The following is a 42,379-nucleotide window of genomic DNA, read 5'->3' as shown; positions in this document are numbered from 1 at the left end:
CTCTCTTCATAATAACGGCTTAAATTATGTGTTTTCCCCGAATCATTTTTTAATACAAAGCGGTATAGTGGTTTACAAGTCAATATTGAGGTGCGGAGAGAACCGAATTTTTCAATTCTTAAAAGGATCAATTTCCTTAATCAAACGATAAGGTTTGGTTATGATACGAAAGGGAATGTCTTTCATAAACTTTATAAGGTCTTTTTCATATTCTTCAGTAATTCGGCGTGGTTTGGTTAGTACCCGGTTGACCAAGTCTTCTCCATAGCAAGCCATAAGCTTTTTTTGGTCAAATCCAATTTCAATGCCGCACTCTTGACAAACAATTGATGAAATCATTCCTCTATGGTAAATGACAACATGCTCACAGTCTTTTTGACAGCGAACACAATGCAAGATAGTTTTCATTTCTTCTGGTTCCATTTTATTACCTCCTTTCTTTGGTGAAATCTTAATAATCTGAGGGTTTGGCTTGCCAAGCCCCTACAAATGAATATCTTATCCGTAGGGGCACAATGAATTGTGCCCGTTTAATGTAGCGACCTGCCATGGCATGTCGAATCTTGGGTTTTCATCCTCATCCTAACCTTCTCCCATCAAGGGAGAAGGAGTTAAAAATCTTGGCAAGAGGTAATTTTAGCAATGCACCATCCCGAAGCTTCGCTTTTCGAATCCGTGAGGATCTCACCTTTTTGTTTCTTTCTTTATAAATATTTTCAATGATGAGATTCTTACGTCGCATAATACGCTCCTCAGAATGACGGAGAAGGTGGATAAGATTCTTACATCGTCCGGTAGAAGACAACGGACTCCTCAGAATGACGGAATAGGTATGATAAATCAAGCCTTTATGGAAGAATTTTAAAAAAAATACCATCCTGAACCCTCGGATTGCAAACTATCACTACGCTCATGACAATAAATATTTTAAGAAAACACTTTTTTAGGATTCACCATCTTCCACTCGGATGGCATATACATCTTTGACCACATCGAGTTTTTGGATACTTTTAATGGCATTTTGTATATTTCTCTCTTGAATTCGATGGGTTAAAAAATAAATATTAGTTAGCTTACCTGGAGTGCTAATCGGTTGTTTGACAGCTGACAAACTGACCCCTGAATTACCAAACTCGCTGGCGATTTTACCCAACACTCCTGGAACGTCTAAGGCTAAAACTCGAACACAATTTTGGGATAGTAAGCTCTCCATAGGAAGAACAGTTAAGTCTCTCATACAAGTACACCCTACCCGTCCTCTGGCTGCATACTTAATATTTCGGATGGCATCTATAATATCTCCAACCATGGCACTTCCGGTTGCATCACCACCAGCACCAGGACCCCGAAATGTCAAATCGCGGGTCCGGGAACGGACATATATAGCGTTTTCAACTCCAAACACCGATGAGAGAGGATGAGAAAGCGGTAGAAGAACTGGTTGAACTCGAAGTTCTATATCTTCTCCAATTCTTCGGGCAATTGCCAATAGCTTAATTGTGTATCCTAATTCTCGGGCGTATTCGATATCATCAGTTAAAATACGGGTAATTCCTTCCCGATATACCTTATCGACATCAACTCGTCCATGAAAACATAAAGTTGCCAAGATGGCAATTTTATAGGTTGAATCAAATCCTTCTATATCATTTGTTGGTACTGGCTCTGCAAATCCTTTTCTTTTTGCTTCTTCCAAAGCTTTTTCAAATGATGATTTTCTGAGAGACATTTCTGAAAGAATATAGTTCGTTGTTCCATTGACTATCCCAATAACCTCTAAGATGTCGTCGCCAAGAAGTTGCTCTTTAAGGGTATGGATTATTGGTATCCCACCTCCAACCGCACCCTCGAAATAAACGTCGGTTTCATTCTGAGCAGCCAGTTGAAATAACTCTCGACCCTTTTTTGCAATAAGTTCTTTATTAGGAGTAATAACTGTCTTTCCCCGGGCTAAAGCCTGTGAAACATATTCAAAAGCAGGATCGATTCCACCAACTGCTTCGACGACAATTTCTATTTCTGGGTCATCAATCACTTCTGATGGATCGCTACTTTTAATATCCGGCGGAACCACCATAGGTCGACCAATCATCCATTCTTTGTCAACTATTTTAACGACTTTAATCCCTACCCCTAATTCTTTTTCGATTTCTTCTTTTTGATTCCAAAGGGCTTTTACGGTGCCCATTCCAACTGTTCCAAATCCAATGACTCCAACTTTTATCTGTCTCATGTCTCTCCCTCTGATTTTTTAATTAAAAATAATCTCTTCACTATACATTAATAATTTTACCTAGGAAATCCCGTAAGCGAGGATTCTTCGGATTATAAAAAATATCTTCCGGCTTTCCGTCCTCAATAATTCTCCCCTCATCAATATACACCACTCGATCGGCAACTTCTCGTGCAAATCCCATTTCATGGGTTACAACCACCATTGTCATTCCCTCCCGAGCCAATTCTTTCATAACATCTAAAACATCATTGACTGTTTCCGGGTCTAAAGCTGAAGTAGGCTCATCAAACATCATCACTCGGGGATTCATTGCCAACGCTCGTGCAATTGCCACTCTTTGTTGTTGACCACCAGAAAGCTGAATGGGATAAGAATCAGCTTTTTCTTCCAAACCGACTTTTTCTAATAAACGAAGAGATGCCTTTTCCGATTCCGCCTTAGACATTTTCTTCACTTTTTGGAGAGCTAGGGTAATATTACTTAAAACTGTCATATGAGGGAAAAGATTAAAACTCTGGAATATCATTCCAATAGATTGCCGAACAATATTTATATTAACCTTTTTATCGGTAATTTTGACCCCGTTAATAATAATTTCACCACTGTGTATGGTTTCAATACCATTTAAACAGCGCAGAAAGGTACTTTTCCCCGAACCGGATGCACCGATTATGGAAACCACTTCACCAAAAGGAACTCGGATATCAATATTCTTTAATACATGATTGGTATTAAAAAATTTATTTAATCCATTGACCTCAATAGCCCACCTACTCACCGTAACGTAACCTCTTCTCAGAATATTTCACAATTCTTGATATGGTATAGGTCATTATAAAATAAAAAAGAGCGACCCCCGACCAAATTTCAAACGATTTAAAGGTCCGGGTTATAATGATCTGTCCCGAACGGGTTAATTCCGCAATGGCAATGGTTGATACCAAAGATGAATCCTTCAATAATGCGATGAATTCATTACCTAATGCTGGCAAGATCCGAACCAATGTTTGAGGAAGAATAACGTATCTCATGGCCTGCCAGTAGGTTAGCCCCAAAGACCGGGCAGCTTCCATTTGACCCTTAGCAATTGATTCAATGCCACCTCGAACAATTTCGCCGATATAGGCACCGCTGTTGATTCCCATAGCTATCATACCTGCGATAAAAGGATCTAAATTGAGACCCAAAGCAGGTAAACCAAAATAGACAATAAAAATCTGAACTAATAAAGGAGTTCCTCGTATAAGCTCGATATAGGTACTCGAAACCGTACGGAATACAATATTAGGCCAAACCCGTGCCAAGCCGGTTACAAACCCAATTACTAAACCCATAGCGATTGATAAAACTGTAATTCTTAAGGTAACCGATGCTCCATAAAGTAAAGCAGGAATAGCTTTAATGAGTGCTGATAGGTCAAATTGCAACCATGGTACCTCCTTTCGCTTCGAACATTTTTGATCGTGGTTTGATTCCCACTTGGGTAATGTTTTTTTTACTATTTATTGGTAAAACTCATTTTTTTAAATCTAAGCCTAAACTGCATCCAACTCCTGCCTACAGTAAAAAAGAAAAAATGCTATCTTTTCTGTTTTTTACAATCGAAGAGTTATGTGACCACCAGAAAACACTTATTTTAATCAATATTTTTTCAAATACCGAAAAAATGGGCGCTATTTCATAGCGCCCATTAAAAATTTTTTATGAAAACTGTTTCTGCTCTTCTAATTTCCCGGAACAGTAAACCATTTGTCATGAATTTCCTGATATTTACCCGATTCTTTTAATTTAGCAATTGCTTCATTGATGGCTGCTAATAATTCGGTTTCACCTTTACGCATTGTTATTCCGTAAATATCTTCTCCTTCTTTGAATGTAGCAGCAACTTTCATATCAGGAAGAAGCGTCATCCGGAATGATACTTCAGAATAATCATTCACGACAGCATCAGCTCTTTTATTCATAACTTCCATATAGGCTTTATCGGTGGTATCAAAACGTTTAATTTCTTTTATACCTTCAATTTCGCTTACAGCAAAATCTCCAGTAGTTCCAATTTGAACCGCAACTACTTTCCCAACTAAATCTTCTGGCCCTTTTATCGAGTCATCATCTTTTCGAATCGCAATTGCTTGAGATGTTTGATAATAAGGGTCACTCATGTCTTTGGACTTTAACCGCTCTTCAGTTATTGAAGTCGAAGACATGATGATATCAAACTTTTTCGAATCCAAAGCTGGAAATATCCCATCCCAAGCTGTATCAATAAACTCCGCTTTGACTCCCAACAACTCGGCAATGGCGTTGCCAAGGTCAATATCAAAACCAATCATATTTCCTGCTTCATCATGATATTCCATCGGTGGATAAGTCGCATCCGTCCCAATAATGATTGTCCCCCGTGCTTTTATATCATCCAGGGTCGACGCCATAGCCAACGAACTCAAACCTATCATTCCAACCATAATGACTAAAAAAATTACTAAGTGTTTTTTCAAATGAATCCCTCCCAATTTTTGAAAATAATATCATTGATAAGAATTTTATGTCAATGAAAAGATAACTGCCAAATACTTTATTCTTCCACCCCTGGATTATAGCTACGACGTGATAAGTTTTCAAATTTCGTAAAAGCATTCCTAAAAAGAAGCTCGACAGCACCAACCGGACCATTTCTTTGTTTGGCTACGATAACTTCAGCAATATTTTTTTTACTCTGGGTATTGGGATTATAATACTCTTCCCGATATATAAACATTACCAAGTCGGCATCCTGCTCAATCGCTCCACTTTCACGCAGGTCCGAAAGCTGGGGCCGCTTGGGGTTTCTCTGCTCCACTGCTCTGCTTAATTGAGAAACAGCAACAACTGGTACATCAAGTTCCCGAGCCATGGCTTTTAAAGATCGCGAAATTTCTGAAATTTCTTGTTGTCGATTCTCGGTTCGTATATGGCCACTCATTAATTGTAAATAATCAACGATGACTAAGCCCAAATTTTTTTCTATCTTTAGTCTCCTGGCTTTCGCACGCAATTCAAGAACGGTAATTCCTGGTGTATCGTCAATATATATTGAGGCGCTTGCTAACCGTCCAGCTGCTGAAGCTAATATCGGCCAATCTTTTTCATTAATAAGCCCTCTTCTCACCCGAGATGCATCGATTCCGGCCTCTCCACAAAGCATTCTTTGGGCAATGTGATCTCGTGACATTTCAAGACTGAAAAATGCCACTGGTATCTTTTTATTAATGCCCACATGCTGAGCTATGTTCAGGCAAAAACTGGTTTTTCCCATTCCAGGTCTGGCTGCAATTACAATCAGCTCGGAAGGATGAAACCCAGCCGTAATATTGTCCAAATCAACAAAACCGGTTGGAATGCCAGTTATATGCTCATCACGATGATAGAGGTCCTCAATACGATCAAAAGCTTCATTGATGACTGTTTTTAGAGCAACAAAATCACTTTTTATCCGGCTTTGCGATAACTGCAAAATCATATGCTGTGATCGATCAAGTAATTCAGTAGCATCGATTTGATTTTCATAACTTTCTTTGATTATCTGGGTACAAATTTGAATTATAAACCGAATAATAGCTTTCTCTTCAACGATATGAGCATAATATTCAACATTCGCTGCAGTTGGAACTAAATTGGTTAAAAGTGCTAAATATTCAAGACCTCCCACCGTCTCCAGTTGATTTTTCGCTCTGAGCTTTTCAGCCAGAGTAACAATGTCACAGGCTTTATCTTCTTCAAAAAGCTCGCCAATTGCAGTAAAAATGATCCGATGGTTATCATAATAATAATCTTCCGGTCGAAGAATTTCCAATGCTTTAAGAAGAGCGTTCCTCTCCAATAACATTGAACCCAAGGTCGCTTGTTCCGCTTCGAGACTTTGGGGAGGTACTCTTTCTATACTCAGGATTCTTTCACCTCTTTTGAAACATCCGGTTGAACACTTTCTTCGGGGATAATCTGAACCTGTACTGACCCATAAATACCTTTGCCAAAATGGAGTTTAACTTCGGTTTCACCTAGGTCTTTGATTGGTTCTGGAAGATCAATAAATTTACGATCCAATTCTAATTCTAATATTTCTCCAATTTTATCAGCAATTTCTTTGGAAGTTACTGAACCGTAAAGTTTTCCTTTTTCTCCAGCTTTTCTATTAAATTCAAGACGTAATCCGTCTACCTTTTTTTGAAGCTGACGAATAGCATCTAACTCTTTTTCTTCTCTTTGCTTTTTCTTGCGCTTCAAAATATCAATTTGAGTCAAACTCCCCTTGGTCGCTTTAATCGCCAATTTCTTTGGAAGGAGATAATTTCTAGCGTATCCTTCTTTTACCTCGATAACATCACCTTCATCACCGAGGTTTTCCACTTTTTGTAAAAGTATAAGTTGCATAATATCACTCCTTTTCTGCAAAGAAACCTCTATCCTCAAACTTATTAGCCCAAAACAGCATGAGAACTGATCCTTCGCATTATCCCTTTGGTGAGCTCATTTTTCTAAAATCAAACCAGGTATCGAGAACTCCTAACCAGCTTAAAATCGTACTAAATATTGGCTGGAATACCACAAATAAAAGAATTATTATTTTTACACCACGAGATTGAATATAGCGACTCAGAAAGTAATATACAATGGCAACTCCCTGAACGATAAAAAGAGATTGCGTTACAATTTGTAAGTTGAGACCGATTCTTCCGTAAATGGTTTCCCCGCCAAACAAGACAAACATCCAACTCAGGATAAACATCCAAAAAACCGAAACCGGGAATTTCCAGTTCCGAAAGGCTGGATATTCTGGAAAGGGTATTCCGATTTTCTTCCCTACCCATGATCCCAAAAAAAAATTAATGGTGGTATCAAGTATGGAAGCTACCACTAATATTGCCGGAAGAGCAAGGTTTATCAAGGTTACTATTTGCTGAAAGTTTTCCTCCCCAATTCCTCCAAACACTTGAGAAGTCCTTTGAAAGGCTTCCTCCATGATTTGAAGGTTTTCAACAATCGGGTTGATTCCGGTTATGAGGAGTGCAAAACCGATTAATGCAATCTTAGATAAAAGCGATACCAAACTGCCGAAACCGATTACTTCAAAAAAAGAATATTTCTTTTTGATTGCATATCCCAAAAAAATTCCAATCAGAGTATAACTAATACAGATTAGGGCTGGAATTAAACCGGTAAAAGCGACTAATAGAGTGGCTACACCGGCAGCTAAAGCACCAGTTCTTAAATCCCAGCGAACTACTAAAAACAATACCGGTAATGGACAAAAAAAACTTAAAAAGAAACCGAATAATGGTAGGTAAACACTTGATAAATATAAAACTACTGTTAAGGCAGCCAAGAAAGCTCCCTCAACAGTAGGTCTGAGTTTCCTCATTTTTTTTCAATCGAGTCGAATTTAATCAAGCGAATAGGGAAGTAAACCAATTTCCCGAGCTCTTTTGATGGCTATTGAAAGTTCCCTTTGATGTTTAGCACAAACACTGGTAACTCTTTTCGGAACAATCTTCCCTCTTTCACTAATAAAACGTCCCAAACGATTGATATCCTTATAATCGATTGGACCTTTTTCAACACAGAAAATACAATTTTTCTTTCTTGAACGTCTAAAAAATCTTTTTCCTGAATCTCGCTCAGATCTCATCAGTATCTAACCTCTCTTAATATTTTAAATTCTTTTTATTGCTGAAGTCGAAAAATATCTTTAAGAATCACTTCAACTGTCGTTTTTTTCTGAGCACCCACTTCACCAAAGGTGCGTATTTGTAACGATCCCTCACAATAAGCCCAACTCCCTTTTTCGATTGACTGGCTGCAATAGAGGGCTTGATCGTTCCAAGCAATAACCGGAAATACATCGAATTCTTCTGCTGTACCGGTCGAACTTGGTTTTTCTCTCAACACTTCAATCGAAAAAGAGCATATAGGAGAACCACTTGGTACATAACGAAGTTCTGGTTTATCGGTTATTTGACCTATCAAGATGATCCTATTCAGATGGAGTTTGTTCATCGTTACTTTCAGGATCAGAAGCTTCAACTTCCTCAGGTTGTGGCTCGGGACTGTCTTCAATTACGGTCGCTTCCACTGGTTTATTTTCTTTTACAGCAACCTTTTTCTTTTCTTCTTTCACCAGGATATGACGTAGAGCCGAATCGATAAACTGAACAGTTCTAACCAGTTCCTTAACTGATTGGGGAGAAAGCGAGAAGTTAAAAAACACGTAAATTCCTTCAGTTTGTTTGTTAATGGGATGAGCGAGACGCCTCTTTCCCCATAAATTAGTCCCGGTGCATTCTCCTCCGAGTTCTGCTATCCGAGACTTTACATTTTCAATAACCTGACTGACTTCTTCTTCGGTCAAAGTTGATCGAAGAACCATTCCTAATTCGTACTGATTCATTTCATGTCCTCCCTTCGGTCGTTTGGTTTCATCTTATTGAAGACGAAACAGGGAAAAAATTCTTCATTTATTTAACAATTTAACTTCATGGATGATTGGTTTTTATCGAATAGCTTAAGTTCCTTCCTCCCACGAAGCCAAATACTTTTTTTGACGAGGAGTGAGTTCCTCAATTTTTACTGATAAAGAAGATAGCTTTAAACCAGCAACGTTCATATCGATATCATCGGGAACTTTATATACTTGATTTTCAAGGGAGATTGCTTGTTCTTTTAAATATTTCACCGATAAAGCCTGGTTGGCAAAACTCATGTCCATAACAGTTGGAGGATGACCTTCGGCACAAGCCAGATTCACCAGTCTTCCTTCAGCCAAAAAGAAGAGTTTTTTTCCATTGGATAAGGTAAACTCTTCAACCAATGGTCGAACTTCCCTCCGGTTGACGCTCACTGATTCCAAATCTTCTTGATCTATCTCGACATTAAAATGACCGGAATTGCACAGAATCGCACCATCATTCATTTGGAGAAAATGCTCTTTACGAATGACAGAAATATTCCCAGTAACTGTTATAAAAAGATCCCCCCAAGCCGCAGCATCCAACATAGGCATCACTTCATAGCCATCCATCAATGCCTCCAAAGCTTTAACCGGGTTAATCTCGACTATCCCAACTCTCGCACCCATTCCACGAGCCCGTAGGGCAATACCTCTTCCGCACCATCCATACCCGACTACCACAACTTTTTTTCCGCTGAGAAGAATATGGGTTGCCCGAAGTATTCCCTCTAAAGTACTTTGACCGGTTCCATATCGGTTATCAAAGAGATGCTTGGTATCTGCATCATTGACCGCAATCACCGGATACCGCAATTGACCTGCTTTTGCCATACTTTTTAATCGGACTACACCGGTAGTTGTCTCTTCTGTTCCACCTATAACCTGGGAAATTCGAGATCCACCTTTTTGATGAAGAGTTGACACCAAATCCGCACCATCATCCATAGTAATCTGAGGACTCGTTTCTAACACTTTGTCGATATGTTGATAATAGGTTTCACGATCTTCCCCGCATATGGCATAAACGTTAATACCAAAATCCTTTACTAAAGAGGCGGCAACTTCATCCTGAGTGCTAAGGGGGTTGGAAGCACAAAGAGCTACCTTTGCTCCACCTTCTTTTAAGGTTATCATCAGAACGGCAGTTTCAGAAGTCACGTGTAAACAGGCCGCAATCAGGACTCCATCCAGGGGTTTTTCTTTTTTCCATTGTTCTGCTATGCCTGAAAGGACTGACATCTCGCGGCGAACCCATTCAATTTTTTTCCTTCCTGCCGGTGCTAATTCAATATCTTTAATATGATATTCCATTCTAATCTCCTCTTACATCCCGGCTAAATCCTGAATGATTTCCACTTTATCCGTCTTTTCCCAGGTAAAATCGGGATCATTTCTACCAAAATGACCATAGGCAGCAGTCTTCTTGTAGATCGGCCTTCGAAGACGCAGGTCGCGAATAATCGCTCCTGGTCTAAGATCAAAAGTTTTTTTAACAATATCCAGAATCTCTTCATCGGAAATCCTACCGGTTCCGAAAGTTTCCACCGAAATTGAAACCGGTTTCGCCACACCAATCGCATAAGCCACTTGTATTTCACATTTTTCGGCAAGACCAGCAGCGACAATGTTTTTTGCTACATAACGGGCAGCATAACTGGCTGAACGGTCAACTTTGGTTGGATCTTTCCCAGAGAAACATCCACCCCCATGACGGCCTATTCCACCATAGGTATCAACAATAATTTTTCTACCGGTTAAACCAGTGTCTCCCTGAGGTCCTCCGATAACAAACCGGCCGGTTGGATTTATCAAAAAACGAGTTTGACTGTTGATATATTCAGCCGGTATCACCGGACGAATAACTTCTTCTACCAGGTTTGTTTCAATAGTTTGATGGTTAACATCGGGATGATGCTGAGCAGCAATAATTATCGTATCGATATTCTGAGGTATTCCGTCAAGGTAATTTACTGTAACTTGAGTCTTTCCGTCAGGACGCAGGTAAGAAAATATTCCTTTCTTTCTTACCTCGGCTAAACGGTAAGCCAGTCGATGTGCCATTGCGATTGGAAAGGGAAGCATCTCGATAGTTTCATTGGTTGCATACCCAAACATTAATCCCTGATCGCCGGCTCCCAGAGAAAGATCTTCGTCCTCGGTTGTTTCACCTAATTTTGATTCGAGACTTTTATTGACCCCTAAAGCAATATCAGGTGATTGTTCATCAATGGCAGTTAGAACCGAACAGGTTGCATAATCAAATCCAAATTTAGCCCGCGTATAGCCAATTTCACGAATAGTTTCTCTTGCCACTCGTGGAATATCAACATAGCATGAGGTACTGATTTGACCTGCAATCATTACCATTCCAGTCGCCACTAAAGTCTCGACAGCAACACGACCTTTAGTATCTTGTTCGTAAATAGCATCCAGGATGGCATCCGAAATCTGGTCCGCCATTTTATCGGGATGGCCCTCGGTTACTGATTCCGACGTTATTTGATACTTTTTCCCTGGCATTTTTTGACCTCCCTTTTCATACCGACTTCATTTTCGAATTATCAATTTAATAATTTGTATTCTATCACTGCCTCATCGGTACTTTTTATCATGGTTTTTATAAAAATTAGTTTCTCTTCACCTTTTTTATCTGGGATTAAACTCATAGTATGATGAGAACCCAAAGCTGTAAAATAACATATTTTCCACTACGATGTCAATCTATTTCGCTGATCTTATTTATCTGTAATTCCTTAGAATAAACCAAATGAGCATTTCTCCATAACTTTTCCAACAGATAATAGTGTCTCTCTTCCTCTCGAAAAATATGAACGATAACATCACCGTAATCCATAAGAATCCATTCACCAACATCGAATCCCTCAATATGAAAGGGTTGAACTGAGTAGGAGTCCAAGGTCTTTTTTATTTCCTCGGCAATAGCTTTGGTTTGGATAAATGTCGCAGCACTGCCAATAACCCAATAATCAGCCACGGGAAAAACATCCCTCAGGTCAAGAATTACAACGTCCTGCATTTTCTTTTCATCGGCGACATCCAAAACGATTAAACATTTTTCTTTAGGATTCATTCGGCTGTTCCTCTACTCTTTTCTCTTTGAGAAAGAATTCGGTAACCAACTTTTTTGATGTGTCTAAATCTGGTTCCCAATAACTTACCCCCTCTATATAGGCTGCTTCCCCTGGCATCATATCGGTTATCATCACTCTTTCATTTAAGTCCTTAAACCAAAGACCTAAATTAATAAGTTCTTCATTGGAAAAATTGGTTATCAAGGCTTGACGTAATTCTTGGATAATTTGTGGCATTTTAGGAAGATTTAAGGGATTATCAATCTCATGAAATAAAGCCTGAAGAAAATTTTGCTGCCTTTTGATTCGACCAATATCTCCCAACTTATCATTACGATACCGAACATATTGTAAGGCTTTATCGCCCTTCAGGCGCTGTTTGCCTGCTGAAATATTGATTACCAAGTCCTGAGCTCGATCAGTGTATTTCATATCACTTTCTACGTCAATTTCCACTCCGCCCAACAGGTCAATAACCTTTTCAAATCCTTGATAGTTGATTTCTACTGTATAAGGAATATGAATGTCTAAGTTTTTCTCAATCGTTTCTTTGAGAAGTTGGATCCCGCCCTTGGCATAAGAATGATTGACTTTATCATATCCATTACCCGGTACTTCAATGCGGGTATCGCGGGGGATGGAAAACAAAAGAATTTCTTCACTCTTGGTGTTGAGACAAAGTAAAATAATGGTATCACTCCGCAAGGGTTTAATGCTATCCTGACCAACTACTAAAATAGTGGTACTTTCTGGTGGGGCATAACCCATAACCGTTTGTACCAATTTATTCCGAATATTATGATTATTGAGACCAAAAAAAAGGATTCCGCCTATAATAAACCCAATGGCTAAATATAAATATTTATAACTTTTCTTTCTTCTGCTTCTTTTCATTCGCTTCCTCTATGGATATTCCAATAATTTTATTCCAAGCTTCCAAGCTGGCTGGATAAATAATTTTCTTTGTTGAAAGTAAATAATTCACTTTCATTTCTAAAGTTTTTGTAAAAGCTACTTGAAGTCCTCTCTGCAAAGCTTCACGAATTGTATCACTTTCTTGGAATCGACGTCCACTTTCCGATAAATCAGCCACAAAAAGTATTTTATCAAAATTACTCATATCTTCACAGGCAGTTGCATGCCAGCAAACAGCACGAAGTATTGAATAATCTGTAATGCCAAACTGCTCAGCAATAAATCGGGGACCTGCAAAAGCATGAAATATAGCCGGAATAGAATAGCCAATTGGAAGAAAAAAGGGCGGGATATATTGAACCATCTCCTTACAAGCAAGAGCTCTTGCTGAATCATGGAGAAGACCTGCTAAATAGGACTTTTCTGGATCTTCACCAAAATCAACTGCCAGCGTTCTGGCTTCCTCGGCAACTCGAATTGAGTGATTGAATCGTGAGGGAGAAATCATATTTTTAAGCTGCTTAGTGATATACTCATTCATTGACATAAAGCCCGTTTTTTTTAATATAGTTTTCAACGGCTTCGGGAACCAAATATTTAATTGATTCTCCCTTTTTGACCCGTCGCCGAATTTCTGACGAGGCAATGGCCAGAGCAGATACTTCGATCATTTTCACCTTTTGTCGATATTTCTCTTCCATACTCACCATTTTATAGCCAGGTCGAGTTGCTGCCACAAAGGTACATAATCGGAAAAGCTCCTCAGGATTGTTCCAGCTTGAAATCTGTGCAAAAGCATCGGCTCCGGTGATAAAATAGATTTCACTTTCATCTCCCCAAAATTCACGAAAATATCGCAGTGTATCAACTGCATAGGAAGGTCCAACCCGTTCCAACTCCACTCGGGAAACTCGAAAATAGGGATTGGTAATAGTCGCCAATACCACCATTAAATACCGATGCTCGGGACTGGTTATCACTTGTCCAACCTTATGGGGTGGTCGTGCTGAAGGAACAAAAACCACCTCGTCTAAATGAAAATAATCTCTCACTTCTTCAGCAGTAACTAAATGTCCCAAGTGGATCGGATCAAAAGTACCACCCATAATACCTTTTTTCATCTAAACCTATCTCTCCTTGGAATATCTGGTTCAAATATTGTTTTTTAATTTTTTAAGCGTTCCGAATCTGCCCGGTTCCATAAACCACGTATTTTATTGTGGTTAATTCTTGCAATCCCATGGGTCCCCGGGCATGAATTTTCTGAGTACTAATACCTATTTCTGCTCCCAGACCAAATTGCTCTCCATCGGTAAAACGAGTTGAAGCATTGACATAAACCGCTGCTGAGTCAACCTTCTCCATAAAATTCTTGGCATTCGAATAATTTTCGGTAATTATTGATTCAGAATGGCGGGTTCCATAAGTATTGATGTGCTCGATGGCTTCATTTAGAGTTTTAACTACCTTAACCGCTAAAATCAAGTCGAGATACTCGGTTTTCCAATCATCCTCGGTCGCCGGAATCAAATCAGGAAGAATTTGACGAGCTTGCTCACAGCCTCGAATTTCAACTCCAGCTTTTTTGAGAGACATAGAGACTTGGGGTAGAAATATTTTGGCAATATCCTGGTGAATTAATAATGTTTCTACAGCATTACAAACACTCGGTCGTTGGATTTTCGCGTTCATAACAATCCTTTCTGCCATCCCTAAATCGGCTTCTTTATCAACATAAACATGACAATTCCCAACACCGGTTTCAATAACCGGCACTTGAGAATGAGTCACAACGTTATGAATCAAACCAGTACCTCCTCGGGGGATCGCTACATCAATATACTCTCTCAGGGCCAGCAGCTGAGCAATGTCATCGTGGCTGGTACTTTCAATGAGCTGAACCGAATCTTCAGGAAGAGAATATTGACGGAGAGATTCGCGGGCTAAAAGGATTAGCAATCGGTTCGAATTGAGGGTGGAACTACTTCCTCTTAAAACTAAGGAATTCCCAGATTTTATTCCTAATCCAATGCTATCGATGGTCACATTGGGTCGAGCTTCATAAATAATCGCCAAGACTCCCAGTGGAACTCTCACTTTGGTTACCATTAAACCATTCGGCCTCTTCCAGCCTGACATAACTTCCCCAACCGGATCAGCAAGAGCCGCTACTTGTCTTAAACCATCTGCCATTCCTTGAATTCTTTTTTTATTGAGGATTAAACGATCAATGAACCCGGATTTCATATTGTTTTCTACAGCAATTTTTACATCTTTTTGGTTTTCCTGCTCAATCCGAGATTGTTCTCCTTCTAAACGTTGAGCCAGATCCCCAAGAAAATCATTTTTTTTCTGGGTTGAAACCGTCGCCAGCAACTGAGCAGCCTTTTTTGCTTTCTGAACCTGAACCTTCATATCTTCAGCCATTGTCTTTCTCCTCCCGATTGAATAACACTAAGTTATCAACATGAATCACTTCAGTATTTATCTCTTGATCAAAAAAAACTTCCTGTAACTCAGTAGTATGTAAACCACGGATTTTCTTTAACTCTGTCGATGAAAAGTTCACCAAACCCTTGGCAACCGATTGACCTTCTTCATTGACAACTTCAATGCAGTCACCTGAATCAAAAACGCCTTCTACTCCCTTGATCCCTGCTGGTAATAAGCTTTTATTTCTCATTAAAGCGAAATAAGCACCCTCATCGATGATAACCCGACCTCGGGTCATCATTCCAAAGGCAATCCAACGCTTCCGGTTTTTGAGGACCTTGGTCTGAGGGTAAAAGAAAGTTCCAACTTCATCGCCAGCAAATATTCTTTGAATAATAGAAAAATCCTTCCCCAAAGCCAAGATGACCCCAATACCCGAAAAGGTCGCCATACGACTAGCCATAATTTTACTTTTCATCCCACCAGTTGAAATATTGCTCCCCTCCCGGCCAGCCATCCTTTCAATTTTATCATCTATCCTCTCAACTTCTTTTATGAGGATAGCTTCGGAGTTTTTTTTGGGATCAGAGGTAAACAGTCCCTCAATGTCAGAAAGGATGATAAGAAGCTGGGCATTGATTAGTGAAGCCACCAAGGCTGATAGGCGATCATTATCACCAAATTTTAATTCTGCTATGGCAACGGTGTCGTTTTCGTTAACAATCGGCAAAACATTGAAATCGAGAATGGTTTGAAAGGTATTACGGGCATTGAGATATTTATGTCGATTATGAACGTCTTCCGGTGCTAACAATATCTGGGCAACTGGAATACCAATTCGAGAAAATACCTGGCAATAATTCTGCATAAGAATACCTTGGCCTACTGCTGCCATTGCTTGTTTGAACGGGATATCGTTTCTTTTTCGTTTCAACCCTAAACGACTCATTCCACAAGCCATAGCACCTGATGTCACTAAAATGACTTTTTTGCCACTTTGACGGAGTTGATGAATGTTTCGAGCTAATTCCTCTAATCGGGGAATTTCTAAAACAAAATTTTTAACCAACAATGAACTCCCGACTTTTATAACGACCACCCGGCTGTTTTCAATAAAATCAATTCGCTTCATCGGTTTATTAAAATAATCATTTGGAAGTGGTTTTATGGGCTTCAAGGCGTTTTCCAGTCCAGATAAAATTCAAATTTTCTATTTCAACTATTGATCCGGGTTGAATGGCAGAAAAATATTTTAGAAAGTCAAAATGAACCAACTTTTGGTTAAAAATCGAAAGAGCATTATCGGAATTCCAATCGATCTCCGCAATTAAACGATCAAGAAAAGGCGTTGAAAATCGATAATGACGGGATCGAATAGGACTCAATGGGGTATTTTTGGATTGAGAAAGAATTTCTTTGGTAAAAATTTCAGGGGCATTTTTTAAAAATTCGATAATCGCATCGAGTAGTTGATTCATTCCTTCCTTGGTAAGAGAAGAAACCCCAAAAACCGGAATACCCTGCTGCTCAAGAGTTGATTTAAATTCATTAAAATTTTGAGCAGCTTTGATAAGGTCAAGCTTGGTGGCCACTACAAAAAAAGGTTTGGCTGCCAAAGAAGAGCTATAAGCTTCAAATTCCCGACGAAGAGTCAAAAAATCGTCATAGGGATTGTTCTCAGAATAGAATTGGGATAAATCCACACAATGGAGGATCAAACGTGTCCTTTCTATGTGTCGTAAGAATTCTAAACCCAAACCAGCACCACGGCTGGCACCTTCAATAATGCCCGGAACATCGACCATAATAAACTGCTGGTCATGATGATTCACAACACCTAAATTCGGATGAAGAGTAGTAAATGGATAATCAGCAATTCGAGGTTTTGCAGCGCTTACTACTGAGAGCAGTGTTGATTTTCCAGCATTAGGAAAACCACTAATGCCTACATCAGCAATTAATTTAAGTTCTAAGCGAATCTCTCTCGCTTCACCCAATTCTCCTTTTTCGGCAATGCGGGGAGCTTGATTGGTCGATGTTGCAAATGAACTATTCCCTCGTCCTCCTCGCCCACCTCGGGCTATTATGACTTCTTGCTTATCTTCAGTTAAATCAGCTATGATTTGATTATCTTTTTGATCAATAATTTGAGTGCCAACCGGTACTACTAAAACCACGTCAGCTCCATCTTTTCCAAATTGATTTTTCCCTTTACCTGGTTCACCATTTGATGCTTCGTAGACTTTCTGAATAGCAACATCATATAAAGTTTTTTTCTGAGATAATGCAATAGCAATTACGTTCCCTCCCTTTCCGCCATTCCCACCTGCTGGCCCACCTCGAGGGACATATTTTTCTCTTAAAAAACTGATCGCACCATCACCACCACGACCAGCACGAACTTTTAATATGACCTGATCAACAAACAATTAAACACCCCAAATTACTGAATCAATCATTCGATTCTCCAAGGCTGAATAAAAAAATGAGTTGGATAATAAAAAGGAGAGTTTCTTATTTTAATAAACTGATACTAATTATGAATCCAGAGAAGGCATCTCAGGGAGAATCGAGACATATTTCCTCCCAGCTTTCTCTTGATAAACAACATATCCACTTTGAAGGGCAAAAAGAGTATAATCCTTGGCTGTCCCCACATTTATCCCTGGTTTGATCTTTGTTCCTCGCTGTCGAATAAGGATGTTGCCAGCCAAAACATACTGACCACTAAATTTTTTTACACCAAGCCTTTGAGCGTTACTATCGCGTCCATTTTTCCCGCTTCCGCCTGCTTTCTTATGTGCCATGGTTATTAAAGCCTCCTCAAGGATTAGGATTCAATTGATTGAATTTTTATTAAAGTCATTGGTTGACGATGACCAGTTAAACGTCGGTATTTCACCTTCGGTTTATATTTAAAAACCACAACTTTTTTGGATTTCCCATTTCTTAACACGATACCTTTAACTTTGGCACCCTCCACATAGGGGCGACCGACAACAACTTGGTCCTGATTACGAATAAATAAAACTCGTTCAAAAACCACTTCATCTTTTAAATTTCCTTGATAACTATCCAGTTGAATGACCGAACCTTCTTGAACTGGATATTGTTTTCCACTGGCTTCAATAAGAGCGAACATTACAAATCTCCTCCATTCCAAAGTCATACTTTTATTCAGATTATTTATTCCTTTATTACAATTATATTCTTGGTTTTAGCCCTGCTTTTTAACGGTTAAGACTGTATCAAGATTGAAGGATTTTGTCAAACGGGACTAACAATGATTATTCTATTTTATCGATAGATTCTCGAATCCCGTCTTCACCAACTCCAACAATCGAATAACGACGTAGAGATAAATTTGGATCGATTTTCCATACTAATTCTTTACTGTATACCTTTTTTAAATTATTTAAAAATATTTTTCCATTATTTTTTAAATAATCCCCCAGCTCTTGTCCTACAGTAAAACCAATGGTCGTTGATTGAGAATGGCGACAAATTTCTTCAACCCGCCTTAAAAAATTAATAGCGATAGTCTCCATCGAAAGAACTCTCCCTTCACCTTGACAACAATTACATGGTTGGCAAAGAATGGCATCCAGGTTTTTTCTAACTCTTTTTCGAGTCATTTCCACCAAACCCAGTTCGCTCATCTGAACCAAACTGGAACGGGTTCGGTCGTGAGACAAAAATTGCTCAAAAACATTCATAACCATTTTTTGATGTTCTTTCTTCCCCATGTCAATAAAATCAATTAAAATTATCCCCCCGATATCTCGGAGTCGTACTTGCCGGGCAATTTCTTCCGCCGCTTCTAAATTGGTTTTTAAAATAGTTTCTTGGAGATCTTTCTTTCCAATATATTTTCCGGTATTGACATCAATCACTGTCATTGCTTCAGTTCGGTCAAAAACCAGATACCCTCCGCTTTTGAGCCAAACTTTCCGGCTTAAGGCTTTTTCTAATTCCCGATTTAAATTAAAATGATCGAAAATGTTTTCTTTACTATCAAAAAAATGAATACGGTCGACGAAACGAGGAATCATTGATTCAATAAAATCTTTTAATTTCTGAAAACCAAAATAGGAATTAATCCAAATTTCACCTAAATTATCATCAACAACATCTCGTATTAGCGTATAAATTAGGCTTGCTTCTTCATAGAGAACCGCTGGAGCTGAAATGAGTTCGGCTTTTTTCATAATTCGGTTCCATAAACGAAGCAGTGATTCGATGTCTTCTTTTATTTCTTCATTACTTTTACCCTCAGCAACTGTTCTCACTATGACTCCCATGTTGGCTGGTCGAATTTTTTCAATTAATTTCTTCAGCTTATCTCGTTCTTCTGAAGAAGAAATTCGATGGGAAATACCCATATTATTCATTCCGGGCATTAAAACCACATATCTCCCTGGTAAAGAAATTTTGGTCGTCACTCGAGCCCCTTTAGTTCCCATTGGTTCCTTGGCTACCTGAACAACAATTTCCTTTCCGGTTTGAAGGAGTTGATCTATGCTCTTTATTTTCCCTTTCTCATCCAACAGGATATCTCCAATAAACAAAAAAGCATTTTTATCAAAACCAGTATTAACAAAAGCCGATTGTATACCGGGTAGAACATTTTCTACGATCCCTTTAAAAATATTTCCTGCTAATCGTTTTTCGGCTGCTCTTTCAAAGAAAAATTCTACTACTTGTCCATTTTCCAAAAGCGCAGCACGAACTTCGGCTTCAGACATATCTATGACGATATCTTTTTTCAATGTTTAACCCTCCGCTAATTAAAACCAATAATAATTTTGCTTGATTATTTCCACTAAATTTTCTCGATTAAAACCTGATTCTTTCGGCATAAATTCTAATGATTTATAAGGATTCAATAGAATGTTTTTTTTCTTAAACAAGAATGATATCATACATTCTTGTTTTTCCATTTTTTTTCTTTCTAATTCTTCAATATCTTCTATGGAGAATAATACCTGGTGATTGCCAATATTACCCTCATCTTTAAAAATAAAGGCATATTGAACGCTAATCAGCGATTTCATGATGCTGGGAAAGTCGAGAGGGATTGAGTTGACTTCAACAACTCTCATTTCTTCCAGTACTTGTGAATTAAGAATGTTTTTGAGTTGTTCAGGTTCTATAAATTCATAAAAGGTCATATCAAGATATTCGGTCCAGCTTATAACACCAGTAACAGTGGCCGGCCCAAATGATAACAAAGGACGAGGATTAAAACCTTGAGAAAAAACTATCGGAAGCCCCGCCCTTCGTAAGACTCGATCCCAAAATCGAGTAAGATCTAACTGGGAAAGAAGATGAAAAGGCACTAATTTGAGATGTCGACAACGATAACGATAACGATCGGTAAAATTCATGATGAACAAACCCCACAACTCATACATTCCTGAAAATGAATACATCTGGGTGTAACCTCTTGGCGGCGAGATTTTTCCAACTCTTTTAATAAATATTCCTTCTTCACTCCTGAGGAGATATGATCCCAGGGAAGAATTTCTTTTGGGTCTCGCCATCTTTCTGAATAAAAGTGATAATCCAAACCTACTTCTTCAAAGGCTAGTTTCCATCTTTCAAAAGAAAAGAATTCCCGCCAACCATCCATAATTTGACCTAAATGGTAGGCTTTTTCGATCACTCTTGATAGCCTCCGATCACCGCGAGATAATACTGCTTCGAGGGTGCTTTCCTTAAAGTCCGACCAATTCATACGGATCAAGCGACGATCCCTGGAAAAACCAGCCTTTATTCTCTGGATTTTTTCTTCAAATTCTTCCAGACTATTCTGACCCATCCATTGAAAAGGAGTATGTGGTTTTGGCACAAAAGCGGAAAGGTTTAAATGGATGCTCACTCTTTTACCACGAATTTTTTTTCCGATTTGAAGACCTTCGTTCACCAACTGGGAAATTCCGATCAGGTCCGATTCTTTTTCATCAGGAAGTCCAAACATAAAGTAAAGTTTAACATCATCCCAACCACCTTCAAAGACTTTTTCTAAAGTTGAAAATATTTCCTGATCGGTTAATCCTTTATTGATTATCCGGCGAAGACGATCGGTACCTGCTTCAGGAGCAAAAGTGAGACCACTTTTCCGAACTCGTTTTAAATTCTGAGCAATTTGGACCGAGAAAGTATCCATCCGTATGGAAGGAAGTGAAATATTAACATTTTTTGCTTCAAATCGTCGAGAGAGATTGGAGATGATTTCTTCGATCCGAGAATGATCCGTGCTACTTAAAGAAAGAAGAGATATTTCTTCGTAACCGGTTGAAGCCACCAATTTTTCTGCGAGATGAACTATGTTTTCCGGAGATCGTTCTCGGTGAGGTCGATAGATCATGCCCGCTTGACAAAAACGACAACCTCGGGTGCAACCCCGTGAAATTTCCAGGGGAATTCGATCATGAACGATGCTTATATATGGAACTGGTATTGCCTCTGGATAGAGAGCATTATCTAAATCTTTAAGCCATCTTCTCTGAATCTGAGGAAATGCCCTTTTATTCATGGTTTGAATTTTTGAAACAATGCCATTTTTTGAATAACCAACCTGATAAAAACTTGGTATATAAACTCCCACAACTTTTGCTAATTCGGATAAAATATCACCTTTTCTTTGACCTTTCATAGCCGAAACAATTTGGATGATTTCTACAAAAGCCTCTTCCCCTTCACCAATCAAAAAAGCATCAAAAAAATCACTGATGGGCTCTGGATTACAGGTTGATGCTCCACCACCAATGATAATAGGAAAGTCATCTTCCCTTTCCGAACTTCGAAAAGGGATTTGAGATAAATCGAGAAAATAAAGGATATTGGTAAAATTCATCTCGGTTTGCAGGCTAAGCCCCACTATGTCAAAAGATCGGATGGGGATTTTGTTCTCTAAGCTAAAAAGCGGGATGCTCTTTTCTTTCATGAGTTTTCCTAAATCTGGCCAAGGGACAAAAGCTCGTTCAGCACGAACCCCGGGAAGGTCGTTTAATATCTGATAAAGAATTTTTAGCCCTAAGTGAGACATTCCTATTTCATAGATATCGGGAAACCCAAGCACAACTGAGCAGGTCGTTTGGGAAGGATTTTTTACAAGTATATTCCATTCTTCTCCTATATAACGTGCTGGTTTGGTAATCTTGAGCAATTCGTTTTTAAAAAAATTCTCTTGATCTGGTATTTTTTCTACCACTATTCGTTTCCTCCCGACTGGGCAATATTCCATACCATCCCCATGGCTATCATATTGATAAACAGCGAACTCCCTCCATAACTAATAAACGGCAAGGGAATACCGGTAACCGGCATAACACCCATATTCATTCCAACATTAATCATCACTTGAAATACAAACATTGAACCAAAGAGAGTAGTAAGTATCTTACCCTCTAAATCAGGTGTTTCTATCCCAATCCGGAAAATTGACCAAATAAGCCAGAAAAATAGAGCAAGGATAATCACACCCCCAACAAAGCCCCATTGTTCACACCAAGAAGCAAAAATAAAATCGGTATAATGAGCGGGAAGGAACCGGAGTTGGGATTGGGTTCCCGAAAGCCAACCCTTTCCAAAAAAACTCCCTGCTCCAATAGTAATTTTCGATTGCAGAACATTATAACCGGTTCCCAGGGGATCAGATTGAGGAGCAAAAAAAGAAAGTAACCGCTTTCTTTGATAGTCGTGTAAAACCAACCAAAAAAATGGAATTAAACCTACTAAACCAGCAAAAACCGCCAAAATTTTTTTCCATTGAAAGCCACAAAAAAATAACGCCGAAAACCAAAGAACTATTATGACCAAAGCTGTCCCCAAATCCGGTTCAAGGAATATCAAACCAGTTGGGATAATTGATAAAAACGATGTTTTTAGAAGAAGTTGCCAGCTTCCATAGTCTTCAGGTTGAGCACTCAAAAACGCTGCTAAAAAAACCGCCATTCCAACTTTAGAAAACTCTGAAGGTTGAACGGAACGAAATAATATCCAACGTCGAGTTCCTACATCATCTCCACTTCCAAAAAACAAAACTACTATTAAAGAGAGAATTATAATTAAATAAATCATCCATTCCAACTTGATAAACCAATGGTAATGAATACGACTAATTCCCCAAAAAACTAACCAGCCCAATAGACTCCACATCAGTTGTCTTCCAAAAAAGGTCTGAATAAAGACAGCTTCACCACGAAGGGGATCGGTACTATAAACTGCCAAAAGACCAACTATATTGAGAGAAAGAATAATGATGGGAAACATTTTAACCGTTTTCATTAAGTGTATTCTCCCGGTGATCATAGATCCATTGTATTAAATCCTTACTTCGATGAGCTGCTTCTCCGCTTCCATCTCCACCGTTTTCAACTAAAACCACAAAAACGTAACGGGGATTATCAATGGGGAAAAAGCCAGCAAACCAAGAATGATCGTTACCATGAGGATTTTGGGCGGTTCCAGTTTTCCCGGCTATTGGGATTGGCAAATCCCGACAGGCTCTACCGGTTCCCTCAACGACCACCTTGGTCATTCCTCGAATCAGTCTTTCCCAGATATCTGGCTTCAACTCTATTCGATTTTTTACTTTTGGTAGTGTTCGTTCGATAACTTCTCTCTTATCGTTTTGGACGACTTTTAAAAAATGAGGAGTATATACCACCCCTCGGTTGGAAATTGCAACAACACTTTGGAAAATTTCAAAAGGAGTGACTAAAAGATACCCTTGTCCGATAGAAAGATTTATGGTATCTCCTGGATACCAAGGTTCTCCGATTTTCTGTCTCTTCCAGCGAGAGGTAGGTAAAAAGCCATGATTCTCCCCCGGTAAATCAATCCCAGTATCCTCTTCAAAACCTAAGCGCCTTGCCATATCAATTATTCTATCTTGACCGAGTTCCAAACCTAAGGTGTAAAATGTAACATTACAGGATTGAGCAAGAGCATCCTCGTAATTCAATCTTCCATGCCCAGCTTTTCTCCAACAAGGATACCTCCGATTACTGTATTCATAGTACCCGGGGCAAAAAATTGTTCTTTCTTTTGAAACGATATTGGCTTCCTGGGCAGCTAAACCAACTATTAATTTAAATATTGAACCAGGTGGATAAAGGGCTTGAAGAGATCTTGTTGTCAAGGGATTTTGAGGATTTTCAATTAATTCATTCCATTCATCCTGGCTTACCCCGTCAATCAATAGGTTAGGTTCAAAAGAGGGTTGATTTGCCATTGCTAATAATTCTCCATTAGTCGGATCCCCAACTATAATCACACCACTCTTTCCAGCTAAGAGCTCATTGCAATACCTTTGCAATTCCAAATCTAAAGTAAGAGTTAAGGTATGCCGAAATCGTGGAAAGCTGGTATCTAAAATTCGTACTATTCTCCCCAAGGCGTCAACCTCAATTTTTCGATATCCCTTTTGACCCCTGAGAAATTCTTCATAATTAAGCTCAATTCCACTTTTTCCAACAACATCTTCATTATTATAATTGGTCTGGCCAAATCTTTTTAGTTCCTCGCTGTTTATTTTCCCCACATATCCAACAATATGGGCGATATCTTCACCGGGGGGATAAATTCTCTTGGGATAAGCTTCAATCATCACACCAGGGAGCTCTTTCCTGGTTTCTTCAACCATAGCAACCTCCTCGATACTCATCTGGGAAGCAAGAATGATTTCTCCCGAATACCGGTCACGGAGCGGTTCTTCAATCTTTCTTTTGATAGTTTTTTCCAATATCTGACGGCTTTTTTCTGGATCAGCGCTTCCAGGTAATAAAACAGCTGCAAACCTCGGTACATCTTGAGCGAGGATCTGACCATATCGATCGGTTATTATTCCTCGAGGCGCTTGGAGCGGGATCATTCGAATCCGGTTACGCTCAGATTTTTCCTGATAGAGGCCGGATTGCAATACACTCAAATACCACAAATTAAAAAAAAGAAAGACAAATATTCCAAACAAAATCCAAGTAAACAATTCTATTCTATGGTTAATAACTATCTTTGGTTTTTCATTCCACATTATTTAACCTCTCGGGTGGGAAGTAATATAACCAGGCAGAAAGCACAAGGAGGTTTAAGAAAAAAGAAAGAGCCAACAGCTCGACCGAAAACAACCAAGAGTGTTGAACGCTTCGGGTAAAATATTGTAAGACTATAATGAAGAATATTTCAACGCCAGATGCTGTCAGACAAAATCCTAAAAGCGATCCACTGGTAATCGAGAAAAAGGAAATCCAAGTCTGTGCCAATAAAAAAAGGCCAATGCTTAATAAAATATGAAAACTAAAGATAGAAAAAGAAAAAAATTCCAACAGAAATGCAACCAAAAGGCAGGAAATTAGTGCGAAATACCATCTTTTCTCTGAAACACAAACCGCCCAAATCATGAAAGGTAAAAAGGAGAGTTGACCCAATATTGGCCAATATTGGGTCAATACATTATTTTTAAAAAAAATTATTGAAAAAAAAACTAAAATGACGAGCACCAATTTACTGAACGTCATCACTATCACCAGTCCCAGGCGGACGAATAATAAAAACCTGATCTAAGAGAGAAAAATCACACTCCGGTTGTACAATGACTTCCTTAAAAAGGCTTCCTTCAGATTCTTTGATATCCAACACTTTGCCAATAACTATGCCCCGGGGTGTACTAGTCCCTAAACCAGATGTTATTGCCAAATCTCCAACTTGAACCTGGGAAGCTCGATAAACATAACGCATAACGCATAGCCCTCTTCCATTCCCTTCCACTACTCCTAAATCCCTGGTCCTTTGAAGGATTGCACCAGTTGCTATTTCAGAACTTAAAATCAGACGAACAATTGAATAATTGGGATAGGTTTGTTCCACCCTCCCCACCAAACCCTGATAGGTAACCACCGTCAAATCAGGAATTATCTCGTCATTGGTTCCTTTATCTATGATCAGTTTTCCAAACCAATCATAAGGATCCCGACCAATTACTAATGAGGGTACTACATCAAAAGGTATTTGCTTTTCAATAGCTCCAGCCGTAAATTTCATTTCTAACTCACGGATTTGTTCAGTTAAAATAGTCAGTTCGTTCTGAAGTCGGCCAACTTCTTTTTGAAGACTTTTATTTTCTTCTAGTAAAATTCTTTTTGATGTAAAATTGGAAACTACTTGGTCCAACCCATTCTGTACGACAAGCCATCCACGATGAAAGGGAACGGTAGCCCATCGTAAGTTTCCTAACCAACCAGATACTTCATGTTTTTGAATAGAAAAAACCACCAGTTGAAAAGAAACAATTGCAATGATGAGAATAAACAATATCTTTTTTTTCATGGATGGATTTTATCCGTCGAATCTTTTTGAAATATTTTTAATGCAGCATTATTCATAATTAACTTTTCATCGGATTGTATAGCAATAATGGCCACACCTGGAAATCGTCTTTCCACAATTGGTATGAGCTTAGGTCCTCCTGCCATAACTGCGGTTGAGATGGCATCAGCATCGGCAGCATTAGGATAAACCACTGTTACGCTGGAAAAATAACCCGAGGAGTATCCGGTATAGGGATTAATGATATGATAGTAACGAATACCCTCTTGTTCAAAAAAACGATAATAATCACCTGATGTAGATACCGCCTGGTCTTTTACCTCGATAACTCCAACCAATGACTCTTGTCGAGGATGTAAAATACCTACTCGGAATTTTTTTCCCAAAGCAAATACTGTACCTCCCGCATTTACCAGCGCTGGGGATACTTGCTTTTTTTCCAATTCTATTATAATTATATCCACCAGGTATCCCTTGGCTATCCCTCCTAAATCTATCTTTCCTTGCCCAATTCGTTGAGCACTTTTTGTTTCTTTATTGATGAAAATAGTAGAACTAGCAACTTGCTCAGTTAGAACTTGAATCCGATCGGGAGAAGGAAGTCGAGGATTATTGTTAAAACTCCACTCTTCCATCAACGATCCAAGAAAAATATTAAAAAAACCTTCAGTTAAATTTTGCAGCTCTTGAGCACGTAATATCAAGTCGCAGGTTGAGTTACCGATCTCTATTGGCTCTTGGTTTTGGTTTATTTTCCAAACTTCGCTCCTTTGATCAAATCGATCCCATTTTTCATCCAACTCTTGGATAATAGCTGCAATATTTTGTGATAAGCTCTGATGTCGGGATGGAAGGTCGATTTCAATCCAAGTATCAAAGCCTTCATAAATAAAATGTTGTAATGGATTGGGCCTGATTGCTGCCCATATTATAAAAACTCCTGCCAATCCAAAAAGGAATATCAATAATAATTGAGAACGTTTCATTCATCTACCAAAGGAAAGGGAGTTCCACAAACCTGACAATGAGCATTCTCTAAATAACCAAGAGAAGTCCGGTAACCTGTACGGGTGATTAAGGGTTTTCCACATTGTGAACAATAAGAGGTTTGACCTTCAGTTCCGTAATAATTCCCTAAATAAACAAAGTGTAATTTTCCTCGAGCAATTTTATAGGCTTCAAGTAGTACTTCAGGATCAGTTGCCGGGGTCTCCATTCGATGGGCTGGAAAATATCGAGAGAAATGAAGAGGAATATCAGGACTGATTGAGGCAACAAAATCAACCAAACGGTGAAGATGTTCTGGGGTGTGGTTAAGACCGGTTACTAAAAGATTGGTGATTTCAATATGTACTTTTTTTTGATAACTCAGTTCAATTGTTTCTAAAACCGGCGTTAATGAACCTCCACAGTAACTTCGATAAAAATCATCGTCCATCGCCTTTAAATCAATGTTCATCGCATCGATATAAGGAAGGAGTTCCAGGAGTGGTTGCGAATTGACGTATCCATTGGTCACCAAGACATTCTTCAATTGAACCTTTTTTGCTTTTTCACTGGTTTCTCTTACAAATTCCCACCAGATAAAAGGTTCATTGTAAGTATAGGCAATTCCTATCGATCCTTGAGATTGAGCGATTGAAACTATTTTTTGGGAATCGGTCTGTTTGAGATTGTCTACAAAACCAGTTTGCGAGATCTCCCAATTTTGACAAAATTGACATTTTAAATTACAACCCACACTTCCAACTGAAAGAATTTCCTTCCCAGGAAAAAAATGATACAAAGGTTTCTTTTCAATTGGATCCATATGGACAACTGAAATCCGGTTATAGGTTAAAGCGTACAAAACTCCGGCTCTATTTTCTCGTATTTGACAAAGTCCACGCCTTCCTGGGTTAATCCGACATTGATGAGGACAAAGAAAACATCTTACTCTCTGGTCCGTCTCGGCTGTCCAATATTGAGCTTCAATCATCGGTGATTTTCCTCATAATTTTCTAATTCACTGTATCGTTCAACTCGGAACCGAAAAAGCTCAACTGGCTCATTTGGTTTAATCCCAGCTTTGGCGCGAGCAATACGGATTTGTTCCTGAATAGAATCGACTCCTTCAATGTCAGGGAGTAAAAGACCTCTTCGCCAGCCCCTTTGAACGATAACTCCATATCTCTTTGGATCAAGCTGATCCGGAGAGTCGATTGATTCAGGAGGAGTCAGAATATCAACGGTAATATGAATGTCGGGGAGGTCTTTAAGAGTAACCGGGGGAAAGCGGGGATCCTCAACAGCCGCACTAACGGCATTATAAATAATTTCAGCGATTAAATGATCATGCTGGGGATGAAAGGTTCCGATACACCCTCGAAGTTGCCCATGAATTTTGAGACAAATAAAAACTCCTGCTTTTTGTTCATATAATTCCCGGAAGAGATCCCTGGGTACCGGAAGATACGTTCGGTGGACTAAAAAATATTCAATAGCCCTTCTTGCTAAATTGGTTAAAATAGAACCAAGTTCATTGGGTAACATCATGGTTGTCACCGTCCGATTTAAAATGAGAAAGATAGCGATGGCCGATAATAACTGCCGACCAATCATCAATGGCTACTGAAGGAACCAAAAAACCTTTTGGCAAAAGCTTTTTTAACCCCCGAGGTGGATTCATTTTAAAATAAAGTTTTCGTGCTTCTAAAGTACTGTGTTTTTCTTCAATAATTACATAATCTATTTTCATTTTTTTCATTAATTGTACTACTCTCTTGCGGCCAGTACTGTTCCCGATGATAACTTTTATAGGCCAATATGCTTTGGATATTTTATTTATTGAGGGCTCTAACTCATCAACCGGAAGGATTGCCTGATGAATCACCCCTCCTTTTCGATCTAAAAGCGCAATTCCGCATTTTTCGGTTCCTGGATCAATTGATAAAATAACCTTTTCCATAGAAAATCATTGTACTCGAGATTTAATTTCGATACAAGGGAGATTGGGAAGGATTAAGGCAAAGCAGTACACATTCCGTTCCCCTTTTACACAGTTAAGGGGAACGGAATGAATTAATTAAGAATTTTTAATCGTTGGAAAAATCCAACTCATTACATTTTTTCCCGACAAGTGTAATGGGTATGTAAGAGATGATGCGACTTCTCACTATTCGGCTCGCCAAGAAATTCTTCATATAGTTTCTTGATAGCTGGATTATCATGAGATTTCCGAATGGGAAAGTGCCGGTCGACCTCATAAATAGCTTCTATTCTCTTCATACGAATCTCCAGATCAGTTGGGATAGGTTGACCGCCTCCACCAATACAGCCACCAGGACAAGCCATTATCTCAATAAAATGATACTTGGAGCCTCCTTGTCGGATCTGGTCCATCAAGATTCTGGCATTCCCTAATCCATGGGCAACCGCAACATTCACTTCCAATCCACCAACGTTGATGGTTGCTTCCTTAACTCCTTCAATTCCTCGTACATCGGTGAAATCAAGTCGTGCTAAAGTTTCTCCGGTTAAAACTTCGTACACGGTTCGAAGAGCAGCTTCCATAACCCCCCCGGTAGCTCCAAAGACTGCGGCTGCACCAGTTGAAATACCCAGGGCTGGATCAAAGTCTTCCTCAGGCATTTCTTTGAGATCAATGCCCTTTTCTTTGAGCATTCGGGCTGCTTCTCGGGTAGTAAGAGAATAATCAACATCCTGATACCCACTAGCTTTCATTTCATCACGTTGACACTCATATTTCTTCGCCGTACAGGGCATTATCGAGACTACCACAACGTTCATAGGATCGATACCCATTTTTTGGGCATAATAGGTCTTCGCCAGAGCTCCAAACATTTGCTGAGGTGATTTGCAAGTTGACACATTCTCCATGAGTTCAGGATAAAAATGTTCCATAAATTTTATCCAGCCCGGACTGCAAGAAGTTAGAAGAGGCAATTTCCCACCTTTTTTAACCCGGTTAATAAATTCAGTTCCTTCTTCAAGAATGGTCAAATCTGCAGCAAAATTGGTATCAAATACTGCATCAAAACCTAAGCGACGAAAGCCGGCTACCATTTTCCCGGTGGAGATACTCCCTATGGGTATCCCAAATGGTTCACCAATACTCACTCGAACCGCTGGGGCAGTCTGAAGAATAACATATTTTTCTGGATCATCTAAGGCTTCCCATACCATTTCAACATGACTCACTTCTGAAAGAGCACCGGTTGGACAGGCTAAAACACATTGACCGCAGTTGATACAGACACTTTCACCCAGAGGAAGTCCTAGTGAAGGACTGACATAGGAATTGAACCCACGATCGGCAAAATCAATAGCATAAACGCTTTGAACCTCAGCACAGGTCCGAATGCATCGCCCACAAAGTATACATCGATCAAGGTCTCTCTTTACCGAAGGACTACTGTTATCAATAGGATGAGTTTTCCTTTCTCCCTGAAAACGAATCTCTCGGATACCAAATTCATAACAGAGGCTCTGTAGATCACAGGATTGGTTTCGATCACAAAGCTGGCAATCTAAAGGATGGTTCGACAAAATGAGCTCTAAATTGGCTCTGCGGGCTTCTCGAACTTTCTTCGAAGCTGTAAGAACTTTCATTCCTTCCCGAATTGGTGTGACACAAGAAGCAACCAGATTAGGTTGGCCTTCTACCTCAACCACACAGATTCGGCATCCACCCCAGGGGGTAAGACCATCCATGTAACAGAGGGTTGGAATATGATACCCTTCCATTCGGCAGGCTTCTAAAAGAGATAAATTTTCCGGGACCTGACATTCTCTTCCATCAATGAATATCGTTACCAGCTTTTCGGGAGATTCTTTTTCACTTCTATTTTGTATGACTTTTGCCATTCTCTTCTCTCCTTTCTCTTAATCAGACCTTCAATGATTTTATTTTTTTTGGACTTTCCATTGGGCAAACATTAAACGGACACCGTTTTTCAATGACATGAGACTCAAATTCCTCACGGAAATAATCCAAACACCGAAGGAGTGGGTTTGGTGCCGCTTGGCCCAAACCACAGAAGGATGTTCGTTTGATGTGCTCACCTAAAAATGTTAGTTTTTCCAAATCTTCTTCAATACCCTTCCCTGATGAAATCCGTTCTAAAATCTCAACGATTCTTTTATTACCAATTCGGCAGGGGGTGCATTTCCCACAGGATTCATGAAGAAAAAACTCACAGAAATTTTTAACGACATCGACTATACAATGGGTATCATCAATTACAGTCAATGCACCAGAGCCAAGCGCCGATTGATAACGGGGAAGAGTATCAAAAGCCATAGGAACATCGAGCAAGTCGGGAGTCATCGTCCCACCAGAAGGACCTCCGGTTTGAATTAATTTAAGCTCACGGCCGTTTTTGATTCCCCCACCTGCTTGATAGACTAATTCTCGAAGGGTGGTTCCCATGGGAACCTCAATAAGCCCCAGATTAATCACATTCCCGGTTAAAGTAAACACCTTGGTTCCTGGACAGGTTGGTGTCCCAATATTTTTAAACCATTCTGGTCCATTAAGAAAAATTGGGGGAATATTGGCAAAAGTCTCAACATTATTGATAACCGTTGGCTTTCCCCATAAACCCTTTTGAGGAGGATAGGGTGGTTTGATTCGAGGTTCTCCTCGACCACCTTCCATCGATTCCAAAAGCGCAGTTTCTTCACCACATATATAGGCTCCTGCTCCCTTTCGAATGTCAATTCGGAAAGAAAATCCCGAATTGAGTAAGTTGTCACCCAAGAGGCCATAATCCAAGGCCTGGGAAATGGCTATTTCCAAATGACGGATGCTTTCCGGGTATTCGCCGCGGACATAAATATACCCTTGGTGAGCCCCTACTGCAAACCCGGCGATAGCCATCGCTTCTAAGATAGAATGTGGATCTCCCTCAAGAATCAAACGATCCTTAAAGGTCCCCGGTTCCCCCTCATCGGCATTACAAACGATATACTTTTCATCTCCTTGGGCTTTTTGAGTATATTCCCACTTTAATCCGGTTGGATAGCCAGCGCCACCCCTTCCAAGCAATCCAGAATTCTTTACTATTTGAATAGCTTCTTCAGGGGTTCCCGATAACACTTTGCCTAAAGCCATATATCCGTCCCGTGCAATATAATCATCAATGTTGGTTGGATCGATATAACCACTATTCCTCAAAACCACCCGCTTCTCCTGTGCTAAAGGAGAAAGAGGCCGAAAATCCTGTGGAGTGGTTTCAGTACGACCTGAATACATAAAGTCTTTGACTGGTCGACCCTTGAGAAGATGCTCTTCGACAATTATTTTGACTTGATCAAGTTTTATCGGAGCATACACAACATTATCCGGAAAAATAACCACAAAAGGAGAAGGGAGACCTGCTCCAAATGATCCGGTGTCAAGAATCCGGATTTCTTGAGAAAGACCAAGCCGTTCAATTTCCTTCTCAAATTTTTCTCGGATCTGAGCAGCGCCCAGCACGACCGAACTACTCGTCATTTCAACCAATACGTGTGAACGAAAAAGCATAGATAAAATCCCTCCTCTCGATCATCGGTAAAGAGCAAATATTTCTCGAATACGTTCGGTATTTAAGTTTCCATAGGTAACATCATTAATCATCATAGCTGGTGCGACCCCACAAACTCCAAGACAACTGGTAACTTCAAGGGTAAATAAACCATCTTTGGTGGTTTCACCTTCTTTTACTCCTAATTCCCTCGTTACGGTTTCTAAAACATCGGTGGCGCCCAAAACATGGCAGGGGGCATTTTTGCAGATTCGAATGACATACTTCCCTACTGGTTTGGTTTCAAAAAAAGAATAAAAAGTAGCCACTCCGTAAATTTTACTAGAAGGGATACCTGTCTTATGGGATACTCGTTCAAGAATATCCTTAGGGAGATAACCATAAACCTGAGAAATATCCTCAAGTATAGCCATCAATGGGGTCTTTTCCTCTTTATATCGATCGATGATTTCATCAACCTTGGAATAGACCAACTCAGCACCTACTGGTTCGATCATTGTTCTTCCTCCTCCACAGCAACTAGTTGATGAAGCTTTTTCATCTTCTTTTCTAAGTCACACCGTAAGCATCTTTCTGCTTCTCGTTTGGCATCAGCTTCACTCATACATAGCTTCACTTCAGCAAAGTTACAGATTCGTTCCTTCACAGGTAATTCAGATATATAAACCCTCTTTATTTCTTGAAGAACCGGTGGTTCTTCTAAAACCCGCATTCTTTCCGGTTCGGCAATATATTCTTCTTCTTCGTCGCCTTTTAACTCTCGGAGATATTGATGGATACTATAAGCAGCTTTTTTTCCATAAGCCATAGCATTGACAACAGTTGCTTCGGCTCCGATCATATCGCCTCCAGCAAAAACACCAGGACGAGATGTTGAAAGAGAATAATGATCGACGGTAACATTTCCCCATCGGTCGGATTGTAAACCATCACCAAGCTTATCAACTTCGGGCATTTGACCCACGGCTGGAATAACCATATCACATTCGATTATCATTTCGGCACCTTCGATCGGTGTCGGTCTTTTTCGGCCGCTTCGATCAAATTCACCCAAACGCATACGCTGTAACTTAATCGCCTTGACCTTTCCATTTTCATCTCCAACTATTTCTAATGGAGCCATAAGGTAATGGAAAATAATTCCTTCTTTCTCGGCATCTTCGATTTCTTCTGGGATAGCCGGCATCTCCGAATGAGTTCTTCGATAAACAATATTTACTCGCTCAGAACCCAGTCTCAAAAGAGTTCGAGCGGCATCCATGGCAGCATTTCCACCACCCAAGACCACCACATTTTTAGGAACTTCAATCGTTCCTCCTAAATTGATGGTTTTTAAGAGGTCGAGGGCGGGGACGACTCCATCAAACTGCTCTCCAGGGATTCCCAAAGGGGCGCTTTTCCATGCTCCAATTCCCAAAAAGACAGCATCAAACTTTTCCTGTAATTCTTTCAATGAAATGTCTTTGCCAATGGCTGTATTTAAATGGATTTTAACACCCATGGCTCGAATTTGATCGATATCCCAGTTGAGCGGTTCTCGGGGCAGACGATAGGCTGGAATACCGGCAGCTAACATTCCTCCCGCCACCGGTAAGGATTCATAGATAGTAACCGTATATCCTTTCCTCGCCAAATAATAGGCACAGGCTAAACCAGCTGGTCCTGAGCCAACAATTGCAACGGTTTCATCTCGTTTACGGTCCATTATGACCGGTAACATGATATGATTCTTCATGGCATAATCGGCGACAAATCGTTTTAAATCATCAATCGCTGCCGGTTCATCAAGTTGACCCCGTCGACATTTCGCTTCACAAGGTCGATGGCAAACCCTTCCACAAACTGAAGGCAAAGGATTGGATTCACGAATAACCCGGAGGGCTTCAACATATTCACCCTCTTTAATTAATGAAATATATCCGGGTATATCAATTTCCAAAGGACAGGTATGTTGACAGGGAGATTGGAATAGAGAACGACAAACGACGGCAGTACAACGTTTTTCACGAATATGCATTTCATATTCTTCGCGGAAATACTTCAGAGTGCTTAAAACCGGATTGGGAGCTGTTTGCCCTAAGCCGCAGAGTGCGGTGTTTTTAATTTGAACTGCCAATTCTTCTAACAGTTCAATGTCCCCCTCGCGACCGTGACCTTCGGTGATTCGTTGTAAAATTTCTAACATCCGCTTGGTCCCAATTCGACAGGGAGTGCACTTACCACAAGATTCATCTTGGACAAACTCTAAAAAATACCGAGCCAAGTCCACCATGCAGGTGTCTTCATCCATGACAATCAAGCCACCAGAACCCATAATAGCTCCTAATTCTTTCAATGAGTCATAATCAATTTTTACATTCAGGAATTCTTTGGGAATACACCCACCTGATGGTCCACCAATTTGGGCAGCTTTGAATTTTTTTCCGTCGCGTATTCCTCCTCCCAGATCATAAACAATTTCACCAAGAGTCATTCCCATTGGGATCTCTACTAATCCTGTATTGTTTATATCACCGGCAAGAGCAAATACTTTGGTTCCTTTACTATTTCCGGTTCCGATGGAAGCAAACCATTCCGGACCATTATTTATAATCGATGGAATGTTTGCCCAAGTTTCAACATTGTTGATGACCGTCGGTTTATTCCATAAACCACTTTGAGCCGGGAAGGGCGGTTTGGGTCTGGGCATCCCACGTCGGCCTTCAACCGACGCTATTAATGCGGTTTCTTCTCCACAAACAAAGGCTCCAGCTCCAATGCGAATCTCAACATCGAAGTCGAACCCACTATTCATAATGTTTTTTCCTAGGAGCCCTAACTCCCGAGCTTGGTCAATTGCAATGGAAAGTCGTTCAATTGCCAGCGGGTATTCAGCACGTACATAAACGTAGCCTTGATTCGCACCAATTGAATATCCAGCAATTGCCATGGCTTCAAGAACTGAATGAGGATCGCCTTCTAAAATACTCCGATCCATAAACGCTCCGGGATCGCCTTCATCAGCATTACAAATAACATATTTTGGGGTAGCCTGGCTTTTTCTGGTAAATTCCCACTTCAATCCAGTTGGGAAACCAGCTCCTCCTCGCCCACGAAGTCCGGATTTTTTAATCATCTCGATAACTTCCTCGGGCGTCATGAACGATAAAACTTTCCCTAAAGCAAGATAACCATCTCGAGCAATGTATTCTTGGATATTTAGAGGATTGATAAAACCACAATTTCGCAAGGCAATCTTAACTTGCTTTTTAAAAAAATCAATTTCTTCAATAAACTTCTTTCGCTCATCTTCTGACCCTTGGAAAAGAAGCCGGTTGACTACTCTTCCTTTTAAAAGATGTTCTTCAACAATTTCCTGAGCATCTTCGGGAACTAACTTCTGATAAAAAACTCCTTCTGGATAGATGATCGCTAAAGGACCCATATTGCAGGGCCCAACACACCCGGTTTCCACCAATCGAACTTCATTTTCTAATCCATTTTTCTGGATTTCACGGATAAGTGCGTCTTTGACCAGCAATGCGCCTGAAGAAACACATGCCGCTCCAGCACATAGCAATATCTGGCTTCTTTCCATCTCAGCCATAATGTTTGTCCTCCTATTGAGTTCTATCGTTCAGTATGTACGACCCATTCTCCAACGATCTGACCGTTTACCACATGGGAAGAAATGATTTGTCGTGCTTTGTCTGGTGATAAATCCCCATAAAATACTTTCTCTCCACTTTTTTCTATGCTAATTAAGGGTTCCCGGTCACAGAGACCAATACACCCGGCTTGGGTTACAATGACATTTTTTAAATTTCTTTTGGAAATTTCATCTAAAAGTGAAGACATCACTTGACGAGCACCAGCAGCAATCCCACAAGTCCCCATGCAAACCACGATCTTTATATCAGCAGAGCCTTCCCGAAGTAAAGTATTTTTTTGAGCTTCTTCCTTAATCCTTTTTAAATCTTCAATACTGGTAATTTTCATCCCCCTACACTCCTTCCTGAATTTGGTTTTCATGATATTGTATCCACTCTTTGATTCCTTGAAGAACTGGAAAAATATCTTGTGGTCCCTGAAGACCTAACTCTTGAGACATTCTTTTGGTATTAAAAGACCAGCGGCAATTATCCCTGACATGTTCATATTCGATTTCAACTTCTGGATGAGAGGCAAAGAGTACCATAAGCGTTTCAGGGAGATTGCCGAGAGGCGGAAGATCAATGTGATTCCTTTGAAAGGTAGCTTGTATTGTTGTCCCTTTTCCAGGCTGGGAAACGATATCAAGTTTTCCACCACACATCGAAGCCAGTTGTTCTAAAAGAGGAATACCCATGCCCACTTTTTTGTTTTGACCGGTAAAGAAAGGATCTCTTACTCGAGCGAGGACCTCTTTATCCATTCCCTTCCCGTTATCTTGAATAGTGAGAATAAACTGATTTAAGCGGTTATCCTCAACGAGAGAAACGCTTATTTTGCTTGCATTGGCTCGTATGGAATTTTCCATAATATCAAGGATATGCAAGGCTAACTCTTTCATTATTGGTAGTTTTTAAGGATGTTGGTAATTTGAGAGGGATTGACACGTTTATGAACATCGTTGTCGATACGAACTACCGGAGCCAAACCACAAGCTCCTGCACATCTCATTACTTCTAAGGAATAAAGTCCATCTTCAGTGATTTCTCCAATATCTAAAGAAAGTTCCTTTTGAAGTTGAGTAAGAATTTCCTGCCCTCCTCGAACGTAGCAAGCAGTTCCAAGACAAACCTGGATAACGTGCTTTCCCCGAGGTTTCATGGAGAAAAAATGATAGAAAGTAACTACTCCATAGACTTCGCTCAGTGGTAAGTCAAGTTTTTTTGCTACTATTCTTAAAACTGGGGGAGGAAGATATCCAATAAGATTTTGGGCAGCATGAAGAGCCTGGATAAGCATACCAGATTTTCCCTGATAATCACCTAAGATTAGCTCCAGTTCACTCAGCTGCTCCGGAGATATTTCTAAAACATTTGCTTTTTCTGGTACTTCAGTTTGGGCCACGTGTTACCCTCCTTCGTATGGTATTCTGAAACATTCGGACAATATTATAAATCTTTTATTTAATTTTATCAAATAAACCGAGGTAAACTTTTATCTCTTAAAATCAGAATTAATCTTGGATTTCAATATGCCTCAATCCTGACTTTCTATCCTGAAAATACCATCAAATGAATTCTTTAATCGGTCATCCTGAGACCTCGCTTTATGAGGGCGTGAGGATCTCATCTTTTATCTTTTCTTTCCTCTCCCCTGGTAGGAGAGGATGAAGGTGAGGGGGCAACTCATTTTCATCCTCATCTGGTGCTACTAGGCAGCATGAGGGTCTATCCTGAAAATCCACGGGCAAGATAAATCTAGCCCTTACCCAAGATTTAAAAAAAGGAATGGGGCGCTATGTATTGCGCCCCATTCATGGATTTTATTCTTTTTGTTGCCACTAAGTGGCATGAACGTCTAATCTTTAAGCACAGCAATAAACAAAAATACCCAGAAAAGTTATTTGGGAACCTCTCTCCCCAATTGAATACTTCAATTAAATCGATCAATCCTATCGCTATTCACAAGAAAACTGAATTTGTTGATCTGGACCCATTTTCACCTGTATGGTTTGTCCGGGTTGGAAAGTACAACGGATTAATTCACTGGCTAATGGACTTTCTATTTTTCTCTGGATTAATCGTCGTAACGGACGAGCACCATAATCAGGATCATATCCATTTTTTGCTAAAAAGTCCTTCACTTGGTCATCCAAAACAATACTCAACCCTTGTTCCTGAAGCCGTTTTTCAAGGTAGGACATCATTATGTCAACAATTTGATGAATTTGTTCTTCTGTTAAGGGTTTGAACACAATGATTTCATCAATACGATTAATAAATTCTGGCTTGAAATGTCTTTCAACTTCCTTAAGAACTGCTTGTTTCGATTTCTCAAATCCTGCTAACTCAGTAATGGAAAGACTTCGGAATGCCTGGCTGCCTAAATTTGAAGTCATAATAATAACTGTATTACGAAAATCAACCGTTCTCCCTTGTCCATCAGTTAATCGTCCGTCATCCAAAATTTGTAATAAGATATTAAACACATCGGGATGAGCTTTCTCTATTTCATCGAGAAGAATAACTTGATAAGGGCGTCTTCTCACGATTTCGGTCAGTTGGCCACCCTCTTCATATCCTACATAACCAGGAGGTGCTCCAATTAAACGGGATACGGTATGTTTTTCCATATATTCTGACATATCAATCCGTAGCAAAGCATCATCGCTTCCGAACATAAATTCCGCCAGAGCTTTTGCCAATTCAGTTTTCCCAACACCGGTAGGTCCAAGAAAGAGAAAAGAGCCGATTGGTCTTTTCCCTTCGGTTATGCCCGCCCGGGATCGTCGAATCGCTTCAGCAACCGCATGAAGAGCTTCATCCTGTCCAATTACTCGCCGATGAAGCTCTTCTTCCATACGAAGCAACCTTTCTCTTTCCTTTTCCATCAGTTGAGTAGTTGGTATGCCAGTCCAGGAAGAAACCACCTCAGCGATATCGGAAGCTGAAACGACCTCGCTCATTTGTTTTTCTTGAAGCCACTTATCCCGAGTTTCTTGATAGCGAAGACGAAGCGCTTCGGCTTGATCTCTCAAAGCAGCAGCTTTTTCGTATTCTTGAGCCTGGACTGCCGCCATCCCTTCTTGAGCCATTTTCTGCAGCTCAAGCTCCATATCCTTTATTTCTGGTGGAACACTTTGGATATCAATACGCTTTTTACTAGCAGCTTCATCTATTAAATCAATTGCTTTATCAGGAAGGAAGCGATCGTTAATAAATTTTGCCGATAATTCGGCCGCAGCATCAAGGGCATCATCTGCTATTTTCACTTTATGGTAGGCTTCATATTTATCCCTCAGTCCTTGAAGGATTTTTTTGGTTTCTTCAATACTGGGCTCGCCTACAAAAACCGGTTGAAAACGCCTCTCCAAAGCTGCATCTTTCTCGATATATTTTCGATACTCATCCAGAGTAGTAGCTCCTATTGTTTGCAGCTCTCCTCGAGCTAACAAAGGTTTCAGGATGTTCGCAGCATCAATGGCTCCTTCGGCTGCTCCAGCACCCACAACGGTGTGCAGTTCATCAATAAATAGAATTATTTTCCCTTCCGACTTTTGAACTTCCTCTAAAACAGCTTTCAAACGTTCCTCAAATTCTCCTCGGAACTTTGCACCTGCCAAGAGAGAACCCATATCAAGAATAATAACACGTTTTCCTTTTAAACTTTCTGGCACATTCCCCTGGACAATTTTTTGTGCCAAACCTTCTACGATAGCTGTTTTTCCTACTCCAGGGTCTCCAATAAGAACTGGATTATTTTTGGTCCGTCGGCTTAATATTTGAATTACTCTATTCACTTCGTTATCTCGTCCGATTACCGGGTCTAGCTTCCCATCTTGAGCATATTGGGTTAAATCTCTTCCATATTTTTCTAAGGCCATATAACGTCCCTCCGCATAAGGATCATCAACTTTCCTTTTTCCTCGAATTTCTTGTAGGGCTCGGTATATTTTTTCAACATCTACTTTATAATTTTTTAAAATCTTATTGCTTAAACCACTTTCCTCTTTAACCACAGCAATTAAAAGATGTTCCACGCCAACATAGGAATCTTTTAACCTTTTGGCCTCTTCAACCGCTCCGTCTAAAACCGATTTTGCTCGCGGTGTTATATAAATCTGAGCTTCAGTGCTTGCTTGGAAATAAACCGAGGGTCTTTTTTCTAAAGAGGTCTCCAATTCATTTTGAATGGTTTCCGGAGAAACTTGACAACGTTCTAATATTTGGCCAGTTATTCCCTCGGGCTGCTTAACTAAAGCTAAAAGAATGTGCTCTACATCCAGTTGATTGTGATGATATTCTAATAAGATGTTTTGAGCTAAATGAATGACTTCTTTGGCTTTTTCGGTAAACTGTTCAAAGTTCATAACAAAATCTCACCACCCTTCGAAATTCTTCCCTCTAAATCCTTGATTCGATTTCTCATTTTCTCTCTTTCTTTTTCCCATTGACCTTGAATAGCTTCTATTTGTTCAGTTAATCTCAGGATTATTTCAACTCCAGCTAAATTGACTCCCATATCTTGAGTTAGAGCTTTGATCTGTCTCACTCTTTCAACATCTTGATAGGAATACAACCGGATATTTCCTTGACTTCGATTAGGTCTAAGTATTCCCATTTTTTCATAATACCGGAGAGTTTGAGGATGCAGGTTGGTCATTTTAGCAACCACACTGATTATGAAATATTCATCCTTTTGGTTATTTTTTACCATCTTACATACATCCTCCTCTATTCCTATTAATCGACTTTATGTGAACAGATGAGATCGGGGATTTTCCTTCCTTATTGACGATAAATCTTGAAATAATTTCCTTTCTTTTTCATCAAGACGGGTAGGCAAAACAACTCGAATTTTGACCAATTGATCGCCTACTGATCCAGTTTTTCTATCCTTAATCCCCAGCCCTCGAAGCCGCAAAGTCATTCCATTTTGGGTTTCAGGAGGGATTTTCATTTTCACTTTTCCATTAACGGTTGGCACTTCAATTTCAGTTCCCAAAAGAGCTTCGTATAGAGTTAATGGGAGGTCAAGATGGATATCGTGCTTTTCTCTCCTAAAAAAGGGATGGGGTTGGATTTTAACCACTAAATATAAATCACGCCCATTGAGCACTCCAGGTACTCTTAATTTACTTCCGTCTTGAATTCCTGAGGGGATACTTACATCAACGGTTTTTTTTCTTCTGACTATTCCTCGACCATTACAGGTAGTACAGTTTTGATTCTGGCCTCTACATTGGGGACAGGGTTCTTCGAATTCAAGATGAAAATTCTTTCGCGTTCCTAAAACACTCTCTATAAAATCAATTTCTATGGGATGGGAAGAAGGCTCTGCTTCACCTTTCTGAGGATATCCGTTTATCCATTCATTTTTCCTCGAAGATCGGAAACGAGTCGAATGGGTTCGAGAACTGGATCCTCCAAATAAATCACCAAAAAATGTTCGGAAAAAATCGCTAAAATCTCCTCCTTCAAAGTTGGTAGAATAGGTTTGCTGGTATGAGGTTCCACCCGATCCATACTTGTTATAGTAATCTTTCCAAAATTGCTCAGTATCTTTTTGCCCATAACTATTCCAAGCCGATCCCAGTTCATCGTATCTTTTTCGCTTTTCTGGATCACCCAGGACTTCATAGGCTTCGTTAATTTCTTTAAAGCGTTTTTCGGATTCTTTGTTTCCGGGATTGAGGTCGGGATGATACTTACGAGCCAATCGACGATAG

The 42,379-nt window shown here is 39.8% G+C and carries 45 protein-coding genes; 1 reads left to right on the top strand and 44 read right to left on the bottom strand.

What is annotated here, in order from left to right; all coding sequences use genetic code 11:
- Positions 1-111 precede the first annotated feature (111 nt).
- From PLK24_RS00445 to ehuC, 5 genes are all read right to left on the bottom strand, one after another.
- Entirely contained in the window at positions 112-423 is a 312-nt protein-coding gene (locus tag PLK24_RS00445; RefSeq protein ID WP_324475702.1) for a hypothetical protein, read from the bottom strand.
- Between the two features lie 154 nt (positions 424-577).
- Entirely contained in the window at positions 578-742 is a 165-nt protein-coding gene (locus tag PLK24_RS00440) for a hypothetical protein (protein ID WP_324475701.1), read from the bottom strand.
- Between the two features lie 201 nt (positions 743-943).
- Positions 944-2,233 carry a homoserine dehydrogenase gene (locus PLK24_RS00435; protein WP_324475700.1) on the bottom strand — a complete coding sequence of 430 codons (1,290 nt, stop codon included), beginning with the start codon at positions 2,231-2,233 and terminating at the stop codon, positions 944-946.
- A gap of 40 nt (positions 2,234-2,273) precedes the next feature.
- Positions 2,274-3,014: an amino acid ABC transporter ATP-binding protein gene (locus PLK24_RS00430; RefSeq protein ID WP_324475699.1), complete on the bottom strand. Its 741-nt coding sequence runs from the start codon at positions 3,012-3,014 to the stop codon at positions 2,274-2,276.
- Positions 3,007-3,663 (bottom strand): ectoine/hydroxyectoine ABC transporter permease subunit EhuC, encoded by a 657-nt coding sequence (ehuC, locus tag PLK24_RS00425; RefSeq protein WP_324475698.1) that lies wholly within the window; start codon positions 3,661-3,663, stop codon positions 3,007-3,009. Before ehuC ends, PLK24_RS00430 begins: the two co-directional genes overlap by 8 nt.
- A gap of 2 nt (positions 3,664-3,665) precedes the next feature.
- Between ehuC and PLK24_RS00420 the strand changes: the two genes are divergently transcribed.
- A complete protein-coding gene (locus tag PLK24_RS00420) occupies positions 3,666-3,920 on the top strand; it encodes a hypothetical protein (RefSeq protein ID WP_324475697.1) in 255 nt (84 codons plus the stop codon).
- Between the two features lie 40 nt (positions 3,921-3,960).
- On the opposite strand, the gene PLK24_RS00415 is transcribed toward PLK24_RS00420, so the two are convergent.
- From PLK24_RS00415 to PLK24_RS00225, 39 genes are all read right to left on the bottom strand, one after another.
- Positions 3,961-4,734: a basic amino acid ABC transporter substrate-binding protein gene (locus PLK24_RS00415; RefSeq protein ID WP_324475696.1), complete on the bottom strand. Its 774-nt coding sequence runs from the start codon at positions 4,732-4,734 to the stop codon at positions 3,961-3,963.
- A 77-nt stretch (positions 4,735-4,811) separates the two neighbouring features.
- Positions 4,812-6,164, bottom strand: coding sequence for a replicative DNA helicase (gene dnaB, locus PLK24_RS00410; protein ID WP_502876034.1), 1,353 nt, complete (start codon positions 6,162-6,164; stop codon positions 4,812-4,814).
- Positions 6,158-6,646 (bottom strand): 50S ribosomal protein L9, encoded by a 489-nt coding sequence (gene rplI, locus PLK24_RS00405; protein ID WP_324475695.1) that lies wholly within the window; start codon positions 6,644-6,646, stop codon positions 6,158-6,160. The genes dnaB and rplI overlap by 7 nt, the downstream gene beginning before the upstream one ends.
- Before the next feature lie 79 nt (positions 6,647-6,725).
- The gene (locus PLK24_RS00400) at positions 6,726-7,634 is read right to left on the bottom strand and encodes a YybS family protein (protein WP_324475694.1); all 909 of its coding nucleotides are present in this window, start codon (positions 7,632-7,634) and stop codon (positions 6,726-6,728) included.
- 21 nt (positions 7,635-7,655) lie between these two features.
- A complete protein-coding gene (gene rpsR / locus PLK24_RS00395; protein WP_324475693.1) occupies positions 7,656-7,901 on the bottom strand; it encodes a 30S ribosomal protein S18 in 246 nt (81 codons plus the stop codon).
- Positions 7,902-7,936: 35 nt separating this feature from the next.
- A complete protein-coding gene (locus PLK24_RS00390; RefSeq protein ID WP_324475692.1) occupies positions 7,937-8,239 on the bottom strand; it encodes a single-stranded DNA-binding protein in 303 nt (100 codons plus the stop codon).
- A 7-nt stretch (positions 8,240-8,246) separates the two neighbouring features.
- A complete protein-coding gene (gene rpsF / locus PLK24_RS00385; RefSeq protein WP_324475691.1) occupies positions 8,247-8,660 on the bottom strand; it encodes a 30S ribosomal protein S6 in 414 nt (137 codons plus the stop codon).
- A gap of 114 nt (positions 8,661-8,774) precedes the next feature.
- A complete protein-coding gene (locus tag PLK24_RS00380; protein WP_324475690.1) occupies positions 8,775-10,031 on the bottom strand; it encodes an adenosylhomocysteinase in 1,257 nt (418 codons plus the stop codon).
- Positions 10,032-10,043: 12 nt separating this feature from the next.
- Positions 10,044-11,240, bottom strand: a complete 1,197-nt coding sequence (gene metK, locus PLK24_RS00375; RefSeq protein WP_324475689.1) for a methionine adenosyltransferase — start codon at positions 11,238-11,240, stop codon at positions 10,044-10,046.
- Positions 11,241-11,436: 196 nt separating this feature from the next.
- The gene (rsfS, locus tag PLK24_RS00370) at positions 11,437-11,811 is read right to left on the bottom strand and encodes a ribosome silencing factor (RefSeq protein ID WP_324475688.1); all 375 of its coding nucleotides are present in this window, start codon (positions 11,809-11,811) and stop codon (positions 11,437-11,439) included.
- Entirely contained in the window at positions 11,801-12,706 is a 906-nt protein-coding gene (locus PLK24_RS00365) for an LCP family protein (RefSeq protein WP_324475687.1), read from the bottom strand. The genes rsfS and PLK24_RS00365 overlap by 11 nt, the downstream gene beginning before the upstream one ends.
- Positions 12,675-13,268 (bottom strand): bis(5'-nucleosyl)-tetraphosphatase (symmetrical) YqeK, encoded by a 594-nt coding sequence (gene yqeK, locus PLK24_RS00360; RefSeq protein WP_324475685.1) that lies wholly within the window; start codon positions 13,266-13,268, stop codon positions 12,675-12,677. Before yqeK ends, PLK24_RS00365 begins: the two co-directional genes overlap by 32 nt.
- Positions 13,261-13,848, bottom strand: coding sequence for a nicotinate-nucleotide adenylyltransferase (nadD, locus tag PLK24_RS00355; RefSeq protein WP_324475684.1), 588 nt, complete (start codon positions 13,846-13,848; stop codon positions 13,261-13,263). The genes yqeK and nadD overlap by 8 nt, the downstream gene beginning before the upstream one ends.
- Positions 13,849-13,900: 52 nt before the next feature.
- Entirely contained in the window at positions 13,901-15,154 is a 1,254-nt protein-coding gene (locus PLK24_RS00350) for a glutamate-5-semialdehyde dehydrogenase (RefSeq protein WP_324475683.1), read from the bottom strand.
- Positions 15,147-16,292: a glutamate 5-kinase gene (gene proB / locus PLK24_RS00345; protein WP_324475682.1), complete on the bottom strand. Its 1,146-nt coding sequence runs from the start codon at positions 16,290-16,292 to the stop codon at positions 15,147-15,149. The genes PLK24_RS00350 and proB overlap by 8 nt, the downstream gene beginning before the upstream one ends.
- 16 nt (positions 16,293-16,308) lie before the next feature.
- Complete coding sequence (gene obgE, locus PLK24_RS00340) at positions 16,309-17,589, bottom strand: GTPase ObgE (RefSeq protein WP_324475681.1); 1,281 nt, start codon at positions 17,587-17,589, stop codon at positions 16,309-16,311.
- Between the two features lie 108 nt (positions 17,590-17,697).
- Complete coding sequence (gene rpmA / locus PLK24_RS00335) at positions 17,698-17,967, bottom strand: 50S ribosomal protein L27 (protein WP_324475680.1); 270 nt, start codon at positions 17,965-17,967, stop codon at positions 17,698-17,700.
- A 23-nt stretch (positions 17,968-17,990) separates the two neighbouring features.
- Positions 17,991-18,302, bottom strand: coding sequence for a 50S ribosomal protein L21 (rplU, locus tag PLK24_RS00330; protein WP_324475679.1), 312 nt, complete (start codon positions 18,300-18,302; stop codon positions 17,991-17,993).
- A 145-nt stretch (positions 18,303-18,447) separates the two neighbouring features.
- Entirely contained in the window at positions 18,448-19,929 is a 1,482-nt protein-coding gene (locus PLK24_RS00325; RefSeq protein ID WP_324475678.1) for an Rne/Rng family ribonuclease, read from the bottom strand.
- 18 nt (positions 19,930-19,947) lie between these two features.
- Complete coding sequence (locus PLK24_RS00320) at positions 19,948-20,547, bottom strand: TIGR03936 family radical SAM-associated protein (RefSeq protein WP_324475677.1); 600 nt, start codon at positions 20,545-20,547, stop codon at positions 19,948-19,950.
- A complete protein-coding gene (locus PLK24_RS00315; protein WP_324475676.1) occupies positions 20,544-22,376 on the bottom strand; it encodes a TIGR03960 family B12-binding radical SAM protein in 1,833 nt (610 codons plus the stop codon). Before PLK24_RS00315 ends, PLK24_RS00320 begins: the two co-directional genes overlap by 4 nt.
- Complete coding sequence (gene rodA, locus PLK24_RS00310) at positions 22,376-23,452, bottom strand: rod shape-determining protein RodA (protein ID WP_324475675.1); 1,077 nt, start codon at positions 23,450-23,452, stop codon at positions 22,376-22,378. The genes PLK24_RS00315 and rodA overlap by 1 nt, the downstream gene beginning before the upstream one ends.
- The gene (gene mrdA, locus PLK24_RS00305; RefSeq protein WP_324475673.1) at positions 23,439-25,199 is read right to left on the bottom strand and encodes a penicillin-binding protein 2; all 1,761 of its coding nucleotides are present in this window, start codon (positions 25,197-25,199) and stop codon (positions 23,439-23,441) included. The genes rodA and mrdA overlap by 14 nt, the downstream gene beginning before the upstream one ends.
- Complete coding sequence (locus PLK24_RS00300; protein ID WP_324475672.1) at positions 25,189-25,683, bottom strand: hypothetical protein; 495 nt, start codon at positions 25,681-25,683, stop codon at positions 25,189-25,191. Before PLK24_RS00300 ends, mrdA begins: the two co-directional genes overlap by 11 nt.
- Entirely contained in the window at positions 25,670-26,491 is an 822-nt protein-coding gene (gene mreC, locus PLK24_RS00295; protein WP_324475671.1) for a rod shape-determining protein MreC, read from the bottom strand. The genes PLK24_RS00300 and mreC overlap by 14 nt, the downstream gene beginning before the upstream one ends.
- Positions 26,488-27,477, bottom strand: a complete 990-nt coding sequence (locus PLK24_RS00290) for an FAD:protein FMN transferase (protein ID WP_324475670.1) — start codon at positions 27,475-27,477, stop codon at positions 26,488-26,490. The genes mreC and PLK24_RS00290 overlap by 4 nt, the downstream gene beginning before the upstream one ends.
- Positions 27,474-28,469, bottom strand: coding sequence for an AmmeMemoRadiSam system radical SAM enzyme (gene amrS / locus PLK24_RS00285; protein ID WP_324475668.1), 996 nt, complete (start codon positions 28,467-28,469; stop codon positions 27,474-27,476). Before amrS ends, PLK24_RS00290 begins: the two co-directional genes overlap by 4 nt.
- Positions 28,466-29,026, bottom strand: coding sequence for an AmmeMemoRadiSam system protein A (amrA, locus tag PLK24_RS00280; protein ID WP_324475667.1), 561 nt, complete (start codon positions 29,024-29,026; stop codon positions 28,466-28,468). The genes amrS and amrA overlap by 4 nt, the downstream gene beginning before the upstream one ends.
- Positions 29,010-29,438, bottom strand: coding sequence for a RuvC family protein (locus PLK24_RS00275; protein ID WP_324475666.1), 429 nt, complete (start codon positions 29,436-29,438; stop codon positions 29,010-29,012). The genes amrA and PLK24_RS00275 overlap by 17 nt, the downstream gene beginning before the upstream one ends.
- Positions 29,439-29,590: 152 nt before the next feature.
- The gene (locus PLK24_RS00270) at positions 29,591-31,357 is read right to left on the bottom strand and encodes an NADH-dependent [FeFe] hydrogenase, group A6 (protein WP_324475665.1); all 1,767 of its coding nucleotides are present in this window, start codon (positions 31,355-31,357) and stop codon (positions 29,591-29,593) included.
- Positions 31,358-31,379: 22 nt separating this feature from the next.
- On the bottom strand, positions 31,380-33,020 hold the full coding sequence (gene nuoF, locus PLK24_RS00265) for an NADH-quinone oxidoreductase subunit NuoF (RefSeq protein WP_324475664.1): 1,641 nt from the start codon (positions 33,018-33,020) through the stop codon (positions 31,380-31,382).
- 21 nt (positions 33,021-33,041) lie between these two features.
- Complete coding sequence (gene nuoE, locus PLK24_RS00260) at positions 33,042-33,518, bottom strand: NADH-quinone oxidoreductase subunit NuoE (protein WP_324475663.1); 477 nt, start codon at positions 33,516-33,518, stop codon at positions 33,042-33,044.
- Positions 33,515-36,607 carry an NADH-quinone oxidoreductase subunit NuoF gene (gene nuoF / locus PLK24_RS00255; RefSeq protein ID WP_324475662.1) on the bottom strand — a complete coding sequence of 1,031 codons (3,093 nt, stop codon included), beginning with the start codon at positions 36,605-36,607 and terminating at the stop codon, positions 33,515-33,517. The genes nuoE and nuoF (PLK24_RS00255) overlap by 4 nt, the downstream gene beginning before the upstream one ends.
- A gap of 23 nt (positions 36,608-36,630) precedes the next feature.
- Complete coding sequence (locus PLK24_RS00250; protein WP_324475661.1) at positions 36,631-36,999, bottom strand: (2Fe-2S) ferredoxin domain-containing protein; 369 nt, start codon at positions 36,997-36,999, stop codon at positions 36,631-36,633.
- Positions 37,000-37,003: 4 nt separating this feature from the next.
- Positions 37,004-37,552, bottom strand: a complete 549-nt coding sequence (locus PLK24_RS00245) for an ATP-binding protein (protein ID WP_324475660.1) — start codon at positions 37,550-37,552, stop codon at positions 37,004-37,006.
- Positions 37,552-38,055: an NADH-quinone oxidoreductase subunit NuoE family protein gene (locus PLK24_RS00240; RefSeq protein ID WP_324475658.1), complete on the bottom strand. Its 504-nt coding sequence runs from the start codon at positions 38,053-38,055 to the stop codon at positions 37,552-37,554. The genes PLK24_RS00245 and PLK24_RS00240 overlap by 1 nt, the downstream gene beginning before the upstream one ends.
- A gap of 553 nt (positions 38,056-38,608) precedes the next feature.
- Positions 38,609-41,020, bottom strand: a complete 2,412-nt coding sequence (locus PLK24_RS00235) for an ATP-dependent Clp protease ATP-binding subunit (RefSeq protein WP_324475657.1) — start codon at positions 41,018-41,020, stop codon at positions 38,609-38,611.
- Positions 41,017-41,367 carry a heat shock protein transcriptional repressor HspR gene (locus PLK24_RS00230; protein WP_324475656.1) on the bottom strand — a complete coding sequence of 117 codons (351 nt, stop codon included), beginning with the start codon at positions 41,365-41,367 and terminating at the stop codon, positions 41,017-41,019. Before PLK24_RS00230 ends, PLK24_RS00235 begins: the two co-directional genes overlap by 4 nt.
- Positions 41,368-41,403: 36 nt before the next feature.
- The coding region (locus PLK24_RS00225; protein ID WP_324475655.1) for a DnaJ C-terminal domain-containing protein at positions 41,404-42,379 on the bottom strand (976 nt) is incomplete at its 5' end.

The sequence above is a fragment of the Atribacter sp. genome (assembly GCF_035418125.1).
Classification (GTDB): Bacteria; Atribacterota; Atribacteria; order Atribacterales; family Atribacteraceae; genus Atribacter; species Atribacter allofermentans.
The sequence above is the reverse complement of the archived record's forward strand: the minus strand, read 5'-3'. Positions and strand labels throughout refer to the sequence as shown.

Coding starts and splice junctions, on each gene's coding strand:
- PLK24_RS00445 (WP_324475702.1), bottom strand. CDS start 423: ATGGAACCAGAAGAAATGAAAACTATCTTGCATTGTGTTCGCTGTCAA.
- PLK24_RS00440 (WP_324475701.1), bottom strand. CDS start 742: ATGCGACGTAAGAATCTCATCATTGAAAATATTTATAAAGAAAGAAAC.
- PLK24_RS00435 (WP_324475700.1), bottom strand. CDS start 2,233: ATGAGACAGATAAAAGTTGGAGTCATTGGATTTGGAACAGTTGGAATG.
- PLK24_RS00420 (WP_324475697.1), top strand. CDS start 3,666: ATGGTACCTCCTTTCGCTTCGAACATTTTTGATCGTGGTTTGATTCCC.
- rplI (WP_324475695.1), bottom strand. CDS start 6,646: ATGCAACTTATACTTTTACAAAAAGTGGAAAACCTCGGTGATGAAGGT.
- PLK24_RS00400 (WP_324475694.1), bottom strand. CDS start 7,634: ATGAGGAAACTCAGACCTACTGTTGAGGGAGCTTTCTTGGCTGCCTTA.
- rpsR (WP_324475693.1), bottom strand. CDS start 7,901: ATGAGATCTGAGCGAGATTCAGGAAAAAGATTTTTTAGACGTTCAAGA.
- rpsF (WP_324475691.1), bottom strand. CDS start 8,660: ATGAATCAGTACGAATTAGGAATGGTTCTTCGATCAACTTTGACCGAA.
- PLK24_RS00380 (WP_324475690.1), bottom strand. CDS start 10,031: ATGGAATATCATATTAAAGATATTGAATTAGCACCGGCAGGAAGGAAA.
- metK (WP_324475689.1), bottom strand. CDS start 11,240: ATGCCAGGGAAAAAGTATCAAATAACGTCGGAATCAGTAACCGAGGGC.
- rsfS (WP_324475688.1), bottom strand. CDS start 11,811: ATGAATCCTAAAGAAAAATGTTTAATCGTTTTGGATGTCGCCGATGAA.
- PLK24_RS00365 (WP_324475687.1), bottom strand. CDS start 12,706: ATGAAAAGAAGCAGAAGAAAGAAAAGTTATAAATATTTATATTTAGCC.
- yqeK (WP_324475685.1), bottom strand. CDS start 13,268: ATGAATGAGTATATCACTAAGCAGCTTAAAAATATGATTTCTCCCTCA.
- nadD (WP_324475684.1), bottom strand. CDS start 13,848: ATGAAAAAAGGTATTATGGGTGGTACTTTTGATCCGATCCACTTGGGA.
- PLK24_RS00350 (WP_324475683.1), bottom strand. CDS start 15,154: ATGGCTGAAGATATGAAGGTTCAGGTTCAGAAAGCAAAAAAGGCTGCT.
- proB (WP_324475682.1), bottom strand. CDS start 16,292: ATGAAGCGAATTGATTTTATTGAAAACAGCCGGGTGGTCGTTATAAAA.
- rpmA (WP_324475680.1), bottom strand. CDS start 17,967: ATGGCACATAAGAAAGCAGGCGGAAGCGGGAAAAATGGACGCGATAGT.
- rplU (WP_324475679.1), bottom strand. CDS start 18,302: ATGTTCGCTCTTATTGAAGCCAGTGGAAAACAATATCCAGTTCAAGAA.
- PLK24_RS00320 (WP_324475677.1), bottom strand. CDS start 20,547: ATGAATTTTACCGATCGTTATCGTTATCGTTGTCGACATCTCAAATTA.
- rodA (WP_324475675.1), bottom strand. CDS start 23,452: ATGAAAACGGTTAAAATGTTTCCCATCATTATTCTTTCTCTCAATATA.
- mrdA (WP_324475673.1), bottom strand. CDS start 25,199: ATGTGGAATGAAAAACCAAAGATAGTTATTAACCATAGAATAGAATTG.
- PLK24_RS00300 (WP_324475672.1), bottom strand. CDS start 25,683: ATGACGTTCAGTAAATTGGTGCTCGTCATTTTAGTTTTTTTTTCAATA.
- mreC (WP_324475671.1), bottom strand. CDS start 26,491: ATGAAAAAAAAGATATTGTTTATTCTCATCATTGCAATTGTTTCTTTT.
- PLK24_RS00290 (WP_324475670.1), bottom strand. CDS start 27,477: ATGAAACGTTCTCAATTATTATTGATATTCCTTTTTGGATTGGCAGGA.
- amrS (WP_324475668.1), bottom strand. CDS start 28,469: ATGATTGAAGCTCAATATTGGACAGCCGAGACGGACCAGAGAGTAAGA.
- amrA (WP_324475667.1), bottom strand. CDS start 29,026: ATGATGTTACCCAATGAACTTGGTTCTATTTTAACCAATTTAGCAAGA.
- PLK24_RS00275 (WP_324475666.1), bottom strand. CDS start 29,438: ATGGAAAAGGTTATTTTATCAATTGATCCAGGAACCGAAAAATGCGGA.
- PLK24_RS00270 (WP_324475665.1), bottom strand. CDS start 31,357: ATGGCAAAAGTCATACAAAATAGAAGTGAAAAAGAATCTCCCGAAAAG.
- nuoF (WP_324475664.1), bottom strand. CDS start 33,020: ATGCTTTTTCGTTCACACGTATTGGTTGAAATGACGAGTAGTTCGGTC.
- nuoE (WP_324475663.1), bottom strand. CDS start 33,518: ATGATCGAACCAGTAGGTGCTGAGTTGGTCTATTCCAAGGTTGATGAA.
- nuoF (WP_324475662.1), bottom strand. CDS start 36,607: ATGGCTGAGATGGAAAGAAGCCAGATATTGCTATGTGCTGGAGCGGCA.
- PLK24_RS00250 (WP_324475661.1), bottom strand. CDS start 36,999: ATGAAAATTACCAGTATTGAAGATTTAAAAAGGATTAAGGAAGAAGCT.
- PLK24_RS00245 (WP_324475660.1), bottom strand. CDS start 37,552: ATGAAAGAGTTAGCCTTGCATATCCTTGATATTATGGAAAATTCCATA.
- PLK24_RS00235 (WP_324475657.1), bottom strand. CDS start 41,020: ATGAACTTTGAACAGTTTACCGAAAAAGCCAAAGAAGTCATTCATTTA.
- PLK24_RS00230 (WP_324475656.1), bottom strand. CDS start 41,367: ATGGTAAAAAATAACCAAAAGGATGAATATTTCATAATCAGTGTGGTT.